Genomic DNA, 56,387 nt, shown 5'->3' with positions numbered 1-56,387 from the left:
GCCGGTCACGGCCGTGTCGTCGGTGGCCGCACTCCAGGTCAGCTTGATCTGCCCGGTGGCGGGCTCGGTGTAGCTCAGGTTGGTCGGCGCGGTGGGTGCCTGGGTGTCGCCGGTCGCCGGTCCGTAGACCTCCAGCTCGGACGCCTGCCCGGCGGGCCAGCCGGTGTTGGCGGTGAACAGCGCGCGCACGTACCGCGTCGTGGTCGTGTCGAAGGTGATGGTCGTCGACTGGTCGTTGGAACTGTCGAAGGTGTACGCCTTCGAGGCCGTCAGGTCGGTGAAGTTCTGGTTGTCGGTCGAGCCCTGGACCTTGAAGGTCTGGCTGCGGCTCGGCCAGCCGCTGGGCAGCCGCAACGTCACCTGGTTGATCTTGACCGACGAGCCGAGATCGACCTGGAGCCACTGCGGGAAGGCGTTGTTCGTGCTCTCCCAGTAGGTGTTGCGGTTGCCGTCACCGGCGTTGGCCGCGCCGTAGACGTCGGCGTGCCCGCTCTCGCTGAAGGGTTTGCCCTGGGCGAGGTTGGGGGTCGAGGCGGCGGTCGTGAGGACCTGCAGCTCGGCGAGCTGAGCGGTACCGGCGACCGAGTTGGCGCTGAAATCGGCCCGTATGTACCGGGCGAGAGTCGCGGGGATGGAGATCTTCACCGTGTTGTCGTTGCCGGGGCTGAAGACGTACTGCGCCGACGACTTGAGCGTGGCGAAGCTTTTTCCGTCGGCGCTTCCCTGGAGTGCCAGCGTCTGCTTGCGGGTCTGCCAGTGCTCGGGCAGACGCAGTACGACCTGGCGGACGCGCTTGGTCCGCCCGAGGTCGGTCTGCACCCACTGGGCCGACTTCTTTCCGGCCTGCCAGTAGGTGTCGGTGTCGCCGTCGGTGACGTTGGCGGCGGCGTGCGCGCCACGGGTGCTGCCCGCCTTTGTCGCGGCGTCAGCGGCGGCGTTGGGGCCGCCGGCCGCGTGTGCGCCGACGGCGGGCAGGCCCAGGACCATGACGGCGGAGGCGAGCGCGGCGGTCGCTGCGCGCCGCCTTGGGGATCTCTGCTTGTGTCGAGTCATACGGGGTCACTTCCTGCGGAGGCTCGCGCGCCGGTGGGGCGGCGAGGGCGGCTCATTCCTGGCGGAGTGGTGCAGAAAGGTGCAGGACGATCGGTGCGGTGCGAAGCGGGGTGCAGTGCGTTCGGGCGGCAGGAGCCGACCCGACGGAGATGCATGATCTCCATAAGGGAATCAACAGGCAGGATTTTGCGTTGTTTCATCGAAATATTGCAGAGCAGCATAAGTGGGTCTACAGCTAGAGCGGCACAATTTTCACCAGAAGCACCCATGACTCAAGAGTGATGGCGGCTCGTGCGTTACTTACGGGCCAATGACGCGGTCAAGTGGCTGGCACCGAGGCGAGTTCTACGGGCCCGCAGAGTCCGGTCCGCGACTCAGTGGCGGTTGCGGGCTTGCGCTCCGATACTGCAAGTGAACGCAAGATGCGTTAACTTCTTGCGCGATCCTGCGTCCCACAGTGCGTCGACCACCGTCCTCGTGGTGTCCATCGGGTACTCGATGAGCGGGCCCGGGCGACCACAGCTGGTGCCTTCACCGCGCATCCCCGCTCGGGCGTCCGCGCTCGCGCCCGTCGATGAACCGCTCCAGGCAGGCCAGACGGCGATGTTCCCGTTCCCGGCGGATCGCTGGGCTGGACTCGTCCGCGACCGTGACCTGTAACTCGGCAACCCCGGCCCGCAGTTCGTCGATGTTCTCCTCTGCGCGACAGATGCTGAGCGCACCACACGCGCCTTGTTGTCCTCGTCGGAGATGAATCCCGCAGTGCCAACGGAACTCGAGTGTCGTTGTGTACAGAGAGCAATGTTCCCTGCGGGATCGGGCGCGTTCGGCGACGTGCCGGTCGGGTGCGGTGCTGGTTGCGATCCGAAGGGGCCGCGTCCATTCATGGTGACGCGGCACGGAGCGGCAACGAAACCTGGAATATTCCGCCGCATGCACGGTGAGCTGCGAAGACGCCGGATTCTGCACGATTCACGCGCGTGGCTAATGTTCCAGCTTTGCGAGTGATGTACCCATGTGAGCTTCGCACGCTGGATCCTTGTGAGTGCGTTCCCCGATGGCTTCGGCGCCGGCGCTCCGCCCGGCCGTCGACGCGTTCGTCCGACAAATTCGCTACCTGGCGGCCGGAGCGCCGTGATACACAACCGCCGTGCAAAACATCTTGGAGTTCCCCGAGGTCCTGCGGCTGATCGAAGACCGCTCGGCCGCGTTCCGCGCTGCGATCGCGTCCGCCCCCGACCTTGACGTCCAGGTCCCGACCTGCCCGGACTGGACGCTGCGCGAACTGGCGCAGCACCTCGGTGACGGCCGCCGCCGCCAGGCCGCCATCGTCGCGGCAGGCCCGGGCGCTGAACCCCCGGCAAGGACGGACCCGAAGGGCGCCCCGACCGCGCCCCGCGACCACGAAGCCCTGGACGCCTGGCTCGCCGAGTCGACCGAGCTCATGCTCGACGCGATGCGCGAGGCCGGCCCGGACCGCGGCTGCTGGACCTGGTGGGGCCGCTCGCAGGCCCCGGAGACCAGCGGAGCCGTGGCCCGGCACCAGATCCAGGAGATCGCCGTCCACACCTACGACGCCCAGCTCACCCAGGGCGCCGCACAGCCGCTGCCGACGGACGTCGCGGTCGAGGGCGTCGACGAGTTCCTGACGACCGTCTCGGCGACGACCGTCCCCTGGCCGTTCAAGCCGGCAACCATCGACCTGCACACGACCGAGGGCCGCTCCTGGCGCCTGACCCTCAACGCCGACGGCGTCCGCTGCGACGACCTCGCCGCCGACGCGGAGCCGGGCGACATGGCGATGCGAGGCGCAGCAAGCGAACTGGTCCTCTACTTCTACGAGCGCGTCCCGCTCGACGGCCTGGAGACCACCGGCGACACCGAGCCGATGGAGCAGCTCGCAGACTGGGACCCGAACGCGTAAAACGCGCACTCGTGACGCATCTGTCGGCGGTGCGCGCACTCCTGCGGGCGCCACTGGGCCCGGGGTTGCGGACATCGCGCGGCCGCGGGCAGGCTGCGGGCCTGCTGTTCAAGGGCGAAAGGCGCACCTGCGGGCGGCTGCCGCTGCACTGGGGGACACTGCGCGGCGCCGGTGCTGCTGTTCAAGGGCGAAGGGCTCTCGCTCGTCCTGACGCCCGGTCAACGGGCCGACTGCACCCAGTTCGAGGCTGTCATGGAACGGATCCGGGTGCCCCGTCTGGCCACCGGCCGGCCTCGCACGACACCCGACAGCGTCAGCGCCGACAAGGGCTACAGCAACCGTCGCACCCGCGCCTACCTGCGTGGACGCGGGATCCGGCACGTCATCCCGGAGAAAGCCGACCAAGCGGCCGGCCGTCTGCGGCGCGGGAGCACCGGTGGCCGGCCACCCGGCTTCGACAAGGAGCGGTACGCCAAGCGCAACACTGTCGAGCGGGCGATCAACAAGCTGAAACAGTTCCGCGCGGTCGCGACCAGATACGACAAACGCGCCTACGTCTACCTCGGCACCGTCACCGCCGCAGCACTCGTCATCTGGCTCCGCTCATGATCGCCAGGACAGCCCCTAGGGCCGGGAGGGGCACTAGATCAAGGACTCGGATGCCGCCCAGAGACGCGCGGCGTTGTCGCGGTCGAGGGCGTAGGGGGCGACACCGGCGATGGCTCCGGCGCGCTCGGTGACGGGTTTGGCCTCGGCGCAGTCCTCGTAGTAGCGGCCGGTGACGCCGGCCACGGCCGGGGAAGCGGCCGTCAGGACGGAGGTCGCGGCGCCCTGCTGGACGGTCTTGCCCGGCGGCAGGGCGAGTTCGCCCGCGGCCATCATCCCGGCCACCGCCTCCATGTCGGTGTTGCGGGACAGGCCGGTGTCGCCGACGTTGCCCGGCATCACGGCGTTGACGCTGATCCCGTCGTCGGCCCAGCGTTCGGCGGCGGCTACGGCGAAGTGGACGACAGCCGTCTTGGACTGCCCGTAGGAGGTCCACGGGTCGTAGGGGCGATAGCGGTAGTCGAGGTCGTCGAAGACGACCGGGGAGAAGAGGTGCCCGATGGAGCTCACCGCGACGACCCGGGCGCCGTCCGCCGCCGCGAGCGCCGGGTGGAGGCCGGCGGTGAGGGCGAAGTGGCCCAGGTGGTTGACACCGAACTGCCATTCCCGGCCGTCAGGTGTGCGGGCGATCTGGGGTGGCGCCATCACTCCGGCATTGTTGACGAGGATGTCCAGAGGACCGTCCCAGGCCGCCACGAACGCAGCCACCGTCGACCGGTCGGACAGATCGAGCCGGCCAACCGACAACTTTCCCGAGCCGGACGGGAGTTCCGCCTCCAGGCGCGCCGCCACCTGCGCGCCCGCGTCGGTGTTCCGGACGGCCAAGGTGACGTCGGCGCCCGCCGCAGCGAGTGCGCGGACAGTCTCCACTCCGATCCCGGAACTGGCTCCGGTGACCACGGCGCGGCGGCCGTGCAGGTCGACGCCGTCGATCACTTCGGCGGCGGTTGTGGTCGCACTGAACGTGCGGGGAGTCTGAGGTACGGGCATGAACTGGGTCTCCTGATGTGTGAGAAGCCGAGGACCACGTCACGTGTGGTCACTGTCGAACGAGTCCGACACTCGGCAAGGGTTGGCCGCCAGGCCCAGTGGGTGGGAGGGGTTCCTGCGTCGCCGGGCCGTGACGGGTTGGTCAGCCCTGCGCGATCCGGGAGACGTGCTGCCAGTCGGCCCAGGTCTTGAGCCGCTCGGCGTAGAGCGGCTCGATGATCTCGATGGGCTCGGTCCCGAACAGCACGCGCAGCGGCGGGTTCTCCGCGTCGACGATCTGCAGCAGGGCGGCGCCGGCGTTGGCCGGTTCGCTGTAGCGGGCCTCGCCCATACGGGCCGCCATGGCCTCGCGGACCGCGTCGTAGGCGGGGTTCAGCACGGCGTGCGCAGCCGAGGAACCGGCCCAGTCGGTGCTGAAGCCGCCCGGTTCGACGATGGTGACCTTGATCCCCGCGCCGGCGACCTCCTGGGAGAGGGAGTCGCTGAAGCCCTCCAGCGCCCACTTGGATGCCTGGTACGCGCCCAGCGACGGGAAGGCGGCGACGCCGCCGACGGACGAGACCTGCACGATGTGGCCGCTGCCCTGCGCGCGCAGGATCGGCAGCACGGCCTGGGTTACCCAGAACGCGCCGAAGAAGTTCGTCTCCATCTGGTCGCGCACCTGCTGCTCGGTGACCTCTTCGACCATGCCGAACAGTCCGTAGCCGGCGTTGTTGACCACGACATCGAGGCGGCCGAACTTCTCGTGCGCCGCGGCCACCGTGGCGGCAACGGCCGCCTTGTCGGTGACGTCGAGTGCCAGTGGCAGGACCGCGTCGTCGCCGTACTTGGTGACCAGATCCTCCAGCGTCGCCGCGTTCCTCGCGGTCGCGGCGACCTTGTCCCCGCGCTCCAGCGCGGACTCGGCGAAGGCGCGGCCGATGCCGCGGGATGTACCGGTGATGAACCAGACCTTGCTCATTACTTCTCCCTGAGGGATGGCCGCCCGGGGCTGCCCCGGGCACTACCTTCACCGTAGCCCAGAAAGTTTAGACGAGTCCAAAGATAGCCTAATCCAGAAATATATCCGTCTAGAAATCGCACGTAGTATGGGGCTCATGGGAGGAACCACATGAACCTGCGCGAGCGCAAAAAACTGGCGACCTGGCGTGCCATCCAGACCGCCGCGCTGCGACTCTTCGACGAGCAGGGCTACGAGGCCACGACGGTCGAGCAGATCGCGGAGGCGGCGAATGTCTCGCGCGCCACCTTCTTCAACTACTTCGCCGGCAAAGATGCCGCGGTCCTGGACCAGGATCCTGAGGAGCGGCTCGACTGGCAGGCCCTGATGGATGAGCGTCCTGCGGACGAACCGCTCTGGGACTCACTCACCGCCATCCTGACGGGGTTCTGCGAGAGTCTGCGCGACCGCATGCCGCTGCAGCGCCGTCTCAAGGCGCAGTCACCCGCCTTCGCGCAGTCCGCCCAACGCTTCGGCGAGCAGTTCTTCAACGACCTGAGGCGCTGGGCGGAGTCCCGCATCGCCGGCGCCGACGAATTGACTCCCATCCTCCAGCTGAACCTCGCGGTAGCCGCCACGATCACCGCCTACGAGACCTGGCCTGCGGAAGAGTCTTTCAACGGGTATCTGCGACGCCTGGAACGCTGCCTGCGGCAGGCCGGCCCCGGCACGCCCGTCGAGTGACCCGTGGGGGAAAGCTTCTGCCTGTGGCGGAGGCAGGCCGGTGACCGAGTGGGGTTCCCCGCCCTGGGTGAGTACTACTGCCCGGCCGCCCTTGGGTGCGCTCGGTAAGGACTCGCCGCAGCGCGGCGGCCCCGGGTCGCCGCGGACCGGCATCGCCCGGCCGACCCCGGCGCGCCGCGCGCCGTGCAGCGCGGAAGCGAGTTCCGCGAGGTGCGCGGCGGGCTCCGCCTCCAGGCCGAGCGCCGTCAGCACGGTGGGCTGGGCGGACTCCCAGCGGTCCCAGGCCACGAGTTTGGCCCACGGATCGCCCCACCGGTCCCCGCCACGGGCGTACACCTCCCGGCGGCGCAGGGCGCGGTGGAGATGCTCCAGCACAGAGAACGAGTACGCCGCCTTGTCCGCGAGCCCCGGCTCGGCTCCGGGGCGGCGAATACCAGCCGCCGCCACGACCCGGTCACCCGGTCCCGCTCGACCTCGGCGGCCGCGAGCTTCTTGCGGCCGATCAGGTGCGGCAGCTGCTTCAGCGCCTTCACGACCGGGGCGCCGGCCTCGACCGCGCCGAAGTCGACGACGTCGACCAGGAGCCGGATGAACCCGCGCACCGTCGAGTACCGGGTCGCCAGCGCGGCCCGCCACTCCGCGTCCTCGTCGCCCTCCTCGTCCGGGACGACCTCCGCGATGATCGTCAACGCTTCGGCGAGCTTCGCGCGGGGGGCGGCCTTCTCGATCGCCGCCCACGCGTCCACCACCGACACCAGCTCCCCCGTGTCGGCGGCCGGGGCGGTCTCCAGCAGCACCCCGACCGCCTTCGCCACCCGCCCCGCCGCCCGCTTCAGCTTCGCCAACGCCTTGAGCTTCTCCTCCTTGCCGACCCGGTCCGCCCGGGCCAGGAGCCGCGAGGCCATCAGGACGTCGAGGAGGTCCAGGGCGTCGTCCACACTCGCCGACTCCAAATGCCGCACCGTGGCCAGCAGAGTGGCGGTCTTCCGGCTCTCCTCCAGATCCCGCAGCGTCGGCGCCTTCGAGCCCATCCCGTACCGGACCAGCCCCGCCATCCGCGCCGCCGCCACCACCGAGGTCCCCACCAGGTGCGCGCCCAGCCCGCGCACGTCCCTCGCCCGCTCCAGCGCGGCCGTCATCGCCGACCCGGACACCCGCATCGGCGGTGTCCGCAGCCGCTCCAGCTCCGAGACCCGCTTCCCCTCCGAAACCTTCAGCAGGTCCCGCATCGACTGCCGCAGCTCGCCTGGGACGGTCGCTGACATCGCGAGCACGGGCCGCGTCGAGCACGCGGCGGATGGTCTTGGGCGCGACGCCGTACCGCCGGGCGAGCGCCTTGACCGCGGCACCCTTGGCGTACGCGCCGACGATGTCGGCCGCTTGGCCCTCATCCAGCGCGGCCGGCCGCCCCAGCGTCTTGCCCCCGGCCTCCGCGGCGGCGGCGCCTTCCTTCGTGTTCTCCGAGATCATGTCGCGCTGGAACTCCAGGACCCCGGCGAGCATCGTGACGAACAGCTTGGTCTACGGGTCGTCGGCCGCCAGACCGAAGCCGGACCAGGCGCCGGTCGCGATCCGCAGGTGCAGCCCGCGCCGCTGGAGGACCTCCCGGATCTGGATGACGTCCCTGGTCGAACGGAACAGCCGCGCGGCATCCGCGATGCGGATGGTGTCGCCGACCGCCGCCTCGTCCAGCAGCCAGCGGAACCCGAACCGGTTGGAGGCTCACTGACTGCTAAGGCTCTCCGAGGCCCGCCCGGCGGGCGCACAGCATGGCGGCGGTGCGGTCCGGAGTCTGCAGTTTGGCGAGGATGTTCGAGACGTGGTTGGCGACCGTCTTGGGCGTGAGGGCCAGGTGCCGGGCGATACGGCTGTTGGGCCAGCCGTTGGCCAGCAGGGCAAGGACCTCCCGTTCTCGCTCGGTGAGTTGCGGGAAGGGGACCGTGGCCGGCTGCAGGTGGCTGAAGGTGCCCAGGACGCGGCGGGCGACGTCGGGTCCGAAGACCGCGTCGCCGCGCGCGACGGCGCCGATGGTGCGCACCACGTCCTCCTGCTGAGCGCCCTTGAGGAGATAGCCGTGAGCGCCGGCGCGCAGGGCGGAGAAGACGAACTCGTCCTCGCCGTACATCGTCAGCATCACCACGGCGACGTCCGGGTGCGCGGCGGTGATCCGACGGGTGGCCTCCACACCGCCGATGCCGGGCATCTCGACGTCCATCAGCACCACGTCGGGCCCGAGCGTGCCGACGAGCGCGACGGCCTCCTCGCCGGACGCGGCCTCGCCGATGACGTCGATGCCCTCCACCGAGTCGAGAAGGGCTGACAGTCCGTCGAGGACGATCCGGTGGTCGTCGACGATGACCACCCGCACGGGCCGGTCGGGCTCGCTCATGGGGTGCTCCTGGTGAGGGTCGGGCCGGGACCGTTCCCGGACGTGTCGTGCGGAGCCGGACTGCCGGCCAGGGCGAGGGGCAGCTCGACCGCGACCCGGCCGCCGTCCGGCGTGGGGCCCGCGAGCCAGCTGCCGCCGAGCGCGGTGGCCCGCTCCCGCATCGAGGACAGGCCGATCCCGGGAGGCCAGGCAGCACCGCCCGCGCCGTCGTCGCGTATCTCGATGGCCAGCAGGCCGTCGCAGGCGATCGTCACCGTGCAGCGGGAGGCGCCCGAGTGGCGGGTGACGTTGGTGACGGCCTCGGTCACGATGCGGTAGGCGGCGATCTCCACGGCCGCGGGAAGCGCCGGGAGCGCGGTGGGAGCGGCGAGCGTCACGGGGACCGCGCACTGGCGCACCTGCTCGCGCAGCGCGGCGAGCAGCCCCATCTCGTCGAGGATCGGCGGGCGTAGCGCGTAGACGAGCCGGCGCAGGTCGGCGAGTGCGGCGGTCAGGTCGCCGCGGACGTCACCGAGGAGGCCGCGGGCGCGTGGCAGGTCCCGCTCGGCGAGGTTGCGGGCGGCGTCGACCTTGTTCGCGGCCGCGGTGAGCACCGGGCCGAGGCCGTCGTGCAGGTCACGGCGCAGCCGGCGCCGCTCCTCCTCCGCCGCGGCGACGATCCGCTCCCGGGAGAGCATCAGCGCCTCGGTGAGCAGTACGTTGCTGGCGGCCACGGCGATCTGCCGGGCGATGTCCTCCATCAGCCGCGCCTCCCGGGGGTCGAGGCTGTTCTGCCCGGCGCGCAGCCCGGCCACCAACTCGCCGATGGCGACGCCCTGGTGGACCAGCGGGAAGCGGGCGCCGGCCCCGTCGGGCGCGAGGGCGCCGTGGGCGATGCGCCGGATCGTGCCGTCCTCGATGCGTATCTCCACGGCGGTCCAGGGCAGTTGCAGCGTCGCGGCGACCGACTCGAGGAGGCTCGGCAGCAGTTGCTGGATGCTCCCGACCGCTTCCAGCCGGGAGGCGATGCGGCCGATCACGGTGTATGGCTCGTCGCGCTCGCCGTACAGGAAGCGGTTGACGATCCGCTGCACACGCCCCCGGGCCGGAGCGAGCGCGAAGGCGGCTCCAAGCGCGGCGACGGCCGTCCACGGCCCGCCGACCGAGGCGCCCAGCAGCGCCAGGACGCCGACACCGGCCGCGTAGACCCCGGCGACGAAAGCGGTGAGCAGGGTGTACACGAGGGTGCGATTGAGGACGACGTCGATGTCGTAGACCTGGTGGGCGAGCACGACGGCGGCGACGACGACGAGCTCGATCAGCGCGCCCACGGTGGCGATCAGCTCACCGGCGGGCAGGGCGACCACGAACGGCGTCACCAGGATCCCGACGACGTTCGTCACCGCCAGCCAGCGCAGTACCTGCCGCTCCTCGCCCCGGGCGCGCAGCCATCGGACGACCATCACGACCGATCCGAGGAGCATCCCACCGGCGAACAGCGCGACCGGCTGCCAGCTGGGCAGCAGGCCGAAGTCCAGCGGGTTGTGCAGGTGGCGGTACGGGGCCCTGATGTCGCCCGCGGTGAAGGGGGACATCAGCCCGTAGAGCCAACCGCCCGCGCACAGAGCGATGCTGGCGAGGGCCAGCCACCTGGTCCGCCCGCGCGGCAGTCTGCCGTAGGGGAAGGTGGCCCACACCACGACCATCAGGGGGTTCTCCAGCGGCTCCCCCCACAGGGCGGCCACGGCCGCGGCGGTGGCGCCCGGCAGGTGGTGGCCGCCGCCGACCGTGAACACCAGCCAGCCGAGACCCGCGACCGCCAGCCCGTGGCCGATCGCGGCGGCCAGCGCCAGCCAGCCGAAGATGACGTCGGGGCACCGGGAGGCCAGCAGCCAGCCCGCGGCGGCGAACGCCAGCGTCAGGAGGAACTGGCCCCAGGTGTGCGAGCCGGTGGCGCTGTCGCCGTTCGGCGTCGGGGTGTGGCGGTTGAGGACGGCCAGGACCCCGCCGAGTACGGCCAGCGCCACCGCCAACAACGCCACGGTGTGCGCGATCCGCCGACGAGCCGGCCGCCCCGCTGCGGAGGAGCCGTCGCCGGCTGGGCGGTTCACGCCTCACATTGTGCCCGCGAGTCGTTCCCGCGGGGGCCGGGAGGAAATCCCGGCCCGACCGGGAACCCGCACTCATGCCGGCGGGACCCGGGTGCCCGCACGATTCCCCTGCCGTCGTGGCCCGTTCGCCGGGGCCCGTTCGCTCAAGGATCCACGGAAGAAGGGGAGTTCCCCGTGTCCACATCACCCATCGCTCGCATCCTCGCCGCAGGCTGCCTGGTGGCTACCGGCATCGCCGCCGTCCTCTCGAGTGCCCTGACCCCCAACACCAGCAGCTCGTCCGGGGCCAGGATCGATGCCTTCGCCGCACATTCGGGGAGCGTCGGTGGCGCGCTCACCGCCGACATCTTCATCGTGCTCCTCGGCGCGTCCACCGTGCTCGCCGCGCTGCTCGCGTGGCGGCACTCCCCGAAACTGGCCGGGGTCGCCGGGTGGCTGGGCATGATCTCCGGCAGCGCCATGATCTTCCTCGTCACGCTCGACTTCGCCACGCACGCGGCGGTCGGCGTCGACCGCAAGGCCGCGAGCAAGCTGCTGGACAACATCACCGGCACTCCGCAGTTCGTGCCCTTCCTGGTCCTCGGGCTGCTCGGTGGTCTCGTGGCCATGGTGTGCCTCGGCATCGCTCTGTGGCGCAGCCGCGCCGTCCCGCGCTGGGCGACGGTGGCACTCATCGCCTACGAGCCCGCCAACGTCCTGACCGCGGACGCCGGCTCCGTCCCCTTCGCCGTGGCCAACGCGCTGCTGCTGGCGGGCTTCGCGGCCTGCGCCGTGGCCGTGATCCGCGACGGACTTCCGAGCCTCACCGCGGACGCTCAGGGCTCCCGTCCGACGGCGCAGGCGGTGAACGAGGCCCCGGCACTCTGACCGAGTGCGCATGGACCGGCCGGGGTGTTGCGGATGGTGGGGGGAATCCGCAACACCCCGGTCGAACGCGTCACTCGGGCCGCGCTGCACAGACCGCCCCACAGGCTAGAGGTGATCGCACATCAGGTTCAGGACCGCTCTCAGGAAGCCCTTCAACTGGGAGCCGAGGGAGCTGAAGCTGCTCTTGTACCGAAGGCAGCAGTCCCCCGCACTCCGCTGGTGATCGATGACAGCGCGGCAAATGCGCCTGCCAGAAGACTCCTGCGTCGGCGCGACTACGGCGCGGATGAGGAGAATCCATCGTTACAGGAGCGACACTGCACGGCCTCGCTCGCCAATGCCACGACGACCACGGCTGACGCCACCTCGAGCACCGCGTTGGCGGTCATCAGCCCGGCGCAGAAAGAATGCTGATGAGTTCTCGGACAGCCTCGACCAGCGGCCCTTGGCCAAGTCGGCTGCCTCCGCGAGGATGCCAGCGGGCCTGCGCGAGGACGTGGACCTCGCGCACTACAACGCGATCGAATAACGGATGACATCGCTCTGGACGGGCAGGCGGGTACGTTTGCGCGGCATCGAACCCGACAACTGGTCCGCGTTCATGCGCTTCGCCGTGGACGAGGAGCGGTTGGGAGACCTACTACAACCACCTCGCTCCGCCGAGGGCTTCCATACCTGGGCGAAGGAGCAGGCTGCTGCCACGTCCGATGGCGACTGCTTCGTGTTGGCCATCGAAGCGGTCGGCACGGGGAAAATAGTCGGCAGTATTGGCTCGCACCACTCCGACCGCGTGCGGACTGGTTCGAGTACGGCGTCACGGTCGGCGCTGATCAGTAACAAGGCTGCCTGGCCTGGGCGCTGAAGTCCTTTCAGACTCTCGACATTTACCTCACGCGATGTTTCAGTGCGCAGGCTGGACCACCGGTCCGGTGGCCGCATGAAGCGCGTAGGCAAGATCTCCTCAGGCTGATGGTTGCCCACCGACCCTGGTGCCTCCCGCAGGAGACAGTTGTCCTGAACGCGTCTACAGGAATTTGGCCGACCATCAGCGCCGTAGTGGCCAGCCGCCGCGGCGGCCGACGTGCGGCTGACGACGACGCCCGCGACCGACATGGCGAACTCCCCGTGGTCGACGCGTAGTCGGCGATCGAGCAGGTCGTGCCGCGCGACCAGGTGGCCGAGGCGCTCTCGCCACGGCCAGGCAGTCGGCATAAAGGGCTGCGCAATTACCCCTTGCACAGCCCAGCCACCCTGAAGCTGACGGGCCCGTGTCCTGGCCATCTTCGGGTAGCGCGGGGGACGCATGTGTACCCGCCGGTCGGCATCCGTCCGTTCCCGCCGCACCCGGCCGCCCGGCGCACATCGCTCGCGCGTGGATGGGCGGGTACTCCCCGGCGGTTCCGTCGCAAACTCAACTGGACGGCGTGACCGGGGACCGCACAAAGCCGTGGATCGGCGCAGGGAGAAGACCGAACGCGGCGGCTACGTCCATCTGCACTCCGCGGTCGACTGTTGCGGGGGCCTCCCCTGATTGTGGACACCGGTTGTCATGCGGCGGCGGGCCAACTTATTCGTTGATCGTGTTCGTAGGCGATCGGGCTGATCTGGCCGAGGCGGGAGTGCCATCCGTGGTGCCTGTTTTCGCCAGGTGTCGTCAAGCAGTGCTCCCACGGGCCGAGCAGGAGGACTCCGAGGCGGCACGCACATCAGACCGCCCTACCGTCGACGCCAGGGCAGCACTTCTTGATCGTCGCGGGCAACGTCCTCGCGTTGGAGTGCGGCGTTGATCGCCTCGCCGATCTCCGCGAACTGGCGCACCTGCTCGGTCGTCAGAGCGTCGAAGATCGCGCGGCGTGGCGATCCCACGGGCACCCTCGGCCGTACCCCCGGAGCCTTCTGACCGCCGGCCACGACATCCAGGAGCGGGTCCGCCGTGACGGCTGCGGCGGACCCGCTCAACGGCATGCCCGCGTGACACCGAGGGTGCGGGCGAAGCACATCCACGGGGTGGATGAGCGGGATAGAGGATTCGGATCGCGCGGAGGATGGCGACCCGGCTCCTGACGACCCATAGTCGTCCCTACCCGCACGCCGCTGTCCGGACCAGCCGCCGGTGTGTGGCCGTCCTCAGCATGCCGCCGTGCGCCGTCGGCGCCAGCGCCAGGCATGCCCGCTCCCGTACACCGTCCCTGGAGTCGCCATGCCCGGTTCCGTTCCGCCGCCGTCTCCCGCCCTGGTCGACGAACCCGCTCCGTCACCCGTGGCCGTCTCGGGCCCGGCCCATCTGCTGCGGGTGACCCTGCTGATGACGGGCAGCTGTCTGCCCATCCTGGGGGCGGTGCTCATCGCCCCGGTGCTGCCGAAGATGCAGGACCACTTCGCCTCGGTCCCGGGGGCCAAGGCGTTGGTGCCCCTCGCGCTGACCGTTCCGGCGCTGGCGCTGGCACTGCTGGCCCCGTTCGCCGGCGTCATCGTGGACCGGCTGGGCCGCAAACGCCTGCTGATCGTGGCGACCCTCCTGTACGCCGTGTTCGGTACGGCGCCGCTCTGGCTGGACTCGCTGGGCGCCATCATCGCCAGCCGCGCCCTGGTCGGTGTCACCGAGGCCGCCATCATGACCTGCTGCACCACCCTGATCGCCGACTACTACTCCGGTCACCGGCGAGTGAAGTACCTCGCCCTGCAGACCATGTGCGCCTCCGCGTCGGCCACCGTGTTCTTCGTGCTCGGCGGCGCCGCCGGATCGGCGGGCTGGCGGGTGCCCTTCTGGGTCTACGCCGTGAGCCTGGTGCTCGCCCCGCTGATGGCCACCGCCCTGACCAACCCGGCGCCCCGCGCGGTCGCGGAGCAGAATCCGACCGAGGCGCCCGGCCAACACCCCTTCCCCTGGCGGCCGTTGGCGGGCATCTGCGCCCTCACCTTCTTCGGGGCGATGGTCTTCTACACCGTCCCGGTCGAGATGTCGTACCTCCTCGACGACCTCGGCGTGAAGAACTCCGGAGTGATCGGCCTGGCCACCGCGATCGCCAGTGCCGCCACCGTGGGCGGAGCAATCACCTTCGCCCGCCTGAAGCGCTCCCCCGACCCGATGCTGCCCGCCGTTCTCGCGATCTGTGCCGTCGGCTTCGGGATGATGTTCCTCGCGGGCAACGCCCCGCTGCTGGTCATCGGCGCGGTCGTCAACTGCGTGGGCACCGGTCTGCTGCTGCCCGCCCTTCTGACCAGTGCCATGTCCCGCCTGGCGTTCGAGGATCGCGGTCGGGGCACGGGACTGTGGATGGCGGCGTTCTTCGGCGGCGAGTTCGTCTGCCCGCTGGTGCTGCTGGCCGGGGAGTCGGCGGTCGGCACTCTGGCCGGTGCGGTGGGCGTACTGGGGCTGGTCGCCGCCCTCGTCGCGGCGGGGCTGTGGGCGTCCCGGCGCCGGGTGGGCACGGTCGATCCCCGGGCACTGCCGGAGCAACTGGCCTGAGCCCACCAAGGGCCGCGGGGAACTGCGCGACCGGCCACGAACAAGTCGCAGCCGCGTCCGCGAGGACTGTCCATCGGCGGGTGCGGCTTGTTCGTGGCCGGTCGCGCCCACGCGGTGGAGCCGCACATCTAGAGATCTTTAACGGCTGGGATTACAGGAGCACATCCCCTTGGACGGGCCGTGCGCGCCGCCCCGAGCCATCGATCTGGCAAGGTCGACCGCCAGGTTGGCGGCAGCTGCTGATCGCTGCGCCCGTCGCGTACGACGTCTAGGATGTGGCGGCCGCACCGAGCGGACCCAAACGGCCATCCACGCCAATGTCAGCCTGGCGTGCGGGCTCGCGGCGCGAGTTATGGTGCTGGGTTCGGGGTGAACCTCGAATCTGTCGGCGGCCCTGTCGGGACTGTGGTTCACGGGATCTTGGGAGATGGCGGTGGTCGGCAGTGGCATTGGCGAGGGCATGGTGGACGGGACCGAGGCTCTGTTGATGAGGACTTGGCTGGAGAGGCTGTTGGGAAAGGGGCGGCCCCGCACCACGGATGAGACCCCGTCGCAGAGACGGGCGGATACTCCGCCGGAGATCTCGCCCGAGGACCGGTTGGTGCTGCTCGTCGGGATCCTCGACGACCCCACGGCGCGGGAGGACGAGAAGTACGACGCGGCGTCGTACCTGGAGGAGTTCTCCGGCCCGTTCGTCGAGTCGAGCCTGGCCCGCATCATCCGCGCCGAGGACTTCACGAGCGTGCTGGCCCAGCACTGTGCGGAAACCCTCGGCGGGATCTGGGCCAGGACCGGCCGGGTGGAGCCCGCCTTCATGGCGGAGCTGCGGGGTCCGGCGAAGGACGAGGTGCTCGGCATCCTCGGTGTACGCGCCCCGCACCTGCTGCCCCCTGGCGCCCTCTAGAGATCTTTAACGGCTGGGGTCACGGCGGTTGGACGTCGAGTCCGGCCTTGGCGATGAGGCCCTCGATGAGACCGGGTCGGTTCTGCATCCGTTTCAGCCGGGTCTTCACCAGTGCGGTGAGCTGGTCGAGGCTGTGTTTGGTGAGGTTGGCCAGCGACCTCTTCAGGTGCGCCCACACGCCCTCGACCGGGTTGAGCTCGGGAGCGTACGGCGGCAGCTGGTAGACGGTCAGCCATAATCGGGCGGCGATCAGCTCCCGCATGGTGCGGCTGACGTGCGTGTTCAAGTTGTCCCACACCAGGACGACGGGGCCGCCGAGCTGCTGGTGCGCGGCATCCAGCAGGCGGGCGTAGTCGGTTTCGGTGAAGCCCTTGCGCCGGCTCTTGGCGGGGCCTCGGTCCAGGTGGATGCGGTAGATCAGCCGTGGCCTGCGGCCGGGCTTGGTGCAGATCATCGCGGCCATCGAGACGCGTTTGGTGCCGGCAGCGGTGACCCGCACGACCGGTGTGTGGCCGCGACGGCCCCAGGTGCGGCCTTTGGGCGGCCTCAGACCCTGGCCTGCCTCGTCCTCGAAGCAGACCCAGGCGCCCAGGTCCGCCGCCCTCTTTTTATGACGGGCCACTGCTCGTCCTTCCAGGCGGCGATCTTCGACTCGTCCCGCTCGGTGGCTTTGCGGGTCGGGGCCTGCACGCTCCAGCCGATGCGGTGCAGCAGCAGGTCGAGCCCGGCCAGGGTGTAGTCGACGCCGAACCGGCGGCGCACGATCTCGGCGATCCTCGCCAGCGTCCAGCACTGGTCGCTCCAGCCGCACGCGGCCGGACCGGCTTCCAACACCGCTTCCAGAGCACGCAGTTGACTGGCGCTTAGCTTGCAGCGTGCGCCGCCAGGGCCCTTGGAGACCAGCGCCTGCCGACCGCCCGAAGCCAGAGCCCGACGCCAGCGGTTCGCCGACATCCGAGTCACCCTGAACCGCCGGGCCACCTCCCGGTCACTGGCCCCTGCCTCGATCAAGTCAGCGGCTGTGAGCCGGACTTGTTCACGCCGAGCCCGCTCCTCGGCCGTCAGCCCGCCGCCATCGGGATACCTCATCCCTCCGGCATAGCGCGGCCCACACCAACCGTCACGACCCGACGTAACCCGCACTGTTAAAGATCTCTAGACGGCCTCGCGTCCCTTACGGCGCCGCTCAGTTGCCGTTGTCCACGAGCGTCGCACCCACCTCCGCGGCCTTCTGCCGGAGCCAGATGTGGGCCGCGTCCTGAGCGTGCACGGGGTGCCACCACATCGCCTCCTGCACCGGTACGGCCTCGAAGGGGCAGGGCAGGACGCGTACCGCGGCGGAGCGGACCGCTCTGCGTGCCAGGCGCTCCTGGATCATCGCGACCCGGCGGGTGCCCTCGACCATGTGGGGCAGCAGCTGGAAGGTCTGCACGGAGACCTCCACCCGGGGGCTGATGCCGATCATGCTGAGCTGGCGGGCGGCCGGGGCGTCGTAGGGACGCTGGTAGACGGCCCAGGGCAGGCTCGAGAGCTGGTCGAGGGTGAGTTCGTCGCCGACGTCCGGGTTGTCGTCGGCGATCAGGCACAGCCAGCGGTCCTGGTGGAGGTCGACGGCGGGGAAACCGTCGATGATGCCGTGGGGCAGCAGCAGGCCGTCGACGGTGCTCAGCACGGTGGCGGTGTTCTCCACCGCCGCGGGCGTCGAGTGCTGGAAGGTGAGCCGGATGCCGGGCGCCTCCTGGTGCAGGGCGCGGGAGAGCGCGGCGCCGAACACGGCCGCCCCGTAGTCGGAGGCGAGCAGGGTGAATTCGCGGCTCTCGGCGGCCGGATCGAAGTCGGCCTGGCTGGCGAAGACCCGCTCCAACAGGTTGCACGCGGTAGCGCTGCGGTCCCGCAGGGCCACACCGAGCGGGGTCAGTTCGTAGCTGTTGCCGGTGCGGGCGAGCAGTTCGTCGTCGAAATGGCGGCGCAGCCGGGACAGCGCCGCGCTCATCGCGGGCTGGCTCAGTCCGACGCGCTCGCCGGCCCGGGTGACGTTGCGCTCCTCCAGCAGCGCACGCAGCGCCAGGACCAGGTTGAGGTCGAGTCGGGACAGGTTCACCAGGCACCACCTATACAAGCGAGAGCCATCCACGCCATGGATTTGGCACATCCACAGGATTGATTTCCGTGATTGGCCGAGCAGGGTCAGAGTAGACCGCAACCCAGCAGGAGGAAATCTGATGGCAACGCTCGCGCAACCTGCCGGCCCGTTCGCGCTCGGCACGTTCTCCGCTCAGGACGGAGATCCGTTTCCCGGCCTCCTCGTGAACGAGCGTGTACTCGATCTGAGCAGTGCCCTGGGCTGGGCACCGTCCGGGATGCGTGCCGTGGTCGAGCGATGGGAGGAGACCCTCCCCGTCCTGCACTCCCTCGCGGACGACGACACCCTCGACTGGCGGCCGCTGGAAAGCCTGCGCGTGCACGCCCCGATCGAGCCCCGCCAGATCTTCCAGTCCGGCGCCAACTACCGCCAGCATGTTATCGACCTGGAGGTCGCCCACCGCTCCCCCGACGACCCGCGCACCGTCGAGGAGGCGCGCGCGGAGATCGCCGCGGTCATGGACCGCCGTGCAGCCGAGGACCTCCCGTACGTGTTCATCGGGCTGCCGAGCGCTATCACAGGCCCCTACGACGATGTCGTACTCCCTGCATGGGCCCAACAGCCGGACTGGGAGCTTGAGTTGGCGGTCGTCATCGCCAAACCGGCTCATCGGGTGTCCGTCGAGGAGGCGCTGGAGTGCGTCGCCGGGTACACGATCGCCAACGACCTCACCGACCGCGCCACCGTCTTCCGCCGGGACATGAAGGCCATCGGCACCGACTGGCTGCGCAGCAAGAACGCGCCCGGTTTCACCCCGCTCGGGCCGTGGCTCGTCCCGGCGGAGTCGGTCGCGGACCCCGGTGACCTTCGGGTCACCCTCAAGCTCAACGGCGAGACCATGCAGGACGAGTCCACCAAGGACATGCTGTTCGGTGTGGCCCGGCTGGTGTCGTACGCCTCCCAGAGCGCTCAACTCCTCCCCGGCGACCTGGTGTTGACCGGCAGCCCGGCCGGAAACGGCATCCACTGGGGACGGCTGCTGCGCGACGGTGACGTGATGGAGGGTTCCATCACCGGCCTGGGCGTGCAGCGCACCCGTTGTGTGGCGGAGGCGTCGGCATGAGCCTGGACCGGCACGACCCGGAGGGCGCGATCGGCGAGGCCGCCAAGGCGTACTCCAACTGGGGACGTTGGGGCGAGGACGACGTGCTCGGCACCCTCAACTTCCTCGACGAGGCCAAGCGCCGCGAGGGGGCCGCACTGGTCCGCCGAGGCGTCAGCTTCTCGCTCTCGCAGTCCTTCGACATGGACGGCCCGCAGAAGGGCTGGCGCCGGCGCACCAACCCGGTGCACACCATGCTCGACACCGGCACCGACGCCGCCCTCGGCAACCAGGGCTTCCCGCACGGCATCGGCGGCGCCGACGACGTGATCGCGATGCCGTTGCAGTGCTCCACACAGTGGGACGGGCTCGGGCACATCTTCGACCACGGCAAGGCGTGGAACGGCCGGGCGGCCGAGAAGGTCGTCACCTCCGACGGCGACCTCGTCACCGGCATCGAACACATGGCTCCGTACGTGGCCGGGCGCGGGGTGCTGCTCGACGTCGGCCAAGTCGTCGGTACCGACGGCGAGTTGCCCGACGGGTTCGCAATCACCGAGGAGCACCTGACCGCGACCGTCGAGGCCCTCGGGGTGAGTGTCGGCCGCGGCGACATCGTCCTCGTCCGCACCGGACGGCTCGCGCGCGCCCGGCGGGACGGCTGGGGCGACTACGCGGGCGGCCCCGCGCCCGGGCTGTCGTTCACCACCGCCGGCTGGCTGCACGGTACCGAGATCGCCGCGATCGCCACCGACACCTGGGGTTTCGAGGTGCGGCCCAACGAGTTCGAGAACGCCTTCCAGCCGCTGCACCAGGTGGCCATCCCCAACATGGGCCTGCTGATCGGCGAGATGTGGGACCTCGACGCCCTGACCGCCGACTGTGCGGCGGACGGCGTGTACGAGTTCTGGCTCACCGCCGCTCCCCTCCCCATCACCGGCGCCGTCGGCTCCCCCGTGAACCCGATCGCCGTCAAGTAGTCGCACGGCCCGCACCCCGCCGCCGGAAGCCGCGCGGCCCAACCCGGGAGGTATCCCCAACGTGGCAGACAGCCCCACCCGTTCCGTTCTCGTCATAGGCGGCGGCACCGCCGGAAACGCCCTGAGCGTCCTACTGCGCCGGGCCGGGATCGCCGTCGACCTCGTCGAGGTGAGCCCCGACTGGAAGGCCTCCGCCGGTTCCGGCATCACTCTGCAGGGCAACGCCCTGCGCGTGTTGCGCGAGGTCGGGGTGCTCGAAGGCGTCCAGAAGGACGGATACGCCGCCGACGGCGTCGCCGTCCTGGCCCTCAACGGCACCGTGCTGCACGCCCACCCCGAACTCCGCACCGGCGGCGAGGACCTGCCCTCCCACATCGGGATGCAACGGCCCAGGCTCCAGCAACTCCTCATCGAGAAGGTGCGCGCCGCGGGCGCCGACGTCCGACTCGGCACCACCGCAACGGAGTTCAAGCAGGACGACGAAGGCGTGGACGTCACCTTCTCGGACGGCACGAACCGGCGTTACGACCTGGTCGTCGGCGCCGACGGGCTGTCCTCCACCACCCGCTCCATGATCGGCATCACCGACAAACCCGAGCCCACCGGCATGGGCATCTGGCGCGCCCCTGCACCCCGCCCGGCCGGTGTCCACCGCACCGAGATGATCTACGGCGGCCGTTGCTTCATCGCCGGATACTGCCCGACCGGCGAGGACACGGTCTACGTCTACCTCGCCGAACGGGCCCGCGACCGGGCCACGCTGGACCCGGACTCGTACGCCGACGAGATGCGGGCGCTCAGCGAGGGCTACGGCGGCGCGTGGCAGGAACTCCGCACCGCCTTCACCGACCCGAAGGCCGTCAACTACGCCTGGTTCGACCGGCACTTGGTGGAGGGTCCCTGGCACCGCGGCCGGATCGTGCTGGTCGGCGACGCCGCCCACGCCTGCCCGCCCACCTTCGCCCAGGGCGCCGCGATGTCCCTGGAGGACGCCCAGGTCCTCGCCGAACTGCTGGCCGGCCTCGTCGACTGGGACGCGCAGTCTCTCGACCGGCTCCTCACCGACTACCACGCCCGACGGCTGCCGCGCGTGCGCATGGTCGTCGACGCCTCCGTCCAGCTCGGCCAGTGGCTGCTCGACGGGGTGCGTGACGCGGACGTACCCGGACTGATGGGCCGTACCCTGAGCGCGCTGAAGGAACTTCCGTGACCGACCTCATCGACCCCTTGTCGATACCGACGATCGACGTCCACGCCCACCTCCTGCTCCCGGAGGTCGAGGAGGCCGTCGCGGGTCGCCCCGGCCTCGCCGAGGCCCGTGCCCTCGACGCCCACCGCAACGGCCCGGCCGCCCTGGCCGTGAGCGGCCCGATGGTCGGCGCACGCGTGCCGAAGCTGACGGACGTCGCCGTACGCCTGGCGGCCATGGACGACCAGGGCGTGGACATCCAGCTGATCAGCCCGTCCCCGTCGCACTACCACTACTGGGCCGATCCCCAACTGGCCGAGCGAGTCTGCCGGTTGGCCAACGAGGGCACCGCCGCACACTGCGCGAAGGCCCCCGACCGACTGCACGGCCTCGGCCTGGTTCCGCTCCAACACCCCGACCTGGCGGTCGAGTTGCTCGACCACGCGCTGGACCAGGGGCTGAGGGGCGTGGAGATCTCCTCGCACGCACCCGGACTCGAGCTGTCGGATCCGGCGTACGAACCCCTCTGGTCCCGGGCGGAGGAGACGGGAGCCCTCCTTCTCCTGCATCCGTTCGGCTGCACGCTCGACGAGCGCCTGGACCAGTGGTACCTGTCCAACACCGTCGGCCAGCCCACCGAGAACGCGGTGGCCCTCTCTCACCTGATCTTCTCCGGCGTACTGGACCGTCATCCGGGCCTGAAGCTGATCGCGGCGCACGGCGGTGGCTATCTGCCGACCCACATCGGCCGCTCCGACCACGCCTGGCGGGCCCGCCCCGACGCACGCGGCTGCGCACGGGAGCCAAGCAGCTACCTGCGGCAGCTGTACTTCGACTCGCTCGTCCACGACCCGTACGTACTACGGGAGTTGGTCCGGGCTGCCGGCGCCGACCACGTCATGCTCGGCTCCGACTTCCCCTTCGACATGGGTACCGACGACCCGCTGGACGCGCTGCGGGCGGCGGACCTGCCCAACCACGACTTCCACGCCGTACGGGGCGGCAATGCCGCCGCCCTCCTCCGGAAGGACTGACACCATGCGTCTCCTCACCCACCTCCGGCACGTCGACCTCGCCGTGCCCGACTACGACAAGCAGCTCGACTTCTACTCCGGCGTCTGGGGCCTGACCAAGGTCTCCGAGGACTCCGGCATTTCTTTCCTCGCCGCCGAGGGCAGCCCCGAGCAGTACGTCGTAAGGCTGCGCAAGGACGACGAGAAGCGCCTCGACCTGGTCTCCTACGGGGCCGCTTCAGCGGCCGACGTGGACACGCTTGCCGAGCAACTCCTCGCCGGAGGAGTGCAGTTGATCTCCCAGCCGGGCAAGGTGGACACCCCCGGGAGCGGCTACGGCTTCCGCTTCTTCGACGTCGACGGCCGCACCGTCGAGGTCTCGGCCGACGTGGAGGTCAGGCAGCACCGCAAGATCGAGGAGAAGGAGTCCATCCCGGTCAAGCTGTCGCACGTCGTCCTCAACTCGCCGGACATCGACAGGACCCGCGCGTGGTACGAGCAGCACCTCGGCTTCCGTCACTCCGACACGCTGAGTTCGCCGTACGTCGGTGAGGTCATGCACTTCATGCGGATCAACAGCAGGCACCACTCCATGGCCATCGCCAAGGGTCCGCACACGTCGCTGCACCACATCTCCTTCGAGATGCGCGGCATCGACGAGTACATGCGCGGCTCCGGTCGCGTGATGCGGGCCGGCTTCAAGAAGGTCTGGGGTCCGGGCCGGCACCTGGCGGGCAACAACACGTTCACGTACTTCCTCGACCCGCACGGCAACACCGTCGAGTACTCGACGGAGTTGGAGGACCTGGACGAGGACACCTGGCACCCCCACGTCTACGACTTCTCCCAACCGGAGATCACCGACCAGTGGGGTACCGCCAACCCGATGAACGAACTGGTCGCCAAGGAGTCCTTCAACGACCCCGACCGCGGTTGCTTCGTCGCCCCGCCGGTCTGATCCGCCAGGCCCCCGTCCACCGGGGACGCGGCAGCCCTGTCATGCCCTGACTCCCCGCCGCGTCCCCGGTCTCGTTCCGCCCGCCTTCCTGCCGACAGGACCCCTCCCATGCGTTTCGCCACGTACGAGTACCGCAATCGACGCCAGCTGGCCGTCGTCGAAGAGGACGGCACGCTCTACCCCCTGCACGGCGTCGATTCCCTGACCGGCCTCCTCGCCGCGGGAGGCGGTCTGCCCGACCTGCTCGACGCGGGCTCCGCGACGCTCGACGTCCCGGTCGGCCCCCACGTCTCGGACGTACGACTGCTGCCACCGCTCCAGCCGCCCACCGTGCGGGACTTCGTCACCTTCGAGGAACACGTCGAGGCCGTACGGAAGTCGGTGGACGGGGCCGCCGGTGTGCCCGAGCGGTGGTACGCGGCCCCGACCTTCTACTTCACCAACCCCTACGCGGTGTACGGCCCGCACGACGACATCCCCATGCCCCCGGGTTCGAGCGTGCTCGACTTCGAGCTCGAAGTCGCCGCCGTGATCGGCAAGGAGGGCCGCGACCTCACCCCCGAGCAGGCACGCGACCACATCGTCGGCTACACCGTCTTCAACGACTGGTCCGCCCGCGACCTGCAGTCCGCCGAAATGAAGGTCGGCCTCGGCCCCTGCAAGGGCAAGGACACCGCCACCACGCTCGGACCATACCTGGTCACCGCCGACGAGTTGGAGAGGTACCGCGACGCGGACGGCTTCCTGCGCCTCGCGCTGACCGCCGAGATCAACGGCGAGGTGGTCGGCAAGGACCTGCTGTCCAACATGAGCTGGACCTTCGAGGAGATGGTCGCCTACGCCTCGCGGGGCACCGTCGTACGCCCCGGTGACGTCCTCGGCTCTGGGACCTGCGGCAACGGTGGCTGCCTCGCCGAGCTGTGGGGCGTACGCGGCAGGCAGGACCCTGCGCCGCTGAAACCCGGCGACAAGGTCACCCTCACCGTCGAGGGCATCGGCACTATCTCCAACACCGTGGTACCCGGCCGCGATCCCCTGCCCATTCCGGTTGCCCGGCGCCGCCCGCGGGAACGGCCGTGACCGACCTGCATCCCAAGCGGCTGCTGGACAAGGTCGTCGTGATCACGGGCGCGGCCGGCGGCCAGGGCGCCGCGGAGGCCGAGGTCCTGACCCGCGAGGGCGCCCGGGTGATCGCCACCGACGTGACCGAGACGCCCGGCTGCCGCCGCCTCGACGTCACCAACGACAAGGAATGGGCCCAACTCGCCGCCGAGCTCCGGGAGTCGTACGGCCAGGTGCACGGCCTGGTCAACAACGCCGGCGTCACCTGGCGGGCCCGGATCGGCGAGGTACGTCCAGAGGACATGACCCGGGTACATGCGGTCAACGTCACCGGACCACTCCTGGGCATCCAGCACCTGACACCACTGATGCAGGCAGGGGCGTCGATCGTGAACGTCGGTTCCTCGGCAGCACTCACCGCGCATTACCCCGTCGCGTACACAACCAGCAAGTGGGCGCTGCGCGGCCTGTCCAGGATCACCGCCATGGAACTGGGACCGCGCGGCATCCGCGTCAACACCATCCACCCCGGGTTCATCGAGACGGACATGACCGCCTCCGCCGCGAGCGCGTTCCGTACGGCGAACCTCCGCGCGACACCGCTCGGCCGCACCGGGACCATCGACGACATCACCCCACTCGTGGTCTTCCTGCTGTCCGACGACGCGTCCTTCATCACCGGGGCGGAGATTCCGGTCGACGGCGGCCTCACCTCGCACGGCGGCGCCAAGTCGATCTCGGACGCCCTGCGCGCGGACGCCTGAACCAGAAGCGGATCAAACGATTCGCGCTGGACAACGAAGTCAACCACCTGCCCATCGGCGACATCATCTCGGTCGCGCTGGACGAATGGCTCACCACCCGCGGGTTCTGACACTGCGTACAGCGCGAGGGGTGGCCGCACCCACAGCATGTTCGCGGCCACCCCTCCCGCCGACTATCCCAATAGCCCGCTAGGCGGCTAACTAGGCTGTGTCCGGCGGATCTTGTGACTGCCCCAGCCTTGGTTCGTTGGCATGCTCATGGGGCGCGGAGATCTCACAAATGAAGAATGGGCCCGGCTGAAGCCGCATCTACCGAAGTCCGGTCAGCGCGGGGGCCGTTGGGAGAGCCATCGCAGGGTGATCAACGGGATTCTGTTCCGGCAGCGCACCGGGGTACCGTGGCGGGATCTGCCTGCGCGTTTCGGTCGGTGGAAGACCGTGTACGAGCGGCATCGGTGCTGGTCAGCGGATGGCACATGGGACAAGCTCTTCGCGGCTGTCCTCGCCGATGCTGACGCGGAAGGCCGCATCGACTGGTCCATGGTGAGCGTGGACTCCACCTCCTGCCGGGCCCACCAACACGCCGCGGGAGCACGTAAGAAACCCCCGCGGCTTCCGGGAAAAGACACACGCCCCTGCAGCACCGCCCCGATGAGGGCCTGGGACGCTCACGGGGCGGCCTGACCTGCAAGATCCACCTTGCCGGTGAGGGCGGACGCCGCCCACTCGCCTTGCTGATCACCCCGGGGCAGTGGGGCGACGCTCCGCAGCTCATCCCGGTCATGGAGCGTGTCCGTGTCGCCCGCCGGGATGGCGGGCGACCGCGGACTCGGCCTGGCCACCTCGGCGGAGACAAGGCTTACTCATCCCGCCGCAACCGCCGCTACCTGCGGCGACGCCAGATCAAGCACACGATCCCCGAACCGAAGAACCAGCGGGCCAACCGACAGCACAAAGGCAGCAAGGGCGGTCGGCCCGCTGGCTTCGACAGGACGATCTACAAACGCAGGAACGAGGTGGAGCGGACGATCAATGCCCTCAAGAGCTTCCGGGCTGTGGCGACGAGGTTCGACAAACGCGCCTACGTCTTCTACGGCACCGTCACCGTTGCCTCGATCCGACTTTGGCTCCGGTCGAGACCCACCGGAGAGAGCTAGTAGTACCCCTTCGCCCCGTCAAGCAGCTCCCTCACGATGTCCGCGTGCCCCGCGTGCCGTCCGGTCTCCTCGACGAGATGGATGAGCACCCAGCGGAGGCCGGCGTTGCCGGACCGGCAGTCGGGGTGGCGGCCGACGTCATCCCAAGAGGCCGCGGCCACGATCTCGTTGCTTCGAGCGCACTGGGCCTCGTACGACGTACACGCGGCCGGGAGTGCGCCCCATCGCTTCGAGGGAACCGGATGCGCACCACCGGCCGTCGTTCAGGCCCGGGTGTAGCCGCCGTCGGCGAAGAGTTCGGCGCCGGTGACGAACGACGAGGCGTCCGAAGCCAGGAAGAGGGCGGCCTCGGCGATTTCCTCGGCGTCGGCCAGCCGCCCCAGTGGCACGACGGCCTCGGCGAACCGGTCGACGTCCGGCCCCGCGGCGCGCAGCAGGGCAGGGGTCCGCGTGGGTCCCGGGCTGAGGACGTTGACCCGGAATCGGCGCTCTCGCGATTGCCGGGCCCAGTTGTGCACGAGGTTGCTCAACGCTGCCTTCGAGGCGCTGTAGACCTCGAGGTGCTCATTGGGGCGCACGCTGTTGCTTGAGCCGATGACCAGGATGGAGGCGTTCTCCGCCAGCAGCGGAAGCGCCTTCTGGACGGTGAATAGTGGGCCCTTGACGTTGACGGCGAGCGTCAGGTCGACGTTCGCCTCGGTGTGGGCGCCGAGCGCGGCGTCCGCGACGATTCCGGCGTTGGCCACCAGCACGTCGATGCGTCCGGCCTCCTCGCGGACTCGCGCGTAGAGCGCGTCCAGGTCGGCCAGGACCGAGACGTCGGATCGTACGCCGGTGGCCGCAGGACCAATCTCCTTGACTGCCGCTTCGAGGCGGTCGATGTCCCGGCCGGTCACGAAGACCCGTGCGCCCTCCCGGACGAAGCGGTGGGCGATGGCCAGCCCGATCCCGCTGGTCCCTCCGGTGATCACGGCCACCTTCTCGTGCAGCACGCCTGGCATGTCGAACCCCTTCAGTTGTGGAATGGATCGTCCATAACGTAGACAGTAATGGACGATCGAGTCAAGAATGGTTAGGCTGAAACCATGCCGAGACCACGCGCATTCGACGAACGCCAAGTCCTGGAGCGGGCCCGGGAACAGTTCTGGGCGACCGGCTATGCAGGAACCCGGATGGACGACATCGCCCAGGCGACCGGCCTGGGCAAGGGCAGCCTGTACGGCGCATTCGGCGACAAGGGCAAGCTCTTCCACCACGTGTTTGGCGACTGGTGCACCGCAGTCGTTGAGGTGGCCGAAGGGCGGCTGGCAGGTGGCCCGGACGCAGAGGCCTTGGCCCGGCTGTCGGGATACGTGCACCTAATGGCGGAGAACACCGCCTCAGACACCGAGCGCCGCGGGTGCCTGTTGGCCAAGGGCGCGGCGGAACTGGCCCAGCACGATCCGACGGTCGCCGGACGGTCGGCCGAGACCATGACGGCACTGCTGACCCTGCTGCGGACGGAGATCAGCGCCGCCCAGCGCCACGGCGACATCGATAGCGCTGCGGATCCGGAGCGGTTGGCGGCACTGCTGTTGACGGTGGTCCGCGGTATCGAGGCGGTAGGCAAGGCCGGCCTGGACCCGGAGACGCTGCGGAACATTGCAGACACCGCACTGGCGGTCCTGCCCATGCCCGAGGGGCAGAAACGCCTCGCAAGCGGGCGCAGTCCGGCCCGCGAGAACTAACTTGGTGCCATCACGGCCACATGATCCGCCGGACACGGACTAGCTGACCCTCCGTCACGCACGACTGGGCGATGACGAAAGGAACGGTGACGACAGCCTGGCGGGGTTGCCTGCGGTCGCGCCCGTCATCACGACGATGCTCGACGGTTCTCCCGAGGCGCTTCGACCGCCCCCGGTCGTCAGGAGAGGTCGGCGAGGTCTTCTGCGCTGAGGGTGATTCCTGCGACGGCCATGTTGTCCTCCAGGTGCGACAGGGAGCCCGTGCCGGGAATGGCCAGCGTCACCGGCGAGGCGGCCAGCAACCAGGCCAGGCCGATCTGCGACACGGCGGCGCCGTGCCGGGCCGCGACCTTGGCCAGCCGCTCGTCGTCGAGTTCCCGGCCGCCACCGAGCGGGAAGAAAGGCACGAACGCGGTGTCGGACTCCTCGCAGGCGGCCAGCAGCTCCACGTTGTCGCGCTTGGCGGCCTGGAACTGGTTCTGCACCGCCACGACCGGGGCGATCGCGCGGGCCTCCGCGAGATGGGCGTCGTCGACGTTGCTGAGGCCGAGGTGACGGATCAGGCCCTCCTCACGCAGCACAGCGAGGGCCTCGAAGCGCTCGGCGAGCGACTCCCCGTGCGGAGGCGTCATCGCCCCGATGCGCAGGTAGACGAGATCGAGGCGGTCCACGCCCAGACCCTGGAGGTTGGCTTCCACCAGGCCGCGCATGTCCGCCGGGGCCGCTGCGCACCTACCGCCGCAGAGTCGCCGAACTCCTCGTCGCCCTGGACGCGAGCTCACGCTTCCAGGCCGGGGTGCGCGCGGGCGAGTTGGGCCTGACCCGCGGGTGAACGGGCTCAGGCCCGGACCGGAGGGGGTCAGGCGTCGGGCTTCAGACGAAATGGCGGGGCCCCGCCTGATAGGAGTCGACGCTGCCTTGGGCCCGGCTTCCTCCGATGTCCGGTCCAGCGCTCCGTACCATCGACAGGCGGCAGCATGCCCGGCGGCCATCCATCGCTCACCGCTCGCACCCGCGGCCGGCGCGCCGCAGCTCTCCCCTGCGCCCCGACATCGGCGCGGCGTCCGGGACCCGGGTCCAAGACGGTGCAGCGTCTCGAACCCGGGTGCCGGGCAGGCCGATGGCCTGCCTCGTGAGGGCACGTACGGCGGGCCGGGCTCGGCCCGGAACATCCGTCGGCGCCCGTGAGTTGAATCAGTCCGACTTCTCGCCGCTCTCGGCCAGGATCCTGTTACGGGCGCCGGCGAGGGCTCCCGCCATGGCACCCGCGGGCCTGCCGAAGGTCGAGGCGGAGAACCGGGCGGGGCCGGTCTTGGCGGTGAAGGAGTGCGCGTAGGCGAACTCCCGCAGTCCCTCCTCCCCCTGCTTGCGGCCGTAACCGCTGTCGCCCCGACCGCCGAACGGCACGGCGGGGTTCATGGAGAACACCAGAGCATCGTTGATGCTGGTCATTCCCACGCGGAGGCGACGAGCGATGGCTTCGCCGCGGTCGCGGCTGAAGACGGCGCTGCCCAGCCCGTACCGGCCGGCGTTGATGTGAGCGACGGCCTCATCGGCGTCGGCGACCTTGACGACCGCCAGCGTCGGCCCGAACGTCTCCTCCCTCGCCGCGAGGGCGTCGGGGGCCACTCCGACCAGGATGGTGGGCGCGGCATAGCGGTCGCCCACCGCGTCGAGGCCGCCGACGGTGGCTGTCGCGCCGCGCTCCAGGGCGTCCTGAATGTGTTCCCGGATGATCAAGGTCTGGCTCGGCAGCGGAACCGGCCCGATCTCCGCGTCCTCGTCGCTGCCGACGCGTACCTGCCCGGCGAGCTCGCTGATCTTCTCGACGAACTCGTCGTGCACCGACTCGACGACATAGGCCACTTCGAGACTGATGCAACCGTGTCCGGTGTTCTGCATCGCGCCCCACACGATGTGAGCGGCGGCTTCGTCCAGATCGGCGTCCTCGGCGACGATGACGCCGTCCTTTCCGCCGAGTTCCAGCAGAACGGGGGTCAGGGTCTGCGCGCATTGGGCGGCCACCGTCCGACCCGTGGCGACACTGCCCGTGAACGCGAGCTTGTCGAGGCCGGCCTCGATGAGCGCCTGACCCGTGGCCCCGTATCCGTTCAGGTTCTGCAGGACGGCCGGCAGTTCCGGAACGGCACGCTGCCAGGTTCGGATGAGCCATTCGGCGACACCGGGCGTGATCTGGCTCGGCTTGAGGATGACGGCGTTCCCGGCCGCGAGCGCATCGGCGAGGATGGCCGCGGGAGTGAGCAGGGGGAAGTTCCACGGGCCGATGACGCCGACCACGCCGTAGGGCTGGTACTCGACCCACGCACGCTGGTTGGGCGTGGTGGGGCTGGCCGGAACCTCCCAGCGCTCCAGGACCCGCGCGGCGTTGTCAGCAACGTACTGCAGGTGCTCGAGAGTCCCGAGCACCTCCACGCGGGCGTCGTCGAGCGGCTTGCCGTTCTCGGCGTGAATGAGTGCGGCGCCCTCCTCACCGTTCAAAGCTATCTGCCGCCGCCACGCACGCAGCCGCTCCGCACGGCCCTCGAAGCCGAGGTCCCACCAGGCCCCGGTGACCGAGCGTGCGGCGGCGACGGCCGCGGCCGCCTCTTCCTTGCCGGCCACGGGATATCGGGCGAACTCGGCTCCGGTGGCCTGGTCGATGGTGACGATCTCGGTCGCGTCGTATCCGATGACGCCGTCACGCGTGATCGTCGGAATGTCGTCGGTCATAGGTCTTCCCTAACTTTCTTCCGCCCGCCCGAATGAGACACACCGTGGGTGAGGGCGGTGGCGGAGGCGGTCTTCGGCACGAGTGGCCGCTGGAGGGCAGTCGGCGCGGGCCGACGTGGAGGACTGCATGGTGGAGGTCATGGGGAGCGTGTGCCGTGCCGGACGTTCGGCAGTTCGGCAGTTGGGCAGCTGGGCAGCTGGGCAGCTGGGCAGCTGGGCAGCTGGGCAGCTGGGCAGCTGGGCAAGGGTGGCCGCGGAGCGGGAAGCACCCTCGACGGACGGGCGTAGCGCAACACTGGGAGGGCGACCCGTGGCCCGGTCGGGGGCAGCGCCGAGGAGGCGCCCGCTGCTACGCGTGCGGGCCGCGGTATCGAGTTGCGGGGGTGGGCTGGTTGCCGCCGGTGAGCAGAGCGGACTCCGCGGCCAGTAGGGCGTCAAGGGCTGCGGCCTGGTTCTCCAGACCGGGTGCGCACACGGTCTCCCCCAGGCGCAGGCCGGCAAGGCTGGCCGAGGCGACGTCCTGCGGGGTCATCGCCCAGGGGATGTCGCGGCCGACGCCTTCGTTCCACTCCGTGGCCACGACGCCGGGCAGCAGCAGCTGCGTACGGATGGGCGTGTCCGCGAGCTCACCTGTGAGGGTCCGGGTGAAGGCGACGGTGGCGGCCTTCGCTGCCGCGTAGAGAGTGCGTCGTGGTGCGCGGGGATCGTTGAGGCCGCCGCTGAAGGCCAGCAGCGAGGCCACCGTGATGATCGCGCCTTCTCCGGACGCGAGCATTCCGGGAAGCGCGGCGCGGACCAGCTGAATGGGGGCCACGGCGTTGAGGGTGAGCAGGCGGTCGATGTCGGCGGGGTCGACGTCGACGAGCGGGGCGTAGCCGCCGGCGCCGGCGTTGCTGACCAGCAGGCGCACGTCCCCCGCGGCGAGACGGCCGGTGACAGCGGTGATGCCCTCGTGGGTGCCGAGATCGGCGGGCAGCACCTCCACGGCGGCACCCCGGGCGCGGAGCTCCTCTGCGAAGTCGCCGAGCCGGTCCGCGCGGCGCGCCACCAGGACGAGGTCGTGGTCATCCGCCAGCAGACGGGCGTATTCGGCGCCGATGCCGGAGGAAGCTCCGGTGATGAGAGCGATCGTGCGAGTCATACGCCGAGCATGCCTCAACCGTTAGCTTAGTGTCAAACGCTTGATGGTTATGAAGTGTCGTACCCTTGGCAGGTGATACGTGATGACGAGGAGCCTGTGGGGCTCGGCGCGCTTGACCGGGTGACCTGGGCATTGCGGCGCGCGGAACTGGCGGTGCAGACGCTCAAGGAACAGCGGCTACGCCCGCTGGGCATGGCCGCCGCGCACTACACCCTGCTGATGTCGGTGCACAGCGAACCAGGGCTGGCCGGCGCCGAGTTGGCCCGCCGCCTCAACGTCACCCCTCAGGCCGTCGCCTCCCTCGTGGCACGCCTGGAGGGCCGCGGCCAGTTGGAGAGGCGCGAGCACCCGCGCCACCGGCACGTGCAGGAACTGCACCTCACCGACGCCGGACGGGAGGCGCTGCGCGCGGCCGACCAGGTGATCGCCGACGTAGAGCGTCACATCACCGAGGGCCTGGGACCGGACCAGAGCGCGCAGCTACGGACGCTGCTCGACCAGGTGAGCAAGACGGTGCGCAGCGTCTGAGCTCGTCGGCCGGTCAAGGACAGGCTGGCGCGTCGGTGGCCCAGGCACGGCGCACGCCGCCCGCTCCCCCGGCGCATCGTATGCCGCCGCCGGCGGGGTTCCAGCCGACCGCGGCACCGATCGGCCCGCAGCGTAAGCAGCGACCACTTGCTCGAGGACCAGTCCACCGCCCTCGCCTCAAGGTCGACATCGGCACGGCGATCTCGTCCATGCACGGTCGGTCCGCGCAGGGCGGCAGGGATCCTGAACGGCGCGCCCTGCCGCCTGAAGCAGGTGGGTGACCGCAGCTTCCAGCGGTCACCCACCACCGCGAGCAACGGGGCAGAGCTTCTTCGCCCTCCGCTTCCGCCTCGGACGCTCCTTTCTCTCTTCTCACTGCGTCATGACGTCACGGGCACACCAGAGTCAGGACTCGTGCGTCGGCCGGCCACGGCCATCCGAACGAAGTGCCGGTGCAGTCAGGGGCCCGGTCACGGGACGAGGACGATCTTCCCCGTCGTATGCCCGGTCATGATCTGCCGATGCGCGGCGGCGGCTTCGCGCAACGGATGGCTGGCGGCGATCAGGACGCGCAGTCGCCCGGCGCCCGCGGCTTCGGTGAGCTGCAGGCGCGCAGCGGCGCGGACTTCCGTGCCGGGGTCCGCGCCGGGCCCGCCGCCCAGGAGCCTGATGCCGGCTCGGGCCCCGCGTTCGAACGCTGCGACGGTCGCGATACGGGACCGGTCCGCCACCAGCTCCACCGAGACGTCCACCGCCTCGTCGGTGCCCACCAGGTCGGCAGCCGCGTGGACTCCCTGTGGTGCTGCCGCGCGCACCCGGTCCGCCAGACCCGGCCCGTACGCGATCGGAATCGCCCCCAGGTCGCGCAGTACGTCGTGCTTGGCCGGGCTCGCCGTTCCCAGCACCCTGGCTCCGCGCTCGACGGCCAGTTGCACGGCCATCAGGCCGACGCCACCCGCCGCGCCGTGGACCAGCACCGAATCGTTCTCGCGCAGGCCGATCGCTTCGAGAACGTGCACAGCGGTGACGCCCGTGACCATCAGTCCTCCGGCCTGCTCCCAGGAGAGAGCGGCGGGCTTGGGCACCACCGACGAGGCCGGGACGATGAGTTCGGCGGCGTACGCGCCGGGCGCTCGGTACACGATCACCTCGTCGCCGATCTGGATCGGACCGGCGGGGCCGGTCGCGTCGGCACCGACAGCGGTCACCACACCGGCCGCTTCGGCGCCGAGCCGCATCGGCAGGTTCGCCGGATCGGTTCCGAAGGCGCCGCTGTACATCTTGTGGTCGAAGGGGTTGACGCCGACGGCGCGGACCTCGATGCGCACCTGACCCGGCCCGGGCTCCGCTACGGCGACATCGATCACCGACAGCACCTCGGGACCACCGTAAGCACGCGCTACTACTACTTCGCTCATGTCAGGAGAGAACGCGGTGCCGGAAGGCCCGATTCCCCATTGCGGTGACTTTTTTGAGCGGAGCGCTCCGCTCCGATAAGTTGGGCAGCCGATCAACCGACTCGGGAGGACACATGAACGCCATGACCAAACCCACGGCCCTGGTGACCGGCGGCAGCCGGGGAATCGGCGCTGCCACGTCACGGGAACTGGCGGCTCGCGGCTACCGCGTAGCCGTCAACTACTTCTCCCGCCGCGAGTCCGCCGACCAGGTGGTCAAGCTCATCGAGGCCGACGGCGGGGAAGCCTTCGCCGTACAGGCCGACGTGTACGACCCCACCCAGGCTGCCGAACTGCTGGAGCGCTCCGCGGTCGACGGGCGCTTGGACGTTCTTGTCTGCAACGCCGGTGCCCGCTTCATTCCCACCCCGGTGCAAACCCTCGCCTGGGACGACTTCAGGACGAAGGTGACGGACGAGCTGGCATCCGTCTACACGCTCACCCAGGGGGCACTGGGGCTGATGGGCACCCAGGGGCAGGGCCGGATCGTGTATGTCTCCAGCGCCGTGGCCGACGGTCCGCCCGCCCCGGGCATGGCCGCCCACGGCACCGCCAAGGCCGCCCTGAACACCTTCGCCCGCTTCGTCGCCCACGAGGCAGGCCCGCTGGGCATCACCGTCAACGTCGTGGCACCCGGCTACGTCCGCACCGAGAGCAGCGCGCGTATGCCGCAGGAATTCCAACAGCGACTGGCTGCGAACACCCCCCTGGGGCGGGTCGCGGAGCCGGAGGACGTGGCCCGGGCGATCGCGATGCTCGTCGGTGAGCAAGCCGCCTTCGTCACCGGCGAGGTGCTCACCGTCGACGGTGGGTACGGCGTGGCACGCCGGTAGGGGAAGATACCTGTCCATGGGTGACACGCAGACCGGCAGACCGCGCGGCCGCCGGCGGGAGGCGGACCGCAACGACGCCCGCCTCATGCAGGCTGCGCGCGAAGTCTTCGCCGAGCTCGGCTGGGACGCCCCCGTCTCGGAGATCGCCCGCCGGGCCGGCATCGGCATGGGCAGCCTCTACCGCCGCTATCCCAGCAAGGAGCTGCTGGCCCAGCGGATGCGCGTCATGGGGATGGAACAGCTCGTCGCCCAGGCCCGCACAGCCCTCGCCGAGGAGCCGGACCCTTGGGCGGCCTTCGCCCGCTTCCTGCGGAACGCGCTCTCGGCCCAGGGTGCAGTCGGTCCGCTGCTCCCGCTGGTGGGCGGCCGACTGCCGGCCACCGATGAGATCGTGGCCGCCTCCAGCCGGCTCCGGGCCGCCCTCGACGACCTGGTGGACGGCGCGCACCGCGCGGGCTTACTGCGCGCCGACTTCACTTCCGCCGACGTCCCCTTGCTGCTCGAACACCTCACCGCGCGGATCCCCGTCACCGACGAACGCGCCACCACGCTCCACCTGCGGTACCTGGACCTGATCCTCGCCGGACTGCGCACGTCGACCACCGACGGGCCCACCGCGTTGCAGAGCCCGGCTCCGGACTGGGCAGAACTCAGCGAGCTGTGGAACGCCTCCGAGGGCTGAGCCCTGCGCTCCCATAATGAATGCAGCGCCCCCGTGCTTTTGCTTCGCCATTCTGCGCTTTTTCCTTCTCGCTGAGGGATCAACCGGATCCCCGGTGCATTGCGTGCCGGGGAAAATTTCTTCCCCCTCACACCGCGTCCTTCCGATGCAATGCTTCATCACGCGGCGAGCACGACATGCGACAAGCCGCGCGACCATGCGCCGTTTCCGGGCCTCCATCTGATGCGCCTCCGCAAGGAGAGAACTATGTCCGACTCCCCGAACATCGCCCTCATCCGCCGGCTCTACGAATCCGGAATGTCCCCGGAAGCAACCACCGAGATCATGGCGCCGGACCTCATCTGGGACATCACCCCGGGCTTTCCGAACAGCGGCGTGTACCACGGCTGGGACAGTGCGGCGAAGGACTTCTTCGGCCGGATGATGCCGAATTACGAGTCCTTCGGCGCGGTGCCCGAGGAGTTCTACGCGGACGACCAAGGACACGTCTTCGTGTACGGGCATTACCACGCCGAGACGAAGACCGGGAACAAGGCCGACGTCCGCTTCATCCACCTGTGGACCATCCGCGACGGCAAGGCCGTACGGATGCAGCAGGCCGCCGACAGCCACGTCCTTCAGGAAGCCCTCAAGGGCTGATCCAGCACCGGGAGACCCCCATGGCGAAGACCCTCTTCGTGATCACCGCGTCCGACCACTGGACGCTGGCCGACGGAACCCGGCAGCCCGCCGGCTTCTGGGCCGAAGAAGCGCTCGGCCCGTACCAGGTCTTCAAGGAGGCCGGGTACGAGATCGCCGCCGCCACGCCGGCAGGCGTGCCGCCCACGGCGGACGCGCTCAGCCTCAGCCCGGAGTTCAACGGCGGCGAGGAAGGCGCCGAGCGCATGCGGACCGCGCTGCGCGAGGCCACCGAGCTGGCGCATCCGATGCGCATCGAGGACGTGAACATCGACGACTACGTCGCCGTGTTCTACCCCGGCGGCTGGGGCCCGATGGAGGACCTGCCCGACGACGCCGCGTCCGGCAAGCTGCTCACCGAATGGCTCGCCTCTGGCAAGCCGGTGTCCCTGGTGTGCCACGGCCCCGCGGCGCTCCTGGCCACCATCGGTGCGGACGGGACGTCCCCGTTCACCGGCTACCGCCTGACCGGCCTCTCCAACGCTGAGGAAAAGCAGAACGGTCTCGCGGACCGCGCGAAGTGGCTGCTGCAGGACCGCCTCGTCGGCGAGCTCAAGGCGGATTACCGCGAGGCCGAGCCGTTCACCCCGCACGTCGAGGTCGACCGCACCCTGTTCACCGGCCAGAACCCTGGCTCGGCGGTTGCACTCGCCCAGGAGCTGCTCAAGGCACTGGGCTGACGACCCAGACGTCCCAGCGGTGCGCTCACTCGGCGGCCGGGTCGCGCTCACCAGGCGCGACCCGGCCGCCGAGTCTCGTCACATGCGGATACAAACGTCGAAACGCATGATTTGCCCACGCTGGTCGAACGCAACGTAGGAAGAATCCTTCCCCCTCACAACGCCTGACCTCTGTGCGACGCTGGAGATGATGAACCGCAAAGCGCACCTGAACGAGCTGGGAGAGTTCCTCAAGGCCCGCCGTGCCGAGCTCAGCCCCGAGGAGGTCGGCATGCGCGGCGGCCAACGGCGGCGTGTGCGCGGTCTGCGCCGCGAGGAAGTGGCCCTTCTGGCCGCGATCAGCACCGAGTACTACGCGCGGATCGAGCAGGGCCGTCTCCAGGCGTCGGGTCCCCTGCTGAACGAGGTCGCCCAAGTGCTCCGCCTCAACGAGGACCAGCGCACCTACATGTTCGAGCTCGCGGCGAAGGAGACGGTGCGCACGCCCAGGGCAGGCGAGCGCCAGCAGGTGGACACCCAACTACTACGCATGCTGGACGATCTCACCGCCACTCCGGCGTTCGTGATCGGTCGGCGGACCGACATCCTGGCCTGGAACCAGCTCGCCGCCGCCCTGTGGACCGATTTCGGGCGCTACCCGGAGCAGGAGCGCGTGTTCGTCCGGCTGCTGTTCGCCGAACCCTGGATGCGCGAGCTGTACGCGGACTGGGAAGAGGTCACCCGTCTGGCCATCGCCCAGCTGCGCATGCAGAGTGCGCGCTACCCCGGCGACCAGCGCCTCACCGATCTGGTCGAGGAACTCTCTGCCCGCGACGCGCAGTTCCGGCAGTGGTGGACCGAGCACGACGTCGCCACGCGGGGCAAGGGCACCAAGAAGCTTCGTCACCCGGTGGTCGGGGAGCTGACGCTCGACTGGGACACGCTCACCTGTGCCACGGATCCCGAGCAGCACATCATCGTGTGGACCGCAGCACCCGGTTCCCCTTCGCACGACGGGTTGCGTCTGCTGGCATCCTGGGCAGCGGACCAGAAGCGGACGGCATCCGGCTCCTTCGGGTGAGCCCCCTGGTCGGGGACCCGGACCGGGTACGCGCGGAAGTTCCCGACGCGTCGAGGGGCTCCTCGACGGGGCGCTGCTCGGCGCTCTCACCGCTCGGGCCGTCCGGGGCGGCGGCCCTGTGGTGACGCTGCGCGGCTTCGACGGTCCCGGCGAGCGAGTCCTGACCTTCTGAGTGCCACTCAAGCTGTCACATCCCGTTCCGGCTCGTACGGATCGGCAGTCCACGACGCCAAGAAGCGCAGTCCGTCATGGGACCGCGTCCCGGGCTCCGCGGTCAGGATCACCAACTGCTGCGTGGGGTCGGCCGAGCAGGTCAGGCTGTCCCAGTCGAGCGTGAGGTCGCCGACGACCGGGTGGCGCAGCTTCTTGGCGCCCACCCGCAGGCCGGCCAGGTGGCGGCCTGCCCACCACTGCCGGAAGTCGGCGTCCGCCACCGACAACTCGCCGACAAGCGCCGTCAATCCGGGTTCCCCAGGACACCGGGCGGCCAGCAGGCGCAGTTGCGCGACGCAGCTCCGGGCGACCGTACTCCAGTCGACGTAGAGATCGCGGAAGGCGGGCTCGGTGAAGAGCAGCCGGACGTAGTTGCGCCGTTTCTCCGGGACGCGACGGAAGTCAGTGAAGAGAGCGGCCGCCAGAGAGTTCCAGGCCAGGATGTCCATGCGGCGACCGATCACCACGCTGGGGGTCGCGGTGAGATCGTCGAGCAGGCGACGCAGCTGCGGTTGCACCTTCTGTGCGGCCTGACGGCGCGGGCGAGCCGCCTGGCGACCGGCCAGCTCGAAGAGTTGGTCCCGCTGGTCGTTGTTCAGGTGCAGGACCCTGACGAGAGCCGCCAGCACCGGCGCAGAGGGCTGGATACGTCCCTGCTCCAGCCGTGTGTAGTAGCCGGAGCTGACGGCCGCGAGCAGGGCGACCTCCTCCCTGCGCAGGCCGGGCACACGTCGCGGGCCACCGGTGTCGGGCAGACCGACGGTGCGCGGACTCAACTCGGCCCGCCGCTCCTTGAGAAATGCTCCCAGCTCGTTCACGTGCGCGTCGCTGGTCATGCCGACCAGTCTCGCACCGCCCCGTCCTGACGAGGGGGGGAAGGATTCTTCCCTGGATAAGCCTTGCCCGGGGTGGAATTCTCCCCATTGCGCGCTCACGCGATGGTGGCAGGGTCGAAGACGGGGTCGGCGAGCGCGGTCGGCCCGCGGAAAGCCTTCAACCGAAAAGGCAGGCTGTCAAACGCTGAGTTCGGAATTGGTTTGCGAATATGACACAGCTCCCGACCGTAGGCCGGGCCACCCTAATCCCTGAACACGCAAGGAGCACCATCCCATGACCGAGCGGAAGAAGTTCGCACCGCCGGCGATCCAGGAATTCGCCCCGAAGCTTGCCGAGGTGACCGACACGGTCCTGTTCGGTGACATCTGGGAGCGACCGGGTCTGTCCCCGCGAGACCGCAGCCTGGTCACCGTCACCGCTCTGGCCGCCTTGTACCGCAACGACCAGCTCGGCTTCCACCTCGGCAAGGCGCTGGAGAACGGCGTGACCAAGGACGAGCTGGTGGAGGCCCTCACCCATCTGGCCTTCTACGCCGGATGGCCCAACGCGATGACCGCGGTGACCCAGCTCAAGGCGATCGTGGAGAAGTCGGAGCAGTCGGGCTGAGGTACCGCCCCCATCAAGGGAAAGACACACCATGGAACTGCTGAAGCAGCCTCCGACCGTGAAGCTGCCTGCCGAATGGTTCACCGGAGACGCCTACGCCGACGTGATCCACCGTGGCGAGGAGCCCTCTCCGATGCGGGCCAACATGGTCCGTTTCACTCCTGGCGCCCGCACCGCCTGGCACTCCCACGGCCTGGGCCAGACCCTCTACATCGTCGAGGGCATCGCGCTGGTGCAGTCCCTTGGCGGCAACATCATCGAGGCCCACCCCGGAGACGTCATCCACACGCCTCCGGGTGAGCAGCACTGGGACAGTGCCGCGCCCGACCAGTTCATGACCCACCTCGCCCTGTGGGAGACGGACGACGCCACCTGGCTCGAGCACGTCTCGGACGACGAGTACAACGGACCGCGCGCCAACGCCCGTACCCACCCCTGACACCACGCCAGATCCGACGCGACCTGAGAGAGCATCATGCGAGCCACCATCATCCACGCGCCTGGTGACATCCGGGTGGAGAACGTCCCCGAACCGAAGATCGTCGCACCGACGGACGCCGTCATCCGTACCGTCGCCACCTGCGTGTGCGGCTCCGACCTGTGGAGCTACCGGGGCATCAACCCAGTCACCGAGCCGCAGCCGATCGGCCACGAGTACGTCGGCATCGTCGAGGAGGTCGGCAGCGACGTATCCAATGTCCTGCCCGGCCAGTTCGTCATCGGCTCCTTCATCGCCTCCGACAACACCTGCCCGGTCTGCCGGGCCGGCTACCACACCTCCTGCCAGCACCGTGACTTCCCCAACGGCTGCCAGGCCGAATACGTCCGCATCCCCCTCGCCGACGGCACCCTCGTCGCCACCCCGGAGCAGCCGGCCTCGGAGCTGGTACCGAATCTGCTGACCCTCTCCGACGTCATGGGCACCGGCTGGTACGCCGCCAAGGCGGCCGAGGTCGAGCCGGGTTCGACGGCCGTCGTCGTGGGTGACGGTGCGGTGGGCCTGTGCGGTGTCATCGCGGCGAAGGAACTGGGCGCCGAACGCATCATCGCCATGAGCCGGCACGCATCCCGGCAGAAGCTGGCCCTGGAGTTCGGTGCCACCGACATCGTCACCGAGCGCGGCGAGGAGGGCGTCGCCCGCGTCAAGGAACTGACGAACGGCGTAGGCGCCGACTCGGTTTTGGAGTGCGTCGGCACCCAGGAGTCGATGCACCAGGCCCTGCAGTCCGCACGCCCGGGTGGCAACGTCGGCTTCGTCGGCATGCCTCACGGCGTGCAGATCGACGGCCAGGAACTCTTCTTCTCCCACGTCGGTCTACGCGGCGGCCCCGCGCCCGTGCGCGCCTACCTTCCCGACCTGATCGACCGCGTCGTCAGCGGCCGTATCAACCCGGGCAAGGTCTTCGACCTCACCCTGCCCCTGGACGAGGTCGCCGAAGGCTACAAGGCCATGGACGAGCGCCGGGCCATCAAGGCGCTGCTGCGTCCGTGACATGAAGCCCGGCGGTGGTGGGTGCGGGATGAGCCGCGCCCACCACCGCCGCCACCACCGAGCGGTTAACGCCCGCCCACCGCAGCCCAGCAGAAACGGACCGACCGCCATGACCAGCGAGGCGATCGCCACCGTCGAGGCGTACGTCAAGGCGCTCGGTACGCGCGACATGGAACGGATCCTTCCTCACTTCGCTCCCGATGCCACCTGGACGATCCCCGGCGATCCGGCCCTGACGCCATGGGTTGGGCCCCGCAGCGGGCCGGAGGAGATCCGGCAGTCTTTCGCCGCGTTCTTCGCGGCCGTCGAGCCGCTCGCATTTGAGCTGCGCTTCTTGGTGGAGACCGACGGACAGGTGCTGGTACCGGGCCGATACGCCTCCCGGTTCCGTCCCTCGGGGCAGGTACTCGAAAGCGAGAATCTCTTCCCGAGGGCGGCCCGACGACCCTGACGAGCTTCCTCGCGTACTCACCGGATCAAGGAGATCGGAGACACACCCATGACGGCATGGACGAGCGATGACCTCAACCGCATCGCCACCGCTGACGAGTTGGAGATGGCACCGCTCAGGCGCAACGGCACCCTGCGGAGGCCGGTGCCGATCCGGGTCGTCCGCGACGGTGACGACCTTTACGTCCGCTCCTTCCGAGGCGCGGATGGCGGCTGGTGGCGTACGGCCCGTGCGAGCCACGAGGGGCACATCCGCTCCGGCGGAGTCGACAAGGACGTCACCTTCGTGGAGGTGCAGGACGACGAGATCAACGACCGTATCGACACGGCGTACCGCACCAAGTACGGCCGCTTCGGCGGCGCCTACGTCGACCCCATGGTCGCCGCACGCTCCACGACGCTGCGGCTGATCCCCCGATGAGCAGGACGATCCCGATGAGCAAGACGATCCCCGCGGAAGCCGCTGAACCCCCACCAACAGCTGGTCCGGCACAGGAGTAAGCGCCATGCTCGGTCTTGAACTCGTCGTCGTCCTGGGCGCGGCCGTGCTGCTGGGCAATGCCCTGGGACAGCGCTTCGGTGTCGCGCCGCCCGTCGTCCTACTGATCGTGGGCGCCCTCATCGGGCTCGTGCCGGCCGTCCGCCAAACCCAACTCCCGCCCGAAGTCGTGCTATTGCTCTTCCTCCCCGTGCTGCTGTACTGGGAGAGCCTGACCACGTCCATGCGGGAGATCCGTTCGAACCTGCGCGGCATCGTGCTGCTCAGCACGGTCCTGGTGATCCTCACCGCGTGGGCCGTCGCGGTCGCCGGGCACGCGCTCGGACTGCCGTGGGGGCCGGCGTGGGTTCTGGGCGCGGCCGTGGCGCCCACGGACGCGACCGCGGTCGGCGCGCTGGCCGGTTCCCTGCCGCGCCGTGAGGTCACCGTGCTCCGGGCGGAGAGCCTCGTCAACGACGGCACGGCGCTGGTCATCTACGGACTGGCGGTCGGCATCACCGTCGGCGAGGAGCACCTCACCCTTGCGCACGTCGGAGCGCTGTTCCTGCTGGCGTACGGCGGTGGGGCCGCGGTCGGAGTGGGGGTCGCCTGGGTCAACATGAACCTCCGGCGCCGCCTGGCCGATCCCCTGCTGGGCAATCTCGTCATGATCCTGGCACCGTTCACGGCCTATCTGATCGCCGAACTGATCCACGCCTCGGGTGTCCTCGCTGTCGTCGTGAGCGGACTGATCATGGCCCAGGTGGCTCCGAGCCTGATCCGGGCCGAGCACCGACGCCAGGCACTGGCGTTCTGGCCGCTGGCGACCTTCATCATCAACGGCGCCCTGTTCGTCCTGGTCGGAGTGGAACTCCAATACGCGTTCCGCCACTTGAGCCGCGCAGATCTGCGGGATGCGCTGATCGCCGTCGGTGTGGTCAGCTTGGTGCTGGTCCTCGTCCGGTTCGCGTTCCTGTTCTCCTCCGCCTACCTGATCCGCCTGATCGACCGACGTCCACAGCAGCGGCTGCGGAGGATCAGTCACCGGGTACGCACCGTCAGCGGCTTCGCCGGCTTCCGGGGCGCGGTGTCGCTGGCCGTGGCGCTCTCCGTACCGGAGACCGTCGACTCGGGCGCACCCTTCCCCGACCGCGCCTTCATCGTCTTCGTCACCTCCGGCGTCATCGTGGTGACCCTCGTCGTGCAGGGACTGCTGCTGCCGGGCGTGGTGCGCTGGGCCCGGCTGCCCCGCGACACCTCCGTCGACGAGGAACAGATCCTCGCCGAGACCACGGCAACCGAGGAGGCCGTCAAGGCGCTCCCGGAACTCGCCGCCGAACTGGGCACCACTCCCAAGGTCACGGAGAGGCTGCGCCAGGAGTACGAAGCCCACCTGGCGACCGTACGGGCCGAAGGCGCCGGCACCGACGAGGATCCCGCTCTGCTCCACGACCGCCACTACACCGACCTCCGCCTCGCCCTCATCGCCCACAAGCGCGCAACCGTCGTCCGCCTGCGCGACGAACAGCGGATCGACGACACCGTGCTGCGACGCCTCCAGACCGCCCTGGACTACGAAGAGGTGCGGCTGGCCGGACGCGAGCAGGTGGAGTGAGCCGAGCCGGCCTCGACGACACCACACACCAGAAGGGACCTCCCGTCATGTCCACCGGCCTCATCGACGTCCACGCCCATCTCCTCCCCGACTTCTACGTCCAGCAGGCGACGGCAGCCGGCCACGGCCGCCCCGACGGCATGGGCGGCTGGCCGTCATGGTCCGTGCAAGCCCACCTGGACCTGATGGACCGCAACGGCATCGAGACCGCGATGCTGTCCATGTCCTCACCGGGCGTGCACTTCGGCGACGACAAGGCGGCCCGCCTCCTCGCCCGCCGCGTCAACGAGTACACCGCCGAACTGGCCCGGGGCCACCCGGGTCGCTTCGGCGCCTTCGCCTCGCTGCCCCTTCCCGACGTGGACGGCTCCTTGGAGGAGATCGCCTTCGCCTTCGACGGACTCGACGCCGACGGCGTGGCCCTGCTGACCCACACGCACGGGGTGTATTTGGGCGACCAGCGCCTGGAGCCGGTCTTCGCCGAACTCGACCGCCGCCAGGCCGTCGTCTTCCTGCACCCCACCTCACCGGTGTGCTGGGAACAGTCCGCACTCGGCAGACCGCGGCCGATGGTCGAGTACATCTTCGACACGGCCCGTACCGTCACCGACATGGTGATGGCGGGCGTCCTGACACGTCACCCGAACATCAAAGTGATCGTCCCGCACTGCGGCGGTGCGGTGCCCGTCCTCGCTGATCGCATCAACGAGTTCATGAGCCTGTTCCTGCAGTCGCAGCAGCCGCCCCGGTTGGACGCGGTGCAGCAACTGCGCGGTCTGTACTACGACATGGCGGGCACCGCTTTCCCACGACACGTGCCGGCGCTGTTGAAGCTCGTCGACCCGGACCGCGTGCTCTTCGGCAGTGACTACTGCTGGACGCCGTCCCCGCTGGCCGACGCGCACATCGCGGCGATCGACGCCGCCGAGCCGCCGGCGAAAGGCGCCACGTGGCGGTCGCTCACGACGGCAAATGCCAAGCGTGTCTTCCAGAGCGCCTCGTGATGAACCACGGCAAGCCACGTGCCGACGCGGTGATGAAGCCTGCGCCGCCGGTCCGGCGGCGAACCTCGTCTCCAGGGCCCAGGTCCGATGTGCCTGCTCGGCGAAGGCGTCACACGGCGCTGTCCACTCCCTCAGACGCCCTCTCGATCGTGGACGCCAGAGAGCGCAGAGCCTCGTGAGCGGGGCTTCCTGGCTCCGCGGTCCACACGACGAGCTGCTGCTCGGGATCTTCGGCGCACATGAAGGTGGACCGCTCGAGGGCCAGGTCGCCGACCACGGGATGCCGGAGCAGCCTCGTACCGCCGGCCCGCACTGCGACATCGTGCGAGGTCCACCACAGGCGGAAATGCGCATCCAGCGCGGAAAGCTCCTCGACAAGGGCAGTCAGTCGAGGGTCATCAGGGTTCCGCCTGCTGTCCATGCGCAGATGGGACAGGGCCAGGCGAGCCATGTCCTCCCAGTCCCGGTAGAGCACGCGGATGGCGGGCTCGGTGAACACCAGGCGCACGTAGTTCCGCTGTTCCTCCGGGACATGTCCGAAGTCCATCACCAGGGCGGCGGCCATGGCGTTCCACGCCAGCAGGTCCGTGTTCCGCCCGATGACGAAGCCCGCGGTCAAGGAGAGGTCGTCGAGCAGGTGCTGCAGCTGCGGCTGGACTCGTTGGCGAACGCTCCGGCTGACAATGGGCGAGGCCGTCTTCCCTGCGAGGGTCAGGAGGTACTCGCGCTGATCGCCGTCGAGGCGGAGCACCTGTGCGAGCACGTCGAGTACGGCAGCCGACGCCTGGACACGTCCCTGCTCGAGCCGGGTGTAGTAGTCGGTGCTGATCGCGGCCATCTGAGCGACTTCCTCACGCCGCAGGCCGGGAACACGCCGGGGCTCACCGTTGTCGGGCAGCCCGGCCTTGTCGGGACTCAGCTGGGCACGGCGCGCCTTGAGGAAGGCGCCCAGTTCCTCCAGGCTCGGATCGCGTCGCACACCCACAGCTTCGCACCTTGTCGCGATCCCGCGCCCCAAACGCCCCTTCACCACCAACCCCGTCCTCACCTGGAGGTCGAGACGCCGGGCGAAGGGCACGGGGCGCCCCCGTCATCGCCGAGCGGCCCGCAAGCACCCCCTGATCAAGCTCTCCCTTGCAGGGGGCGGCCAACGGTTGCCCCAGCGGCCGGCTCGCTGGTCATACCCCGACCACGGCTGTGGTACTGGAAAGCGGCACACCTCGGCGCGCCGGCACCGCCAGCGGCGTGTCCGAACCGGGCAGGCGGGTCGGCGGCGCCCAGGCCGCCGACGCTTTAGGCACCCTGCTCGCCCGCCCGCTCCAGAGCGGGGGCGGAGATGCTCAGTGCAGGACGTCGTCCTCGGCCGCGCGGCACTCCTGTACGCGGACGCTCCCATACGACGGTGGCCTGAGCGAGCGGTTCGGACGCGGACGTAGCGACGTACGCGTTGACGATGAACACGATTCTCCAAACAGGGGTGGAATGGGAATTGGGTCGCAGCCGCAGCCGCAGCATGACTGTAGGCGAGCATTGCGGCCACGGATCTTTCTTGCGGGGACCCATTAGTCACCGGATCAACGCATGCGTAGTCGTCCGGACGCGAGAATTCCTTGCCAAGGACGATGCTGCTAGGCAGATAAAGCTTGCACGGTCGGCCCACCCCTGCGCAGGGGAAGGATTCATCCTGGGAAAAATCCTTCCCCCCTTCAGGATCGAGTGCCTGGGTACGATAACTGATGGCTCTGCGCGAGAAATCCATTGAGCCTCGCCACATCACATCGCGAGAAGTTAGGAAACGGCCGGATGAAAGTCATTGGACTGCGCGAGTTCGGCGGACCGGGAGTGCTGCAATCTTTCGAACTCCCCGAATCGCACCCTGGGGCCGAGGAGGTGCGGCTCCGTGTTCACGCCGCCGGAGTTAATCCCGTGGACGCAATGGTCAGGTCCGGGCAGCTGGAGCAGATGTACACGGGCCTCACGCCGCCCTTCGTCCCCGGGATGGAGGTCGCAGGTACCGTCGAAGAGGTGGGCAGCGATGTCGACCCTCGCTGGGACCTGGTGCCGGGCGCACACGTCGTGGGATTCGTCGACAACGCCGGAAGGCACGGCGGCTACAGCGAATATCTCGCCCTACCCGCGCGGTCCGTGGCCATCGCTCCCTCGAATGCCTCCGCCGCCAAGACGGCCGGTTTCCTCAACAATGCGCTCACCGCTCACAACGTGCTCGACGCATTTCGGCTGCCAGAAGGCGCCACGCTCTTGGTGACAGGCGCTGCGGGATCGGTCGGCGGATACCTTGTGGAACTCGGTGCCGCGGCGGGCCTTCGCGTCGTGGCCGTCGCGGCAGAGGAAGATGCCGACCTCCTGGGCTCACTCGGCGCGCACGCGTTCATACCGCGCGGCCCCGGCATCGCCCTCCGGGTACTCGACGAGCTCGGTACTCCGGTGGACGCGGTGGCTGATGCCGCCTTGCTGCACGAGCAGATCGCTCCCGCCGTGCGTGACGGCGGCCAGATCGGCATCCTGCGCTCTTGGGACGGCGATCCAGGGCGCGGAATCAAGGTCAAGCACCTCAACGTGCGAGAACGACGGACGGACCGGGACGCGATCGTACGTCTGCGCGACCAGGTCGAAGACGGCACCATCACACTGCGCGCCGCAATGTCCTTCGATGCGGACGACGCGGTTGCGGCCCATGCCCGGCTCGAGCAGGGCGGCCTGCGCGAACGAATCGTCCTCGCGTTCGACAACGAAGCGTGGTAGCCCGGCACACCAGGCACCACTTCGCTCACCTGGAAGCCCTGAACACCGACTGCGCCTCCACCATCGGCCTTGCTCATTCACCGTTGCGAACCGGAGACGCCGGGAACCGACCGCACGCTCCGGGCGCCATGGGCCGCTGGAACGACGCGGGACTCTGCGGCCGGCCGTCCTGCACTCGACATCGGCCGGCCGGTGCCAGCCTCGACAAGGAGAAACAATGCACACGCGAACGCTCGGGCGCGACCTGCGGGTCTCCGCCATCGGCCTCGGCGCCATGGGCATGTCCCAGAGCTACGGACCGAACCCCGGTGACCGGAGCGACATGATCGCCGTACTCCGTGACGCCGTCGACCGCGGGATCACCTTCTTCGACACCGCGGAGGTGTACGGCCCTTACGTCAACGAAGAGCTTGTCGGCGAGGCCCTCGCTCCGGTGCGTGACCAGGTCGTGATCGCCACCAAGTTCGGATTCCGCATCGAGAACGGCGCCCCCGCCGGACTCAACAGTCGGCCCGAGCAGATCCGTGCCGTCGCCGCGGCCTCCCTGAAGCGGCTCGGGGTCGAGAGGCTGGACCTGTTCTACCAGCACCGCGTCGACCCGGAGGTGCCCATCGAGGAGGTCGCCGGCACGGTGGGTGAGCTCGTGCAGGAGGGCAAGGTGCGCTGCTTCGGACTCTCGGAGGCCAGTGCGGAGACCATCCGCCGCGCACACTCGGTCCACCCCGTGACCGCGGTGCAGAGCGAGTACTCGCTGTGGACGCGGGATCCCGAGCCGGAGGTCCTGCCGACGTGCGGGGCGCTCGGGATCGGATTCGTGCCTTTCAGCCCGCTCGGCAAGGGATTCCTGACCGGCACGGTGGACGCGTCGACCTCGTTCGTGATCGGTGACGTCCGCACGAACATTCCACGATTCACGGCCGAGAACCGGGCGGCGAACCAGGCCCTCGTCGACCACATCACCACCCTCGCGCAAACCAAGAGCGCCACACCCGGGCAGGTCGCACTCGCCTGGCTGCTCGCACAGCACCCGTGGATCGTTCCGATTCCGGGCACACGACACATCGCGCGAATCGACGAGAACGCCGGCGCCACCAAGCTGCCGTTGTCCCCCGACGAACTGGCGGACCTCAACGAACTCGTCGGCCGGGTCGGGGTTCAGGGAGACCGTTACAACGAGCACCACATGTCGCTGGTCGACAAGTAACGGACGACGGCGGCATTCCGCGGACCGGTCCACACCTCATCAGGGACGAAACGGCTCTCCGGCGGCCGCGCGCAGAAGCCCCGTCGGGACCATGCCTGCGGGGCTTCTTCGTCTCGGCCGTCGCGCTCGCACGCACGTCTCACCGACTGTGCGGACTCTCCCGGACCATGAGCCCGACCTGGCAATACGTCCCCACCCTCGATCAGAAGGACACCGCTGGACGGTCTCTACAACCTGTGCCATGTGGTACCCAGTGAGGGACCCAAGATCAGGACAGGGGCGTCTTCTGGCCCGTCAAAGCGGTATTGCAGGGTGTTCATCGGTGGCTCACTCACCCGCCTGACCCTCTCATCTGTCACGACAGCCCCTATGAGCAGGGTCCTGGCTGTGGCTATCTGACCAGGTAGAAGACTTTCCGGGCCGCGTCGCGTTGCCGGTACCGGGCCAACCGGGCGGTCAGAATCGTGAGGACGCCACAAAAATCGGCAGGCCCCTATCGGGACACGCCCCGCCAGCCCGGCACCGACAACGCACCATCCCCGACCAACCGCCGTCAAGAACGGACGGCGGATGCCTTCTGAGTGACTCGTTGTCAGTGGTGGCTGGCACGATCTCGGTCATGAGCGACGAGTCTTTCAACTGGCAGGACTTCCTCGGCCGTTGGCAGGTGGAGTGGGTTCCCCGCGCCGAGCACGAGGAGGACTGGGACGGCGGTCCGAGTCCCGTCAGGCTGGGCAGGCCAGGGGCGGACGAGGCCGCGATCACCACGGTCGAGAAGCGGCTGGGGAAGCGACTGCCGCCCTCCTACCGCCAGTTCCTGGCCGCGAGCGACGGATGGCGTGTGGAGCAGACGGCCGGGGTCTATCAGCTCGGTGGGATCGCGGACATCGACTGGTCCCGGGATCCGTACGGGTTGACCGAGGTGTACGAGGAGAATCTGGGCGACGACCCGCGCGAGCAGGAAGTCCTGCTCGCCGGCATGTGGCAGCGATCGCTGCGCCTGGAGACAGACTCCGATATGACGCTGGCTCTGCTCGACCCGGGCGACCGCGACGAGCACGGCGAGTGGGCGCTCTACATCTACAAGGGCTGGAGCGGTGAATACCCGGACCGCTACCCGTCGTTTCGTGCCTACATGGAGGCCATGTACCGGAGCTTCCACGGCGATCGGGTGGGGCGGCCGGGCTTCGAGAACGCCACCACTCGCGCCCAGGACGCCCGGGTCGAGGAGGCCCGCCTCCTCGCCCTGCGCGGACGGCATGAGGAGGCCCTGCCCTTGCTCGAGGAGGCGCGGTCCTTCGGACGACCGAACAGCGCCAATCTGCTGAACCAGTTGCAGCATCTGGCGGCTCCCCGCGCTCAGCGGGACTACGGCTCCCTTGTGGCTGACCCCCGCTATCTGCCCGAGCTCCTTACGGTGTCGGCCATCGAACCGGCCTCCGGCGAATGGCGACTGGGCGGAGACGACCACTGGCTGGGGATGATGGCCGCCCGTGGGGTCGACCGGGAAATCGCCGAGGACCTGTTGAGCGCGCTGCGCGACGGCACCCATCGCTATGCGCCGCCGGGTGCGTGGGGCCGGGCCGTCAACGAGGCCCGGGAGTCGGCCCGATGGGGAGCGACCGATGCCGCGTGGCGAATGCTGCGCGACGCGCTTACGCAGTGGATACCACCTGGGCCTTTGCTGCTCGCGCCCCTTGGCCTGCTCGCCGATCCGGTTCTGGGGTCGCTGATCACCCCGCAGCGCGGGCGAGAGATCCTCGCGACTCCGCGCGCAGGCGAGTCCGGGCCCGCTCCCGAGCCGGCGCCCGATCTCGACCCGCCGGGTCTCACCTGGCTGACGACGACCGGGATACATGGGCGGCCGTTCGATGCGTACCGCTGCGTCTGGGTCGAGGGCGCCGACCCTCGTCGCCTACCCGCTCTGATAGGCGACGAGGGTGCCGAACTGAGTGAGCCCGTGCACGCAGCCAAGGCGTACCGGCCGTTGAGGCAGAACCACGAGCGGGAGGGCGTCGAGCTCTGGGAGGACCGGGCCGCGGTCATGGCCGGCCGCTGCAGCGAGGGGTGGGCCTTCGCCTTCGACGGCCAGTCCCGCCAGGGCATCAACCACCTGTTCCAGTCCCCCGCCGCGGCCGCCTCCGCGTCGGGTCGCGCCGTCGTGGTGTGGCGTGAGCCGCAGCGGCACTTGGCTGATCACCCGGCCGCATTCCATGTCTCGGTGGCCGAACGCGGCGTGGAACTCTATGCGTTCACGGTGCGGGGCAACGACATCCGGCGCTCGGGTGCGATACCCAACACCCTGGAACCCGCGCGATTTGTCGGCTCACCTGACACCCATCTTGACCGAGAGGTATGCCTGTTGGAGACCCTGCACGCCGAACTGGGCATCTCGCTTCCCTGTTTCGCCCTGTCCCAGGGCAGCCTCCCCATGTTCACCACCCGGTCCTGGACCCGGGCGCCGCGCGAGGGCGAAGGCTTCGCCTACCTGGGCTTCGTACGGCGTCGTCCCTGAGGCGACGCTACCGCAGAGCCGCGACGACGGCCTCGGCCACCGGGCGAAGAGGCGGTCGTCGTATTCGGCATTGTCACCCTGCCCAGCCGTACACCGTGGCTACACCGCCGCTACTCCCCTGGGCAGCGCGTCCAGAAGCACAACAGCGCGCACCTGCCCCGGGAAACCATCAGCGCGTACCAGCGCGCCCGCGCACACCTACAAATACTCTTGAGACAGCGGCGAAACCATATCCGGAGGCACTGGCAGCAGCCCGGCCACGCTTCGCCCCATCCCAATCCCAGTGGTCATCTTCGACAACGACAGGTACATGCCTTGTGGGGCGCTGAATCAACACGGCCCGTTCGGCGAGCTCCCTCCGGCGTACCACCGGACTGGTACGCAGCCACCCGCTCAACCGATCGCTGGCCCCTCCAAAGGAGCCACGCTCAACCACGGCCGCACGGATCGGCCGCAGTGAACGGTTCGGGCGGACGATCCGTCAGCCGGTCAAGTTCCACCGGCCCTGGCCAGCGGGACTACAGCCTCGCCCCATTCATCCCGCCGGTTACTTCGGAGGATCCACATCCAGCCTCGATCGCGCCAGCAGGGCGCTCCCAAGGTCTTGCCTGGCTCGCCCCAGCCGACGCGGTAGCGGGTGACGGCCCGGGCGGCCTCAGAACCCCACTGCCGCAGTGTTCCCTCGTCTGTGAACGCCGCAACGCAGCCGCCACTGGCCATGTGAGGAGCATCCACGTCGATTTTCCCGACGTTGCGCTCGTCATTGCCTCGCAGCGTACAGATCGCTAGGCCGCTTCAGCGACATCCCCATCTGCTATGTCCATCAGCCGAGCCAATTCGCCGCGTCCACGCCCGCTGCGGGTGCTGGTGACCTACCCGCGCGTGGAGGCCGTCGAGGAGGTCGAGCAGTACCTGGGCAAAGCGCTGCGACTGCCCTCGGACGCCCGGAGCTCCGTGGAGTACCGGGGGGGGGGCGAGAGAGACTCGGTCACCGTGATCTTCTTACGCAGCGAGATGAGCCTCACCCAGGTGCCCGAGGCCCGCAAGGTGCTGCGCCAGTGGGCCCGGGCGAAGAAGGCCGAAGAGCCCCAGGACGTGCTGCGGTGGCGGCAGCGGCTCGGCTACCGCGACAGCTGGATGGTGAGCAGCGAGGAGGACCGGCGCATCATTCTGCACCGGTTGTTGTGCTGCATGTGGAACGGTCAGGTGGACGTGCTGGACGGCGACCCGACGTCACCGGACCGGGTCCGGCTGAGGCTGTTCCCCGAGAACGGCCCGAACATCCCCGGGGTCCGGCTGAAGCTGGACGACTTTCCCAGTGGTGTGTCGAGCTGGGCGGAGCTGCTGCGGTCGTACGAACGCTGGACCGTCCTCGACGACGAGCGCACGGTCGGGGACTACTGCCGCGAGCTTATGGGCGCCCAGCCGTTGGGCCTGACGCGCGGCGGCCGCAATCCGCACCCCCTGTTCGTCGAACTCGTCGAGAAGATCGCCCCGCGCCAGCTGGACCTGCTCACGGAGCGCCGCGAACGCGACGGCGAACGCGACGAGGGCTGGGTAGGCCCCCTCTGGGAATTCTGGGCGGAGACCCTCCCGGCCGCCCTGGACACCGAGTTCGGTGACCAGCGCGCGGTCCAGCCGACCCTGCGCACCCTCCTGGAACACGTCCGCGGCAGCGCCCCGACGGCCCGGCGCCCCGAACCGGAAGCCCCTAGGCGCCCGGTCTACGACGAGGACGACTGGGGCACGACGCCACGTACCACTGGCGCCGACGAGAGCGGCGGGTAGGCGGACGCTGGTTGGCCAGGTGCGGTCACTTGGGAGCCTCTTCTGGCCCGTCAAAGCGGTATTGCAGGGTGTTCGGTGGTGTCTCGCTCACCCGTCAGACCCTCTCATCTCTCATGACAGCCCCTATGAGCGGGGTCCTGACTGTAACTGTCTGACCAGGTGGAAGACCTGTGAACGACGGCGATTTTGGTTCAGGCCACGATTCCGTGAACGATCTTGGCGCAGTTCGATGACGGTCAGGCTTCTCGCCGCAGACCTGGCCTCCTCGCAACGAGTCTCGATGCAAAGCAGCCGACCTCAAGATCATTCACGGAATTGATGCTGTTGGTGATCTTCAGGTGGAACCACGGTGCGTGCGAATAGCCGCTGGTCGCGTGACGGGCAGTTGAGCCGGGCTGTTGGCCGGGGGCGGCCGAGAGCACGTCCGTTACTGAGATTTGATGCGTGATGTCGCTGGGTCGACGTCTTGAACTGCGAAGACGAGGGTTCGCCGCGCGGCATCATGCGAAGATCACCAGTAACGAGCTCTCCCGCATTGGTCGTGAGGCGTGTTGGCCTGGCTCCCGAGGGAAGGGCCCGCTTCGCGGAGCTGCGCTAGTAGTAGCCCTTCGTGCCGTCGAGCAGCTCCCGGACGATGTCCGCGTGCCCCGCGTGTCGCCCCGTCTCCTCGACGAGGTGGATCAGCATCCAGCGGAGGTTGGCGCTGCCGTCGCGGAAGTCGGGGTGGCGGCCGGCGTCGTCCAGGTCGGCCGCGGCAACGATCTCGTTGCTGCGGGCGCACTGGGCCTCGTACTCCGCGAGGAGCTCTGCGAGGGGGCGGCCGTCGGTGTGCCAGTCGGCGTTCTCGCTTGACTCGTCGAATGCGGGGTTCTGCTTCTTGTCGCCGCCGAGGAACAGCACTTCCAGCCATATGTGCTCGGTCCAGCGCATGTGGGAGATGAGACCGGCCATCGTCATGGCCGGTGAGGTCGGGATGACCGGGCGGCACGCGTCCTCGTCGCTCAGCCCTTCGCATTTCCAGCGCAGGATCTGCCGCTGCAGGTCCAGCCAGCCGATGAGCGCGGTGCGTTCGTCCGCTTGGCGCGGGGGGCGTTCCAGTTCCGATGACATGCCGGCGCACGCTACCAGGGCGGTCGGGAGGGGGCACCTGGATGACGGGCTCTTCCGCGATTTACGATCTTGGTCACGGTTGGGGACATCGGGGTGTTACTGGTGATCTTCGCATGATGCCGCGGGGCGGGCCCTCCTCTTCGCAGTTCAAGGCGTCGACCCAGCGACATCACGCATCAAACCTCAGTAGTTGCAAATCCGGCAGTCCCCGCGGGTACAACACCTCCGTGCCAACAGGCCCGCGACAAGATCACCAACGACATCCGGAAAGTGAGTCAGAACCCAAACCCGGAGCCACACGCGAGGGCGGCATCGCCGGACGAGCCCGCATCGAGCACGTCCCGGACGGAAGCGGGCACCATACGGGGCGTGGATCACCAACCAACACGTCGGCCGCGACCGCCTCGACCACGCCCAACTCGTTGCCCTCGCCCACCTCCCAGTGCAACGCGCGCAGTAGCGGACTGGCCTGCGATGATGACGGCGTGCCAGAGCCAGGGACCACTGCCATCGTCATTGTCTTGCCCGATGCCGCCCCGCTCCTCGATGCGGCGTGGCGTATCGACCCGGCTCTGGTGCGTCGTGGGGTGCCGGCGCACGTCTCGCTCCTCTACCCGTTCGTGCCGGAATCGGCGCTGACGGATCAGGACGAGAAGGGCGTGCGTTCCCTGGCTGCAAGTTTCCCGGCAGCTGATCTGCTCTTGGAGGAGGTCGTGACGGAGTCCGGCTTCGTCGCCGTCACCGTTCCGGGACTCCAAACGATCGTCGATGCGTTCCGCACCCAGTGGCCCGGGTTGCGCCCGTACAAGGGCCGCTTCGGGGCGCAGCCCGCCGCCCATGTCACGGTCGCTATGGGTGCGGACAACCCGACAGCTGCCGCCCATGTCCGCGCTGCGATCGGCAGCCTGCTGCCGCTGCACACCCGTGCGACGGCGGTCCAGCTGGTGGTGCTGACGGAGGAAGGCTGGCAGCCGCGGTTCACCGTGCCGCTCGGCGTCCCGGACGGGCCGTAGACACCGCCCGCCAGTCCCTCGCCCCTGGCCGGCGAACACAGCCCGAGGCCGGCACCCCATCCTCGGCCGCGCCCTGGGCCCCCGCGACCTCCTGGAGTTCCTGCGGCGGGCAGGACTGGACCCGGAAAACGTCCGCCTGGACGACTCGCTGCTCATCGAGTGGCGCGGCGGCGGGCCAGCCGTCTGGAGCCCCGATCCCTCCGAGGAGTGAGCACAGCAGTGCGAGCCGCCACCCGGCGAGGGCGACGGCCCGCACTGCTGCGCTACTGCTGTTAGCGGGGCATCGCAGGCCCGTTCGCCTTCTCCGGCTACTGCGCCCCGGCGTCGGCCGTCTTTGGCTGAGGGGTGATCCCCGATCAGCGACGGCCGGTGGCCAGGATGACGAGGAACTGGCCGCCGCCCGCCTCGATGTCGGCGGTCACCGGCAGCCCCGGTAGCAGTCGGGAGAACCGGTCCACCAGCCAATCCGCCGCCTCTTGGGCATCCTTCCTAGTCGGACAACGGCCCACCATCTCGCGGCCCCCCTTGCGCTCCAGCCTGTCGCCAACGGCGATCAGCGGCGCGGGTTCGACTACGTACAGGCGCTCCGGCCAGGCGATGACCACCTTGACCGCACCCTTGCGGCTATTGCACCCGCGGTGCGCGAGCCGCTCGGCGACCTTGGCCTTCCGGTCGGCGGTCCGGCTGTCGACGCTGGGGCCCCGCGGGTCGTTCACCGACTCGTCGGGGTCGACCGCTTCGTCACACACCCAGCATCGCCAGCCGTCGCGCTCGGCCACATCATCAAGAAGACTCATCCGAGCAAACTAACCTGCCCGGCCGCCACCCGCGCACCAGGGCCCCGGCCGGCCAACAGCGCTGCGACACCAGGCTGGCTCTATAGACGACGAGTGGGTTCTGGCACACGTTCCGGATGTCGTTGGTGATCTTGTCGCGGCCTGTTGGCACGGAGCTGGTGCTCCGGGAACCGCACAGGGCGGTGCACCTCCTCGCCAGCGGCCGACGTCGGGGCGATCTCCCCCAGGTGGAGACAGCACGGTTCCGGCCAAGCGGAGGCATCGGGCTGGTCTTTCCATCCGGTTCCGGGCGCACCCGGCAGATCAACTTCCTAGACTGGTGGTGCTGTTGGAGCTGGAGGGAAAGTTGTGACTGCCAGAGGATCGACGCCCCCTGTTGCGGCGGCTGCCCTGCTGATGCTGGTGACGAGCTGCACAGGCGCCTCCTCGGACAGGAGTGACGGACGTCCGACCCCGTCTGCCATATCCCGACCTGTCATAGACAGGGCTGAGGCGAAAGAGGTCTTCGCCGCCTACGACCGCACCAACGCCCGTGCCGATACGGCGATGGACGACGCGGCCCAAGGGCAGGTACAAACCGGCGTGCTGCTCAAGGAATCGCTGGCCGCGTACCAAGTGCATCGCAAGGCAGGAACGAAGGACGAAGTCGCCCACCTGGTCCGTCCCAAGTTTCTGATCCCGTCGGAGAAAGCCGACGCCGGC

The 56,387-nt window shown here is 69.4% G+C and carries 52 protein-coding genes and 3 pseudogenes (2 of these 55 running past the window's edge); 35 read left to right on the top strand and 20 right to left on the bottom strand.

Features of this window, described 5'->3' with window-relative positions; genetic code table 11:
• A protein-coding gene (locus tag OIC96_RS47355) for a discoidin domain-containing protein (protein WP_330301878.1) crosses the window boundary here: on the bottom strand, window positions 1-1,053 show its 5' portion. 3,219 nt of this gene lie to the left of the window's left edge; only the first 1,053 of its 4,272 coding nucleotides appear in the window; the start codon lies at window positions 1,051-1,053; its stop codon lies beyond the left edge, outside the window.
• Between the two features lie 1,150 nt (window positions 1,054-2,203).
• Between OIC96_RS47355 and OIC96_RS47350 the strand changes: the two genes are divergently transcribed.
• Both OIC96_RS47350 and OIC96_RS47345 read left to right on the top strand, forming a co-directional pair.
• On the top strand, window positions 2,204-2,977 hold the full coding sequence (locus tag OIC96_RS47350) for a maleylpyruvate isomerase N-terminal domain-containing protein (RefSeq protein ID WP_330301879.1): 774 nt from the start codon (window positions 2,204-2,206) through the stop codon (window positions 2,975-2,977).
• Between the two features lie 171 nt (window positions 2,978-3,148).
• Window positions 3,149-3,586 (top strand): IS5 family transposase, encoded by a 438-nt coding sequence (locus tag OIC96_RS47345; RefSeq protein ID WP_330301880.1) that lies wholly within the window; start codon window positions 3,149-3,151, stop codon window positions 3,584-3,586.
• A gap of 33 nt (window positions 3,587-3,619) precedes the next feature.
• Here OIC96_RS47345 and OIC96_RS47340 read toward each other — a convergent pair whose 3' ends face one another.
• Window positions 3,620-4,573, bottom strand: a complete 954-nt coding sequence (locus OIC96_RS47340; protein WP_330301881.1) for an SDR family NAD(P)-dependent oxidoreductase — start codon at window positions 4,571-4,573, stop codon at window positions 3,620-3,622.
• A 142-nt stretch (window positions 4,574-4,715) separates the two neighbouring features.
• Window positions 4,716-5,534, bottom strand: coding sequence for an SDR family oxidoreductase (locus OIC96_RS47335; protein WP_330301882.1), 819 nt, complete (start codon window positions 5,532-5,534; stop codon window positions 4,716-4,718).
• A gap of 150 nt (window positions 5,535-5,684) precedes the next feature.
• On the opposite strand from OIC96_RS47335, the gene OIC96_RS47330 reads away from it, so the two are divergent.
• Window positions 5,685-6,257 carry a TetR/AcrR family transcriptional regulator gene (locus OIC96_RS47330; RefSeq protein ID WP_330301883.1) on the top strand — a complete coding sequence of 191 codons (573 nt, stop codon included), beginning with the start codon at window positions 5,685-5,687 and terminating at the stop codon, window positions 6,255-6,257.
• 245 nt (window positions 6,258-6,502) lie between these two features.
• Here the strand turns inward: OIC96_RS47330 and OIC96_RS47325 are convergent, their stop codons facing one another.
• From OIC96_RS47325 to OIC96_RS47315, 4 genes are all read right to left on the bottom strand, one after another.
• A complete protein-coding gene (locus OIC96_RS47325) occupies window positions 6,503-7,522 on the bottom strand; it encodes a hypothetical protein (RefSeq protein ID WP_330301884.1) in 1,020 nt (339 codons plus the stop codon).
• 256 nt (window positions 7,523-7,778) lie between these two features.
• Window positions 7,779-7,916 (bottom strand): hypothetical protein, encoded by a 138-nt coding sequence (locus OIC96_RS50040; protein ID WP_443058599.1) that lies wholly within the window; start codon window positions 7,914-7,916, stop codon window positions 7,779-7,781.
• 73 nt (window positions 7,917-7,989) lie between these two features.
• Window positions 7,990-8,646 (bottom strand): response regulator transcription factor, encoded by a 657-nt coding sequence (locus OIC96_RS47320; protein WP_330301885.1) that lies wholly within the window; start codon window positions 8,644-8,646, stop codon window positions 7,990-7,992.
• Window positions 8,643-10,736, bottom strand: a complete 2,094-nt coding sequence (locus OIC96_RS47315; protein ID WP_330301886.1) for a sensor histidine kinase — start codon at window positions 10,734-10,736, stop codon at window positions 8,643-8,645. The genes OIC96_RS47320 and OIC96_RS47315 overlap by 4 nt, the downstream gene beginning before the upstream one ends.
• A 174-nt stretch (window positions 10,737-10,910) precedes the next feature.
• On the opposite strand from OIC96_RS47315, the gene OIC96_RS47310 reads away from it, so the two are divergent.
• Complete coding sequence (locus OIC96_RS47310; RefSeq protein WP_330301887.1) at window positions 10,911-11,603, top strand: hypothetical protein; 693 nt, start codon at window positions 10,911-10,913, stop codon at window positions 11,601-11,603.
• Between the two features lie 1,716 nt (window positions 11,604-13,319).
• Here OIC96_RS47310 and OIC96_RS47305 read toward each other — a convergent pair.
• Window positions 13,320-13,568, bottom strand: coding sequence for a hypothetical protein (locus OIC96_RS47305; protein WP_330301888.1), 249 nt, complete (start codon window positions 13,566-13,568; stop codon window positions 13,320-13,322).
• 235 nt (window positions 13,569-13,803) lie between these two features.
• On the opposite strand from OIC96_RS47305, the gene OIC96_RS47300 reads away from it, so the two are divergent.
• Entirely contained in the window at window positions 13,804-15,072 is a 1,269-nt protein-coding gene (locus OIC96_RS47300; RefSeq protein WP_330301889.1) for an MFS transporter, read from the top strand.
• A 601-nt stretch (window positions 15,073-15,673) separates the two neighbouring features.
• The gene (locus OIC96_RS47295) at window positions 15,674-15,976 is read left to right on the top strand and encodes a hypothetical protein (RefSeq protein WP_330301890.1); all 303 of its coding nucleotides are present in this window, start codon (window positions 15,674-15,676) and stop codon (window positions 15,974-15,976) included.
• Window positions 15,977-15,995: 19 nt separating this feature from the next.
• Here the strand turns inward: OIC96_RS47295 and OIC96_RS50035 are convergent.
• Both OIC96_RS50035 and OIC96_RS47280 read right to left on the bottom strand, forming a co-directional pair.
• Window positions 15,996-17,065, bottom strand: a protein-coding gene (locus OIC96_RS50035; RefSeq protein ID WP_443058497.1) for an IS630 family transposase whose coding sequence is annotated in 2 segments (ribosomal slippage) — window positions 15,996-16,579 and window positions 16,579-17,065 — 1,071 coding nt in all. Because the reading frame shifts where the segments join, the coding sequence is not laid out codon by codon here.
• Between the two features lie 97 nt (window positions 17,066-17,162).
• Window positions 17,163-18,077: a LysR family transcriptional regulator gene (locus OIC96_RS47280; RefSeq protein ID WP_330301892.1), complete on the bottom strand. Its 915-nt coding sequence runs from the start codon at window positions 18,075-18,077 to the stop codon at window positions 17,163-17,165.
• A gap of 121 nt (window positions 18,078-18,198) precedes the next feature.
• On the opposite strand from OIC96_RS47280, the gene OIC96_RS47275 reads away from it, so the two are divergent.
• The 8 genes from OIC96_RS47275 (at window position 18,199) to OIC96_RS47240 (ending at window position 26,284) form a co-directional block, all read left to right on the top strand.
• Window positions 18,199-19,182 carry a fumarylacetoacetate hydrolase family protein gene (locus OIC96_RS47275; protein ID WP_330301893.1) on the top strand — a complete coding sequence of 328 codons (984 nt, stop codon included), beginning with the start codon at window positions 18,199-18,201 and terminating at the stop codon, window positions 19,180-19,182.
• Complete coding sequence (locus tag OIC96_RS47270; protein WP_330301894.1) at window positions 19,179-20,141, top strand: cyclase family protein; 963 nt, start codon at window positions 19,179-19,181, stop codon at window positions 20,139-20,141. Before OIC96_RS47275 ends, OIC96_RS47270 begins: the two co-directional genes overlap by 4 nt.
• Window positions 20,142-20,202: 61 nt before the next feature.
• Window positions 20,203-21,351, top strand: a complete 1,149-nt coding sequence (locus tag OIC96_RS47265) for an FAD-dependent oxidoreductase (protein ID WP_330301895.1) — start codon at window positions 20,203-20,205, stop codon at window positions 21,349-21,351.
• A gap of 17 nt (window positions 21,352-21,368) precedes the next feature.
• Window positions 21,369-22,364, top strand: coding sequence for an amidohydrolase family protein (locus OIC96_RS47260; RefSeq protein ID WP_330309939.1), 996 nt, complete (start codon window positions 21,369-21,371; stop codon window positions 22,362-22,364).
• 4 nt (window positions 22,365-22,368) lie between these two features.
• Window positions 22,369-23,301, top strand: a complete 933-nt coding sequence (locus OIC96_RS47255; RefSeq protein WP_330301896.1) for a VOC family protein — start codon at window positions 22,369-22,371, stop codon at window positions 23,299-23,301.
• Between the two features lie 108 nt (window positions 23,302-23,409).
• Window positions 23,410-24,381, top strand: a complete 972-nt coding sequence (locus OIC96_RS47250; RefSeq protein WP_330301897.1) for a fumarylacetoacetate hydrolase family protein — start codon at window positions 23,410-23,412, stop codon at window positions 24,379-24,381.
• Window positions 24,378-25,127, top strand: a complete 750-nt coding sequence (locus tag OIC96_RS47245; RefSeq protein WP_330301898.1) for an SDR family oxidoreductase — start codon at window positions 24,378-24,380, stop codon at window positions 25,125-25,127. The genes OIC96_RS47250 and OIC96_RS47245 overlap by 4 nt, the downstream gene beginning before the upstream one ends.
• 258 nt (window positions 25,128-25,385) lie before the next feature.
• Window positions 25,386-26,284, top strand: a protein-coding gene (locus OIC96_RS47240; protein WP_330309940.1) for an IS5 family transposase whose coding sequence is annotated in 2 segments (ribosomal slippage) — window positions 25,386-25,746 and window positions 25,746-26,284 — 900 coding nt in all. Because the reading frame shifts where the segments join, the coding sequence is not laid out codon by codon here.
• Here the strand turns inward: OIC96_RS47240 and OIC96_RS47235 are convergent.
• Both OIC96_RS47235 and OIC96_RS47230 read right to left on the bottom strand, forming a co-directional pair.
• Window positions 26,281-26,511, bottom strand: a pseudogene (locus tag OIC96_RS47235) (mycothiol transferase); the annotation flags it as partial. The gene OIC96_RS47240 and the pseudogene OIC96_RS47235 sit on opposite strands and share 4 nt — an antisense overlap.
• 36 nt (window positions 26,512-26,547) lie before the next feature.
• A complete protein-coding gene (locus tag OIC96_RS47230) occupies window positions 26,548-27,285 on the bottom strand; it encodes an SDR family NAD(P)-dependent oxidoreductase (RefSeq protein ID WP_330301899.1) in 738 nt (245 codons plus the stop codon).
• Between the two features lie 84 nt (window positions 27,286-27,369).
• Between OIC96_RS47230 and OIC96_RS47225 the strand changes: the two genes are divergently transcribed.
• Window positions 27,370-28,011, top strand: a complete 642-nt coding sequence (locus OIC96_RS47225) for a TetR/AcrR family transcriptional regulator (protein ID WP_330301900.1) — start codon at window positions 27,370-27,372, stop codon at window positions 28,009-28,011.
• A gap of 179 nt (window positions 28,012-28,190) precedes the next feature.
• Here the strand turns inward: OIC96_RS47225 and OIC96_RS47220 are convergent.
• Window positions 28,191-28,736: pseudogene (locus OIC96_RS47220) on the bottom strand (aldo/keto reductase); the annotation flags it as partial.
• On the opposite strand from OIC96_RS47220, the pseudogene OIC96_RS47215 reads away from it, so the two are divergent.
• Window positions 28,736-28,843 (top strand): annotated as a pseudogene (locus tag OIC96_RS47215) (DNA-binding response regulator); the annotation flags it as partial. The pseudogenes OIC96_RS47220 and OIC96_RS47215 overlap by 1 nt on opposite strands.
• 362 nt (window positions 28,844-29,205) lie before the next feature.
• Here OIC96_RS47215 and OIC96_RS47210 read toward each other — a convergent pair.
• Together OIC96_RS47210 and OIC96_RS47205 are read right to left on the bottom strand one after the other, a co-directional pair.
• On the bottom strand, window positions 29,206-30,741 hold the full coding sequence (locus OIC96_RS47210) for an aldehyde dehydrogenase family protein (RefSeq protein ID WP_330301901.1): 1,536 nt from the start codon (window positions 30,739-30,741) through the stop codon (window positions 29,206-29,208).
• 349 nt (window positions 30,742-31,090) lie between these two features.
• Window positions 31,091-31,882 (bottom strand): SDR family NAD(P)-dependent oxidoreductase, encoded by a 792-nt coding sequence (locus tag OIC96_RS47205; protein ID WP_330301902.1) that lies wholly within the window; start codon window positions 31,880-31,882, stop codon window positions 31,091-31,093.
• 72 nt (window positions 31,883-31,954) lie between these two features.
• Here OIC96_RS47205 and OIC96_RS47200 point away from each other — a divergent pair, with 72 nt between their 5' ends.
• The gene (locus tag OIC96_RS47200; RefSeq protein WP_330301903.1) at window positions 31,955-32,410 is read left to right on the top strand and encodes a MarR family winged helix-turn-helix transcriptional regulator; all 456 of its coding nucleotides are present in this window, start codon (window positions 31,955-31,957) and stop codon (window positions 32,408-32,410) included.
• Window positions 32,411-32,880: 470 nt separating this feature from the next.
• Here the strand turns inward: OIC96_RS47200 and OIC96_RS47195 are convergent, their stop codons facing one another.
• Window positions 32,881-33,828 (bottom strand): quinone oxidoreductase family protein, encoded by a 948-nt coding sequence (locus tag OIC96_RS47195; RefSeq protein ID WP_330301904.1) that lies wholly within the window; start codon window positions 33,826-33,828, stop codon window positions 32,881-32,883.
• Between the two features lie 113 nt (window positions 33,829-33,941).
• On the opposite strand from OIC96_RS47195, the gene OIC96_RS47190 reads away from it, so the two are divergent.
• From OIC96_RS47190 to OIC96_RS47170, 5 genes are all read left to right on the top strand, one after another.
• A complete protein-coding gene (locus tag OIC96_RS47190; RefSeq protein WP_330301905.1) occupies window positions 33,942-34,700 on the top strand; it encodes an SDR family NAD(P)-dependent oxidoreductase in 759 nt (252 codons plus the stop codon).
• Between the two features lie 16 nt (window positions 34,701-34,716).
• Window positions 34,717-35,382, top strand: coding sequence for a TetR/AcrR family transcriptional regulator (locus OIC96_RS47185; protein WP_330301906.1), 666 nt, complete (start codon window positions 34,717-34,719; stop codon window positions 35,380-35,382).
• A gap of 246 nt (window positions 35,383-35,628) precedes the next feature.
• Window positions 35,629-36,021: a nuclear transport factor 2 family protein gene (locus OIC96_RS47180; RefSeq protein WP_330301907.1), complete on the top strand. Its 393-nt coding sequence runs from the start codon at window positions 35,629-35,631 to the stop codon at window positions 36,019-36,021.
• A 20-nt stretch (window positions 36,022-36,041) separates the two neighbouring features.
• Window positions 36,042-36,740: a type 1 glutamine amidotransferase domain-containing protein gene (locus OIC96_RS47175; protein WP_330301908.1), complete on the top strand. Its 699-nt coding sequence runs from the start codon at window positions 36,042-36,044 to the stop codon at window positions 36,738-36,740.
• A gap of 190 nt (window positions 36,741-36,930) precedes the next feature.
• Window positions 36,931-37,800: an MmyB family transcriptional regulator gene (locus tag OIC96_RS47170; protein WP_330301909.1), complete on the top strand. Its 870-nt coding sequence runs from the start codon at window positions 36,931-36,933 to the stop codon at window positions 37,798-37,800.
• 179 nt (window positions 37,801-37,979) lie between these two features.
• Here OIC96_RS47170 and OIC96_RS47165 read toward each other — a convergent pair whose 3' ends face one another.
• Window positions 37,980-38,849: a helix-turn-helix domain-containing protein gene (locus tag OIC96_RS47165; RefSeq protein WP_330301910.1), complete on the bottom strand. Its 870-nt coding sequence runs from the start codon at window positions 38,847-38,849 to the stop codon at window positions 37,980-37,982.
• Window positions 38,850-39,123: 274 nt separating this feature from the next.
• Here OIC96_RS47165 and OIC96_RS47160 point away from each other — a divergent pair, with 274 nt between their 5' ends.
• The 7 genes from OIC96_RS47160 to OIC96_RS47130 all read left to right on the top strand — a co-directional run bounded on the left by OIC96_RS47160 (window position 39,124) and on the right by OIC96_RS47130 (window position 44,495).
• Complete coding sequence (locus tag OIC96_RS47160) at window positions 39,124-39,456, top strand: carboxymuconolactone decarboxylase family protein (RefSeq protein ID WP_060904887.1); 333 nt, start codon at window positions 39,124-39,126, stop codon at window positions 39,454-39,456.
• Between the two features lie 31 nt (window positions 39,457-39,487).
• On the top strand, window positions 39,488-39,895 hold the full coding sequence (locus OIC96_RS47155; protein WP_330301911.1) for a (R)-mandelonitrile lyase: 408 nt from the start codon (window positions 39,488-39,490) through the stop codon (window positions 39,893-39,895).
• 36 nt (window positions 39,896-39,931) lie between these two features.
• Window positions 39,932-40,948, top strand: a complete 1,017-nt coding sequence (locus OIC96_RS47150) for a zinc-dependent alcohol dehydrogenase family protein (protein WP_330301912.1) — start codon at window positions 39,932-39,934, stop codon at window positions 40,946-40,948.
• Between the two features lie 109 nt (window positions 40,949-41,057).
• Window positions 41,058-41,399 carry a nuclear transport factor 2 family protein gene (locus tag OIC96_RS47145; protein ID WP_330301913.1) on the top strand — a complete coding sequence of 114 codons (342 nt, stop codon included), beginning with the start codon at window positions 41,058-41,060 and terminating at the stop codon, window positions 41,397-41,399.
• 48 nt (window positions 41,400-41,447) lie between these two features.
• The gene (locus OIC96_RS47140; RefSeq protein ID WP_330301914.1) at window positions 41,448-41,819 is read left to right on the top strand and encodes a DUF2255 family protein; all 372 of its coding nucleotides are present in this window, start codon (window positions 41,448-41,450) and stop codon (window positions 41,817-41,819) included.
• Window positions 41,820-41,904: 85 nt separating this feature from the next.
• Window positions 41,905-43,491, top strand: a complete 1,587-nt coding sequence (locus tag OIC96_RS47135; protein ID WP_330301915.1) for a Na+/H+ antiporter — start codon at window positions 41,905-41,907, stop codon at window positions 43,489-43,491.
• Between the two features lie 47 nt (window positions 43,492-43,538).
• A complete protein-coding gene (locus OIC96_RS47130; RefSeq protein WP_330301916.1) occupies window positions 43,539-44,495 on the top strand; it encodes an amidohydrolase family protein in 957 nt (318 codons plus the stop codon).
• 109 nt (window positions 44,496-44,604) lie between these two features.
• Here OIC96_RS47130 and OIC96_RS47125 read toward each other — a convergent pair whose 3' ends face one another.
• Window positions 44,605-45,474: a helix-turn-helix domain-containing protein gene (locus tag OIC96_RS47125; protein WP_330309941.1), complete on the bottom strand. Its 870-nt coding sequence runs from the start codon at window positions 45,472-45,474 to the stop codon at window positions 44,605-44,607.
• 824 nt (window positions 45,475-46,298) lie between these two features.
• Here OIC96_RS47125 and OIC96_RS47120 point away from each other — a divergent pair.
• The 4 genes from OIC96_RS47120 (at window position 46,299) to OIC96_RS47100 (ending at window position 52,765) form a co-directional block, all read left to right on the top strand.
• Window positions 46,299-47,258: an NADP-dependent oxidoreductase gene (locus OIC96_RS47120; protein WP_330301917.1), complete on the top strand. Its 960-nt coding sequence runs from the start codon at window positions 46,299-46,301 to the stop codon at window positions 47,256-47,258.
• 217 nt (window positions 47,259-47,475) lie between these two features.
• Window positions 47,476-48,462: an aldo/keto reductase gene (locus OIC96_RS47115; RefSeq protein ID WP_330301918.1), complete on the top strand. Its 987-nt coding sequence runs from the start codon at window positions 47,476-47,478 to the stop codon at window positions 48,460-48,462.
• Between the two features lie 619 nt (window positions 48,463-49,081).
• Window positions 49,082-50,977, top strand: a complete 1,896-nt coding sequence (locus OIC96_RS47105; RefSeq protein ID WP_330301919.1) for an SMI1/KNR4 family protein — start codon at window positions 49,082-49,084, stop codon at window positions 50,975-50,977.
• An 816-nt stretch (window positions 50,978-51,793) separates the two neighbouring features.
• A complete protein-coding gene (locus tag OIC96_RS47100; protein WP_330301920.1) occupies window positions 51,794-52,765 on the top strand; it encodes a hypothetical protein in 972 nt (323 codons plus the stop codon).
• 594 nt (window positions 52,766-53,359) lie between these two features.
• Here OIC96_RS47100 and OIC96_RS47095 read toward each other — a convergent pair.
• A complete protein-coding gene (locus tag OIC96_RS47095) occupies window positions 53,360-53,875 on the bottom strand; it encodes a DinB family protein (RefSeq protein ID WP_330301921.1) in 516 nt (171 codons plus the stop codon).
• Between the two features lie 521 nt (window positions 53,876-54,396).
• Between OIC96_RS47095 and OIC96_RS47090 the strand changes: the two genes are divergently transcribed.
• Window positions 54,397-54,888 carry a 2'-5' RNA ligase family protein gene (locus OIC96_RS47090; protein ID WP_217574810.1) on the top strand — a complete coding sequence of 164 codons (492 nt, stop codon included), beginning with the start codon at window positions 54,397-54,399 and terminating at the stop codon, window positions 54,886-54,888.
• A gap of 356 nt (window positions 54,889-55,244) precedes the next feature.
• On the opposite strand, the gene OIC96_RS47085 is transcribed toward OIC96_RS47090, so the two are convergent.
• Window positions 55,245-55,685, bottom strand: a complete 441-nt coding sequence (locus OIC96_RS47085; RefSeq protein WP_190174341.1) for a hypothetical protein — start codon at window positions 55,683-55,685, stop codon at window positions 55,245-55,247.
• 546 nt (window positions 55,686-56,231) lie between these two features.
• Here OIC96_RS47085 and OIC96_RS47080 point away from each other — a divergent pair.
• Window positions 56,232-56,387 carry the 5' end (the start) of a hypothetical protein gene (locus OIC96_RS47080; protein ID WP_330301922.1) on the top strand. It continues 741 nt past the right edge of the window, so 156 of the gene's 897 nt are visible here — the first part of the coding sequence; its start codon is at window positions 56,232-56,234; its stop codon lies beyond the right edge, outside the window.

This window comes from Streptomyces sp. NBC_00775, from assembly GCF_036347135.1.
Classification (GTDB): Bacteria; Actinomycetota; Actinomycetes; order Streptomycetales; family Streptomycetaceae; genus Streptomyces; species Streptomyces lutosisoli.
The sequence above is the reverse complement of the archived record's forward strand: the minus strand, read 5'-3'. Positions and strand labels throughout refer to the sequence as shown.

Bases quoted from the DNA above. Each gene is read 5' to 3' on its own strand.
- OIC96_RS47170 (WP_330301909.1), top strand. From the start codon at position 36,931: ATGAACCGCAAAGCGCACCTGAACGAGCTGGGAGAGTTCCTCAAGGCC.
- OIC96_RS47130 (WP_330301916.1), top strand. From the start codon at position 43,539: ATGTCCACCGGCCTCATCGACGTCCACGCCCATCTCCTCCCCGACTTC.
- OIC96_RS47160 (WP_060904887.1), top strand. From the start codon at position 39,124: ATGACCGAGCGGAAGAAGTTCGCACCGCCGGCGATCCAGGAATTCGCC.
- OIC96_RS47300 (WP_330301889.1), top strand. From the start codon at position 13,804: ATGCCCGGTTCCGTTCCGCCGCCGTCTCCCGCCCTGGTCGACGAACCC.
- OIC96_RS47105 (WP_330301919.1), top strand. From the start codon at position 49,082: ATGAGCGACGAGTCTTTCAACTGGCAGGACTTCCTCGGCCGTTGGCAG.
- OIC96_RS47225 (WP_330301900.1), top strand. From the start codon at position 27,370: ATGCCGAGACCACGCGCATTCGACGAACGCCAAGTCCTGGAGCGGGCC.
- OIC96_RS47320 (WP_330301885.1), bottom strand. From the start codon at position 8,646: ATGAGCGAGCCCGACCGGCCCGTGCGGGTGGTCATCGTCGACGACCAC.
- OIC96_RS47305 (WP_330301888.1), bottom strand. From the start codon at position 13,568: ATGCCGTTGAGCGGGTCCGCCGCAGCCGTCACGGCGGACCCGCTCCTG.
- OIC96_RS47275 (WP_330301893.1), top strand. From the start codon at position 18,199: ATGGCAACGCTCGCGCAACCTGCCGGCCCGTTCGCGCTCGGCACGTTC.
- OIC96_RS47175 (WP_330301908.1), top strand. From the start codon at position 36,042: ATGGCGAAGACCCTCTTCGTGATCACCGCGTCCGACCACTGGACGCTG.
- OIC96_RS47330 (WP_330301883.1), top strand. From the start codon at position 5,685: ATGAACCTGCGCGAGCGCAAAAAACTGGCGACCTGGCGTGCCATCCAG.
- OIC96_RS47150 (WP_330301912.1), top strand. From the start codon at position 39,932: ATGCGAGCCACCATCATCCACGCGCCTGGTGACATCCGGGTGGAGAAC.
- OIC96_RS47250 (WP_330301897.1), top strand. From the start codon at position 23,410: ATGCGTTTCGCCACGTACGAGTACCGCAATCGACGCCAGCTGGCCGTC.
- OIC96_RS47210 (WP_330301901.1), bottom strand. From the start codon at position 30,741: ATGACCGACGACATTCCGACGATCACGCGTGACGGCGTCATCGGATAC.
- OIC96_RS47335 (WP_330301882.1), bottom strand. From the start codon at position 5,534: ATGAGCAAGGTCTGGTTCATCACCGGTACATCCCGCGGCATCGGCCGC.
- OIC96_RS47095 (WP_330301921.1), bottom strand. From the start codon at position 53,875: ATGTCATCGGAACTGGAACGCCCCCCGCGCCAAGCGGACGAACGCACC.
- OIC96_RS47155 (WP_330301911.1), top strand. From the start codon at position 39,488: ATGGAACTGCTGAAGCAGCCTCCGACCGTGAAGCTGCCTGCCGAATGG.
- OIC96_RS47185 (WP_330301906.1), top strand. From the start codon at position 34,717: ATGGGTGACACGCAGACCGGCAGACCGCGCGGCCGCCGGCGGGAGGCG.
- OIC96_RS47145 (WP_330301913.1), top strand. From the start codon at position 41,058: ATGACCAGCGAGGCGATCGCCACCGTCGAGGCGTACGTCAAGGCGCTC.
- OIC96_RS47115 (WP_330301918.1), top strand. From the start codon at position 47,476: ATGCACACGCGAACGCTCGGGCGCGACCTGCGGGTCTCCGCCATCGGC.
- OIC96_RS47270 (WP_330301894.1), top strand. From the start codon at position 19,179: ATGAGCCTGGACCGGCACGACCCGGAGGGCGCGATCGGCGAGGCCGCC.
- OIC96_RS47325 (WP_330301884.1), bottom strand. From the start codon at position 7,522: ATGTCAGCGACCGTCCCAGGCGAGCTGCGGCAGTCGATGCGGGACCTG.
- OIC96_RS47120 (WP_330301917.1), top strand. From the start codon at position 46,299: ATGAAAGTCATTGGACTGCGCGAGTTCGGCGGACCGGGAGTGCTGCAA.
- OIC96_RS47230 (WP_330301899.1), bottom strand. From the start codon at position 27,285: ATGCCAGGCGTGCTGCACGAGAAGGTGGCCGTGATCACCGGAGGGACC.
- OIC96_RS47140 (WP_330301914.1), top strand. From the start codon at position 41,448: ATGACGGCATGGACGAGCGATGACCTCAACCGCATCGCCACCGCTGAC.
- OIC96_RS47165 (WP_330301910.1), bottom strand. From the start codon at position 38,849: ATGACCAGCGACGCGCACGTGAACGAGCTGGGAGCATTTCTCAAGGAG.
- OIC96_RS47195 (WP_330301904.1), bottom strand. From the start codon at position 33,828: ATGAGCGAAGTAGTAGTAGCGCGTGCTTACGGTGGTCCCGAGGTGCTG.
- OIC96_RS47135 (WP_330301915.1), top strand. From the start codon at position 41,905: ATGCTCGGTCTTGAACTCGTCGTCGTCCTGGGCGCGGCCGTGCTGCTG.
- OIC96_RS47085 (WP_190174341.1), bottom strand. From the start codon at position 55,685: ATGAGTCTTCTTGATGATGTGGCCGAGCGCGACGGCTGGCGATGCTGG.
- OIC96_RS47180 (WP_330301907.1), top strand. From the start codon at position 35,629: ATGTCCGACTCCCCGAACATCGCCCTCATCCGCCGGCTCTACGAATCC.
- OIC96_RS47255 (WP_330301896.1), top strand. From the start codon at position 22,369: ATGCGTCTCCTCACCCACCTCCGGCACGTCGACCTCGCCGTGCCCGAC.
- OIC96_RS47205 (WP_330301902.1), bottom strand. From the start codon at position 31,882: ATGACTCGCACGATCGCTCTCATCACCGGAGCTTCCTCCGGCATCGGC.
- OIC96_RS47100 (WP_330301920.1), top strand. From the start codon at position 51,794: ATGTCCATCAGCCGAGCCAATTCGCCGCGTCCACGCCCGCTGCGGGTG.
- OIC96_RS47190 (WP_330301905.1), top strand. From the start codon at position 33,942: ATGAACGCCATGACCAAACCCACGGCCCTGGTGACCGGCGGCAGCCGG.
- OIC96_RS47340 (WP_330301881.1), bottom strand. From the start codon at position 4,573: ATGCCCGTACCTCAGACTCCCCGCACGTTCAGTGCGACCACAACCGCC.